The organism is Dactylosporangium sp. NPDC050588, assembly GCF_040654975.1.
GTDB lineage: Bacteria > Actinomycetota > Actinomycetes > Mycobacteriales > Micromonosporaceae > Dactylosporangium > Dactylosporangium maewongense.
Window position 1 is genome coordinate 1 of record NZ_JBFAJA010000087.1, and the last position, 54,547, is coordinate 54,547.

Annotated in this window: 59 protein-coding genes, 2 pseudogenes and 1 riboswitch (1 of these 62 cut by a window edge); of the genes and pseudogenes, 33 read left to right on the forward strand and 28 right to left on the reverse strand. The window is 72.2% G+C overall.

Annotation, left to right across the window (positions count from 1 at the left end; all coding sequences use genetic code 11):
* The 3 genes from AB0I21_RS44660 to AB0I21_RS44670 all read right to left on the reverse strand — a co-directional run.
* Positions 1-354 (reverse strand): hypothetical protein (locus AB0I21_RS44660; protein WP_360570085.1); only part of this gene is annotated, 354 nt, incomplete at its 3' end.
* The gene (locus tag AB0I21_RS44665; RefSeq protein ID WP_360570087.1) at positions 351-671 is read right to left on the reverse strand and encodes a helix-turn-helix transcriptional regulator; all 321 of its coding nucleotides are present in this window, start codon (positions 669-671) and stop codon (positions 351-353) included. The genes AB0I21_RS44660 and AB0I21_RS44665, both read right to left, overlap by 4 nt.
* Before the next feature lie 21 nt (positions 672-692).
* A complete protein-coding gene (locus tag AB0I21_RS44670; protein ID WP_360570089.1) occupies positions 693-1,550 on the reverse strand; it encodes a hypothetical protein in 858 nt (285 codons plus the stop codon).
* A 64-nt stretch (positions 1,551-1,614) separates the two neighbouring features.
* Between AB0I21_RS44670 and AB0I21_RS44675 the strand changes: the two genes are divergently transcribed.
* Entirely contained in the window at positions 1,615-2,556 is a 942-nt protein-coding gene (locus AB0I21_RS44675) for a WYL domain-containing protein (RefSeq protein ID WP_360570091.1), read from the forward strand.
* Here the strand turns inward: AB0I21_RS44675 and AB0I21_RS44680 are convergent.
* Positions 2,553-2,858: a hypothetical protein gene (locus AB0I21_RS44680; protein WP_360570093.1), complete on the reverse strand. Its 306-nt coding sequence runs from the start codon at positions 2,856-2,858 to the stop codon at positions 2,553-2,555. The two genes, AB0I21_RS44675 and AB0I21_RS44680, sit on opposite strands and share 4 nt — an antisense overlap.
* 111 nt (positions 2,859-2,969) lie before the next feature.
* Here AB0I21_RS44680 and AB0I21_RS44685 point away from each other — a divergent pair, with 111 nt between their 5' ends.
* From AB0I21_RS44685 to AB0I21_RS44700, 4 genes and pseudogenes are all read left to right on the forward strand, one after another.
* Positions 2,970-3,503, forward strand: a complete 534-nt coding sequence (locus tag AB0I21_RS44685) for a hypothetical protein (RefSeq protein ID WP_360570095.1) — start codon at positions 2,970-2,972, stop codon at positions 3,501-3,503.
* A gap of 313 nt (positions 3,504-3,816) precedes the next feature.
* Positions 3,817-3,951 (forward strand): annotated as a pseudogene (locus tag AB0I21_RS44690) (transposase); the annotation flags it as partial.
* 67 nt (positions 3,952-4,018) lie between these two features.
* A complete protein-coding gene (locus AB0I21_RS44695; protein ID WP_360570097.1) occupies positions 4,019-4,369 on the forward strand; it encodes a transposase in 351 nt (116 codons plus the stop codon).
* Positions 4,276-4,677 (forward strand): annotated as a pseudogene (locus AB0I21_RS44700) (hypothetical protein); the annotation flags it as partial. The gene AB0I21_RS44695 and the pseudogene AB0I21_RS44700, both read left to right, overlap by 94 nt.
* Here the strand turns inward: AB0I21_RS44700 and AB0I21_RS44705 are convergent.
* Positions 4,592-5,014: a DUF6086 family protein gene (locus tag AB0I21_RS44705; RefSeq protein ID WP_360570099.1), complete on the reverse strand. Its 423-nt coding sequence runs from the start codon at positions 5,012-5,014 to the stop codon at positions 4,592-4,594. The pseudogene AB0I21_RS44700 and the gene AB0I21_RS44705 overlap by 86 nt on opposite strands.
* Positions 5,015-6,281: 1,267 nt before the next feature.
* Positions 6,282-7,676 (reverse strand): MFS transporter, encoded by a 1,395-nt coding sequence (locus AB0I21_RS44710; protein ID WP_360570101.1) that lies wholly within the window; start codon positions 7,674-7,676, stop codon positions 6,282-6,284.
* Positions 7,677-7,735: 59 nt separating this feature from the next.
* On the opposite strand from AB0I21_RS44710, the gene AB0I21_RS44715 reads away from it, so the two are divergent.
* Positions 7,736-8,308 (forward strand): helix-turn-helix transcriptional regulator, encoded by a 573-nt coding sequence (locus AB0I21_RS44715; protein WP_360570103.1) that lies wholly within the window; start codon positions 7,736-7,738, stop codon positions 8,306-8,308.
* A gap of 42 nt (positions 8,309-8,350) precedes the next feature.
* On the opposite strand, the gene AB0I21_RS44720 is transcribed toward AB0I21_RS44715, so the two are convergent.
* The 3 genes from AB0I21_RS44720 to AB0I21_RS44730 all read right to left on the reverse strand — a co-directional run bounded on the left by AB0I21_RS44720 (position 8,351) and on the right by AB0I21_RS44730 (position 10,250).
* Positions 8,351-9,082 (reverse strand): CbtA family protein, encoded by a 732-nt coding sequence (locus AB0I21_RS44720; protein ID WP_360570105.1) that lies wholly within the window; start codon positions 9,080-9,082, stop codon positions 8,351-8,353.
* Positions 9,083-9,096: 14 nt separating this feature from the next.
* Entirely contained in the window at positions 9,097-9,312 is a 216-nt protein-coding gene (locus AB0I21_RS44725) for a CbtB domain-containing protein (RefSeq protein ID WP_344505090.1), read from the reverse strand.
* A 36-nt stretch (positions 9,313-9,348) separates the two neighbouring features.
* Positions 9,349-9,480: riboswitch (cobalamin riboswitch) on the reverse strand.
* A 170-nt stretch (positions 9,481-9,650) separates the two neighbouring features.
* On the reverse strand, positions 9,651-10,250 hold the full coding sequence (locus AB0I21_RS44730) for a hypothetical protein (protein ID WP_360570107.1): 600 nt from the start codon (positions 10,248-10,250) through the stop codon (positions 9,651-9,653).
* A gap of 72 nt (positions 10,251-10,322) precedes the next feature.
* On the opposite strand from AB0I21_RS44730, the gene AB0I21_RS44735 reads away from it, so the two are divergent.
* Positions 10,323-10,727, forward strand: coding sequence for a hypothetical protein (locus AB0I21_RS44735; RefSeq protein ID WP_360570109.1), 405 nt, complete (start codon positions 10,323-10,325; stop codon positions 10,725-10,727).
* Here AB0I21_RS44735 and AB0I21_RS44740 read toward each other — a convergent pair.
* The 3 genes from AB0I21_RS44740 to AB0I21_RS44750 all read right to left on the reverse strand — a co-directional run bounded on the left by AB0I21_RS44740 (position 10,706) and on the right by AB0I21_RS44750 (position 12,381).
* Entirely contained in the window at positions 10,706-11,353 is a 648-nt protein-coding gene (locus AB0I21_RS44740; RefSeq protein WP_360570111.1) for a hypothetical protein, read from the reverse strand. The genes AB0I21_RS44735 and AB0I21_RS44740 overlap by 22 nt on opposite strands.
* A gap of 271 nt (positions 11,354-11,624) precedes the next feature.
* Entirely contained in the window at positions 11,625-11,957 is a 333-nt protein-coding gene (locus AB0I21_RS44745) for a helix-turn-helix domain-containing protein (protein ID WP_354897357.1), read from the reverse strand.
* Entirely contained in the window at positions 11,944-12,381 is a 438-nt protein-coding gene (locus AB0I21_RS44750; protein WP_360570113.1) for an SRPBCC domain-containing protein, read from the reverse strand. Before AB0I21_RS44750 ends, AB0I21_RS44745 begins: the two co-directional genes overlap by 14 nt.
* Positions 12,382-12,466: 85 nt before the next feature.
* Between AB0I21_RS44750 and AB0I21_RS44755 the strand changes: the two genes are divergently transcribed.
* Positions 12,467-12,952, forward strand: a complete 486-nt coding sequence (locus tag AB0I21_RS44755) for a YfbM family protein (RefSeq protein ID WP_360570115.1) — start codon at positions 12,467-12,469, stop codon at positions 12,950-12,952.
* A 42-nt stretch (positions 12,953-12,994) separates the two neighbouring features.
* Here the strand turns inward: AB0I21_RS44755 and AB0I21_RS44760 are convergent, their stop codons facing one another.
* Positions 12,995-16,471 carry a discoidin domain-containing protein gene (locus AB0I21_RS44760; RefSeq protein ID WP_360570117.1) on the reverse strand — a complete coding sequence of 1,159 codons (3,477 nt, stop codon included), beginning with the start codon at positions 16,469-16,471 and terminating at the stop codon, positions 12,995-12,997.
* A gap of 240 nt (positions 16,472-16,711) precedes the next feature.
* On the opposite strand from AB0I21_RS44760, the gene AB0I21_RS44765 reads away from it, so the two are divergent.
* Together AB0I21_RS44765 and AB0I21_RS44770 are read left to right on the forward strand one after the other, a co-directional pair.
* Positions 16,712-17,623: a hypothetical protein gene (locus tag AB0I21_RS44765; RefSeq protein WP_360570119.1), complete on the forward strand. Its 912-nt coding sequence runs from the start codon at positions 16,712-16,714 to the stop codon at positions 17,621-17,623.
* Between the two features lie 20 nt (positions 17,624-17,643).
* On the forward strand, positions 17,644-18,000 hold the full coding sequence (locus AB0I21_RS44770; protein ID WP_360570121.1) for a hypothetical protein: 357 nt from the start codon (positions 17,644-17,646) through the stop codon (positions 17,998-18,000).
* A 26-nt stretch (positions 18,001-18,026) separates the two neighbouring features.
* Here the strand turns inward: AB0I21_RS44770 and AB0I21_RS44775 are convergent, their stop codons facing one another.
* Both AB0I21_RS44775 and AB0I21_RS44780 read right to left on the reverse strand, forming a co-directional pair.
* Positions 18,027-18,542 carry a DinB family protein gene (locus AB0I21_RS44775; protein WP_360570123.1) on the reverse strand — a complete coding sequence of 172 codons (516 nt, stop codon included), beginning with the start codon at positions 18,540-18,542 and terminating at the stop codon, positions 18,027-18,029.
* Positions 18,543-18,568: 26 nt separating this feature from the next.
* The gene (locus tag AB0I21_RS44780; RefSeq protein WP_360570125.1) at positions 18,569-18,940 is read right to left on the reverse strand and encodes a group 1 truncated hemoglobin; all 372 of its coding nucleotides are present in this window, start codon (positions 18,938-18,940) and stop codon (positions 18,569-18,571) included.
* A 111-nt stretch (positions 18,941-19,051) separates the two neighbouring features.
* On the opposite strand from AB0I21_RS44780, the gene pgm reads away from it, so the two are divergent.
* Entirely contained in the window at positions 19,052-20,677 is a 1,626-nt protein-coding gene (gene pgm, locus AB0I21_RS44785; RefSeq protein WP_360570127.1) for a phosphoglucomutase (alpha-D-glucose-1,6-bisphosphate-dependent), read from the forward strand.
* Positions 20,678-20,726: 49 nt separating this feature from the next.
* Here the strand turns inward: pgm and AB0I21_RS44790 are convergent, their stop codons facing one another.
* Complete coding sequence (locus AB0I21_RS44790; protein WP_360570129.1) at positions 20,727-21,347, reverse strand: adenylate kinase; 621 nt, start codon at positions 21,345-21,347, stop codon at positions 20,727-20,729.
* Between the two features lie 178 nt (positions 21,348-21,525).
* The gene (locus AB0I21_RS44795) at positions 21,526-21,903 is read right to left on the reverse strand and encodes an FKBP-type peptidyl-prolyl cis-trans isomerase (RefSeq protein ID WP_344505067.1); all 378 of its coding nucleotides are present in this window, start codon (positions 21,901-21,903) and stop codon (positions 21,526-21,528) included.
* Positions 21,904-22,040: 137 nt separating this feature from the next.
* On the opposite strand from AB0I21_RS44795, the gene AB0I21_RS44800 reads away from it, so the two are divergent.
* The 3 genes from AB0I21_RS44800 to AB0I21_RS44810 are packed head-to-tail and all read left to right on the forward strand — an operon-like array spanning position 22,041 to position 23,883.
* Positions 22,041-22,613: a hypothetical protein gene (locus AB0I21_RS44800; protein WP_360570131.1), complete on the forward strand. Its 573-nt coding sequence runs from the start codon at positions 22,041-22,043 to the stop codon at positions 22,611-22,613.
* Positions 22,614-22,669: 56 nt separating this feature from the next.
* Positions 22,670-23,263, forward strand: a complete 594-nt coding sequence (locus tag AB0I21_RS44805; RefSeq protein WP_360570133.1) for a hypothetical protein — start codon at positions 22,670-22,672, stop codon at positions 23,261-23,263.
* Positions 23,264-23,295: 32 nt separating this feature from the next.
* Positions 23,296-23,883, forward strand: a complete 588-nt coding sequence (locus tag AB0I21_RS44810; RefSeq protein ID WP_360570135.1) for a hypothetical protein — start codon at positions 23,296-23,298, stop codon at positions 23,881-23,883.
* On the opposite strand, the gene AB0I21_RS44815 is transcribed toward AB0I21_RS44810, so the two are convergent.
* A complete protein-coding gene (locus AB0I21_RS44815; RefSeq protein ID WP_360570137.1) occupies positions 23,880-24,536 on the reverse strand; it encodes a type 1 glutamine amidotransferase domain-containing protein in 657 nt (218 codons plus the stop codon). The genes AB0I21_RS44810 and AB0I21_RS44815 overlap by 4 nt on opposite strands.
* Positions 24,537-24,606: 70 nt before the next feature.
* Here AB0I21_RS44815 and AB0I21_RS44820 point away from each other — a divergent pair, with 70 nt between their 5' ends.
* From AB0I21_RS44820 to AB0I21_RS44850, 7 genes are all read left to right on the forward strand, one after another.
* Positions 24,607-25,467 (forward strand): LysR family transcriptional regulator, encoded by an 861-nt coding sequence (locus tag AB0I21_RS44820; RefSeq protein ID WP_360570139.1) that lies wholly within the window; start codon positions 24,607-24,609, stop codon positions 25,465-25,467.
* A 9-nt stretch (positions 25,468-25,476) separates the two neighbouring features.
* On the forward strand, positions 25,477-26,874 hold the full coding sequence (locus tag AB0I21_RS44825) for a sigma 54-interacting transcriptional regulator (RefSeq protein WP_360570141.1): 1,398 nt from the start codon (positions 25,477-25,479) through the stop codon (positions 26,872-26,874).
* 4 nt (positions 26,875-26,878) lie between these two features.
* Positions 26,879-28,840, forward strand: a complete 1,962-nt coding sequence (locus tag AB0I21_RS44830; protein ID WP_360570143.1) for a hypothetical protein — start codon at positions 26,879-26,881, stop codon at positions 28,838-28,840.
* Between the two features lie 77 nt (positions 28,841-28,917).
* Complete coding sequence (locus AB0I21_RS44835) at positions 28,918-29,073, forward strand: DUF6131 family protein (protein ID WP_203853177.1); 156 nt, start codon at positions 28,918-28,920, stop codon at positions 29,071-29,073.
* Positions 29,074-29,425: 352 nt separating this feature from the next.
* On the forward strand, positions 29,426-29,959 hold the full coding sequence (locus tag AB0I21_RS44840; RefSeq protein WP_360570146.1) for a hypothetical protein: 534 nt from the start codon (positions 29,426-29,428) through the stop codon (positions 29,957-29,959).
* A gap of 259 nt (positions 29,960-30,218) precedes the next feature.
* Positions 30,219-31,679: a hypothetical protein gene (locus tag AB0I21_RS44845; protein WP_360570148.1), complete on the forward strand. Its 1,461-nt coding sequence runs from the start codon at positions 30,219-30,221 to the stop codon at positions 31,677-31,679.
* A 358-nt stretch (positions 31,680-32,037) separates the two neighbouring features.
* Positions 32,038-32,523 carry a peptidase inhibitor family I36 protein gene (locus tag AB0I21_RS44850; RefSeq protein ID WP_360570150.1) on the forward strand — a complete coding sequence of 162 codons (486 nt, stop codon included), beginning with the start codon at positions 32,038-32,040 and terminating at the stop codon, positions 32,521-32,523.
* A gap of 3 nt (positions 32,524-32,526) precedes the next feature.
* Here the strand turns inward: AB0I21_RS44850 and AB0I21_RS44855 are convergent, their stop codons facing one another.
* Positions 32,527-34,353, reverse strand: coding sequence for a tetratricopeptide repeat protein (locus tag AB0I21_RS44855; protein ID WP_360570152.1), 1,827 nt, complete (start codon positions 34,351-34,353; stop codon positions 32,527-32,529).
* A gap of 84 nt (positions 34,354-34,437) precedes the next feature.
* On the opposite strand from AB0I21_RS44855, the gene AB0I21_RS44860 reads away from it, so the two are divergent.
* A complete protein-coding gene (locus AB0I21_RS44860; protein WP_360570154.1) occupies positions 34,438-35,781 on the forward strand; it encodes a hypothetical protein in 1,344 nt (447 codons plus the stop codon).
* 3 nt (positions 35,782-35,784) lie between these two features.
* Here the strand turns inward: AB0I21_RS44860 and AB0I21_RS44865 are convergent, their stop codons facing one another.
* Genes AB0I21_RS44865 through AB0I21_RS44875 form a run of 3 tightly spaced genes read right to left on the reverse strand, consistent with a single transcriptional unit; the run spans position 35,785 to position 38,286 of the window.
* Complete coding sequence (locus AB0I21_RS44865; protein ID WP_360570156.1) at positions 35,785-36,291, reverse strand: NUDIX domain-containing protein; 507 nt, start codon at positions 36,289-36,291, stop codon at positions 35,785-35,787.
* Positions 36,278-36,664, reverse strand: a complete 387-nt coding sequence (locus AB0I21_RS44870) for a PPOX class F420-dependent oxidoreductase (protein ID WP_344505051.1) — start codon at positions 36,662-36,664, stop codon at positions 36,278-36,280. The genes AB0I21_RS44865 and AB0I21_RS44870 overlap by 14 nt, the downstream gene beginning before the upstream one ends.
* Positions 36,661-38,286 (reverse strand): ABC-F family ATP-binding cassette domain-containing protein, encoded by a 1,626-nt coding sequence (locus tag AB0I21_RS44875; protein WP_360570158.1) that lies wholly within the window; start codon positions 38,284-38,286, stop codon positions 36,661-36,663. Before AB0I21_RS44875 ends, AB0I21_RS44870 begins: the two co-directional genes overlap by 4 nt.
* Positions 38,287-38,410: 124 nt before the next feature.
* Here AB0I21_RS44875 and AB0I21_RS44880 point away from each other — a divergent pair, with 124 nt between their 5' ends.
* Positions 38,411-40,426, forward strand: a complete 2,016-nt coding sequence (locus AB0I21_RS44880; RefSeq protein ID WP_360570160.1) for an MDR family MFS transporter — start codon at positions 38,411-38,413, stop codon at positions 40,424-40,426.
* Positions 40,427-41,674: 1,248 nt separating this feature from the next.
* On the opposite strand, the gene AB0I21_RS44885 is transcribed toward AB0I21_RS44880, so the two are convergent.
* The gene (locus AB0I21_RS44885; protein ID WP_360570162.1) at positions 41,675-41,836 is read right to left on the reverse strand and encodes a hypothetical protein; all 162 of its coding nucleotides are present in this window, start codon (positions 41,834-41,836) and stop codon (positions 41,675-41,677) included.
* A gap of 601 nt (positions 41,837-42,437) precedes the next feature.
* Between AB0I21_RS44885 and AB0I21_RS44890 the strand changes: the two genes are divergently transcribed.
* Both AB0I21_RS44890 and AB0I21_RS44895 read left to right on the forward strand, forming a co-directional pair.
* On the forward strand, positions 42,438-42,776 hold the full coding sequence (locus AB0I21_RS44890) for a hypothetical protein (RefSeq protein ID WP_360570164.1): 339 nt from the start codon (positions 42,438-42,440) through the stop codon (positions 42,774-42,776).
* Positions 42,773-43,417: a nucleotidyl transferase AbiEii/AbiGii toxin family protein gene (locus tag AB0I21_RS44895; protein WP_354897416.1), complete on the forward strand. Its 645-nt coding sequence runs from the start codon at positions 42,773-42,775 to the stop codon at positions 43,415-43,417. Before AB0I21_RS44890 ends, AB0I21_RS44895 begins: the two co-directional genes overlap by 4 nt.
* Positions 43,418-43,464: 47 nt before the next feature.
* Here AB0I21_RS44895 and AB0I21_RS44900 read toward each other — a convergent pair whose 3' ends face one another.
* A complete protein-coding gene (locus tag AB0I21_RS44900; RefSeq protein WP_360570166.1) occupies positions 43,465-43,734 on the reverse strand; it encodes a hypothetical protein in 270 nt (89 codons plus the stop codon).
* 199 nt (positions 43,735-43,933) lie between these two features.
* Here AB0I21_RS44900 and AB0I21_RS44905 point away from each other — a divergent pair, with 199 nt between their 5' ends.
* The 5 genes from AB0I21_RS44905 (at position 43,934) to AB0I21_RS44925 (ending at position 48,044) form a co-directional block, all read left to right on the forward strand.
* The gene (locus AB0I21_RS44905; protein WP_360570168.1) at positions 43,934-46,114 is read left to right on the forward strand and encodes an acyltransferase family protein; all 2,181 of its coding nucleotides are present in this window, start codon (positions 43,934-43,936) and stop codon (positions 46,112-46,114) included.
* Between the two features lie 43 nt (positions 46,115-46,157).
* Entirely contained in the window at positions 46,158-46,382 is a 225-nt protein-coding gene (locus tag AB0I21_RS44910) for a sigma factor (RefSeq protein ID WP_360570170.1), read from the forward strand.
* Entirely contained in the window at positions 46,379-46,510 is a 132-nt protein-coding gene (locus tag AB0I21_RS44915; protein ID WP_360570172.1) for a hypothetical protein, read from the forward strand. The genes AB0I21_RS44910 and AB0I21_RS44915 overlap by 4 nt, the downstream gene beginning before the upstream one ends.
* A gap of 67 nt (positions 46,511-46,577) precedes the next feature.
* Positions 46,578-47,690, forward strand: coding sequence for an FAD-dependent oxidoreductase (locus AB0I21_RS44920; protein ID WP_360570174.1), 1,113 nt, complete (start codon positions 46,578-46,580; stop codon positions 47,688-47,690).
* Positions 47,691-47,822: 132 nt separating this feature from the next.
* Positions 47,823-48,044, forward strand: a complete 222-nt coding sequence (locus tag AB0I21_RS44925) for a hypothetical protein (RefSeq protein ID WP_360570176.1) — start codon at positions 47,823-47,825, stop codon at positions 48,042-48,044.
* A 30-nt stretch (positions 48,045-48,074) separates the two neighbouring features.
* On the opposite strand, the gene AB0I21_RS44930 is transcribed toward AB0I21_RS44925, so the two are convergent.
* From AB0I21_RS44930 to AB0I21_RS44940, 3 genes are read right to left on the reverse strand one after another with little or no spacing between them, the layout of a single operon-like run.
* A complete protein-coding gene (locus tag AB0I21_RS44930; RefSeq protein ID WP_360570178.1) occupies positions 48,075-49,304 on the reverse strand; it encodes a hypothetical protein in 1,230 nt (409 codons plus the stop codon).
* Complete coding sequence (locus tag AB0I21_RS44935) at positions 49,207-49,935, reverse strand: enterochelin esterase (RefSeq protein ID WP_360570180.1); 729 nt, start codon at positions 49,933-49,935, stop codon at positions 49,207-49,209. The genes AB0I21_RS44930 and AB0I21_RS44935 overlap by 98 nt, the downstream gene beginning before the upstream one ends.
* Positions 49,936-50,184 (reverse strand): PspC domain-containing protein, encoded by a 249-nt coding sequence (locus tag AB0I21_RS44940; RefSeq protein WP_344505038.1) that lies wholly within the window; start codon positions 50,182-50,184, stop codon positions 49,936-49,938.
* A 107-nt stretch (positions 50,185-50,291) separates the two neighbouring features.
* Here AB0I21_RS44940 and AB0I21_RS44945 point away from each other — a divergent pair, with 107 nt between their 5' ends.
* Entirely contained in the window at positions 50,292-52,160 is a 1,869-nt protein-coding gene (locus AB0I21_RS44945; protein WP_360570182.1) for a hypothetical protein, read from the forward strand.
* Between the two features lie 22 nt (positions 52,161-52,182).
* On the opposite strand, the gene AB0I21_RS44950 is transcribed toward AB0I21_RS44945, so the two are convergent.
* Positions 52,183-53,325 carry an AI-2E family transporter gene (locus AB0I21_RS44950; protein ID WP_360570184.1) on the reverse strand — a complete coding sequence of 381 codons (1,143 nt, stop codon included), beginning with the start codon at positions 53,323-53,325 and terminating at the stop codon, positions 52,183-52,185.
* A gap of 86 nt (positions 53,326-53,411) precedes the next feature.
* Here AB0I21_RS44950 and AB0I21_RS44955 point away from each other — a divergent pair, with 86 nt between their 5' ends.
* Together AB0I21_RS44955 and AB0I21_RS44960 are read left to right on the forward strand one after the other, a co-directional pair.
* Positions 53,412-54,125, forward strand: coding sequence for a lysophospholipid acyltransferase family protein (locus AB0I21_RS44955; protein WP_344505035.1), 714 nt, complete (start codon positions 53,412-53,414; stop codon positions 54,123-54,125).
* Between the two features lie 53 nt (positions 54,126-54,178).
* Positions 54,179-54,547, forward strand: the start of a protein-coding gene (locus AB0I21_RS44960; RefSeq protein ID WP_360570186.1) for an acyl-ACP desaturase. The gene runs 576 nt beyond the window's last position; 369 of the gene's 945 nt are visible here — the first part of the coding sequence; it begins with the start codon at positions 54,179-54,181; the stop codon falls past the right edge of the window.

The following is a 54,547-nucleotide window of genomic DNA, read 5'->3' on the forward strand; positions in this document are numbered from 1 at the left end:
CACGCCCTTGTTGGTGATGCCCCACATGTCCGCGACCGGGCCGAGCGCGCGGGCCGCGAGGGCGACCGCGAGCAGGAGCGCGATGACGCCGACGACGCCCCACCGCAGCGGCTGGTACGCGATGCCGGCCGACCAGCGCAGCACCCCGGCGAGGACGGCGACCGCCGCGAGCGGGTAGGCGAGCGTCCGCAGCACGGCCGGCTGGCAGACGACCGCCGCCGCGCAGCCGAGGGCGTGGCTGCGCCGGTCGCGCCCGGGCGGGATCGCGGCGGACTCGGCCAGCATCGCGCGGCCCCAGTCGCGCCGCGACGCGGGCAGCAGCCGTACGACGAGGGCGAGCAGGGCGGCGCTCACCAGGCGGCCCTCGGCTCGGTCCGAGCGGGGCGGACAGGCGCCGCCAGAGGAGCCGGTCCGAGGTCCGCCGCGGCTGTCACGCCGGCGCCGGTCAGCCGGTACAGGTGCCGCGGCGGCCTGCCGTGCGGCGGGTCGGTCTCCCAGGACGCCTCGAGCAGGCCGCGGTCGGAGAGCCTGATGAGGATCGGGTAGAGGGAACCGGCCTTGAGCCCGACCTCCTGGCCGAGCTCGTAGCCATACCGCCACTGCGCGGGGTCCGCGGTCAGCGCGCGCAGCACGGCTGCGGTCTGCGGGGACGGGCGTCTGACTCGCTGCACAGGCTAACTCTACCTATGTAGTCAAGCGGCCGCGCGGGCTCTCCGTTCCGCCGCGTGGATCAGGACGGAGCACCACATCCGGTATGGCCTCCATGCGCCCGTCACGCGGGCGATGTCCTCGTCCGTCGGGGCGGCCGGCAGGTCGTACCGACGCCGCATCCCGGACATGGTCATCTCATCGCCGGGCAGGGCGTCGACGAGACCCGCGCCGCGCATCACGATCGCCGTGGCGAAGAAGTCGCCCACGCCACGCAGCCGCCGCACGTCGGCGAGGGCCTGCCGGACGGGGAGGCTCCGCAGCCTGGCCCGGTCGAGCAGCCCGTCGAGGGCGGCCTCCGCGACGCCGTGCAGCCGCCGAATCTTCTCGCCGTCGATGCCGGGGACCTCGGTGATGCGCAGCAGCCGCTGCGGCGACGGGAACGCGTGCGCGGTGCCGCCGCCGATCTCGAACGCCTCGCCGTGCTCGCGGGCCATCCGCTGCCGGATCGCCCGGCCCTGCTCGATGCGCATCCGGTGGGCGATGATGAACGCGCAGGCGGCCTCGTAGGGTGAGTGGAACAGCACGGGGCGCAGGTGGGCGTGCTGCCGCTGCAGGGCGCCGATGACCGGGTCGCGCTCGCCGACCTGCGGGTAGCCGCTGCCGTCGACGTCCAGGGACAGCACGGCAAGCGCCTGCCGCCACGCGTCCTCGGGCCCCTGCACCTCGCCCTCGACCCGGTCGGGCGCGGTCTGCCGCAGGAGCACGGCGGCGGAGTGCGTCCAGCCCTCGACGGGGAACGCCATGACGATCGTCCGGTCGTCGCCGGCCGGCTGGATCCACCCGCCGAAGTACTCGTTCTGCCTGGCCAGGTCGTAGGGCCCGGTGATGTGTGCGTCCATGCGTGCAGCGTGCTCCGTAGAACCAGACAACCCCTGTCATGTTTCAACGGATATTCTTCGGCTCGTGCGCGCCGATCGACTGTTGTCCCTGGTCCTGCTGTTGCAGGCCCGCCCGTCCTCCGCGGCGCCGGAGCTGGCCGCGCGGCTCGGCGTGTCCGTGCGCACCGTCCTGCGCGACGTCGCGGCGCTCAGTTCCGCGGGGATTCCGGTGTACGCCGAGCGAGGGCGCGGCGGAGGGATCCGGATGCTGCCGGCGTACCGGGCAGGCCTGGCGCACCTGAACGCCGCGGAAGGCACCGGCCTGGCCGTCGGGCAGGCACGCCTCGCCGGCGAATTGGGCCTCGGCGACGCCCTCGACACCGCCATCGAGAAGATCATCGGCGCCGGCGGGCAGGCACTGCGCGGCGGCGTGGCCCAGGGCCGCCGCCACGTGATCGTCGACGTCGACCCGTGGATGCGCTCCGGCGAGGCGGTGCCGCTGCTGCCCGCCATCCACGACGGCCTGCTGCGCGGGCGCTGCCTGTCGCTGGACTACGAGGACAGCGACGGCGCCCGCTCGCGGCGGACCGTCACCCCCGCCGGCCTGGTCGCGAAGGCGGGCATCTGGTATCTGGTCACGTCGGAGCCTGCGTTGGTACGGGTGTCGCGCGTCCACGAATGCACGGTGCTGCCCACGCCGGCGGTGCTGCCCACCGGCTTCGACCTGGACGCGGCCTGGGCCCGGCTGCGCGACCGGGTCGAGGCGCGCCCACGACCGCTGACCGTGCTGGTCGCGGTGTCGCCGCCCGCGGTCGCGCTGGTGCGTCGGGTGCTCGCCCGTCACCTGTCCCCTGACTCCCCGTCAGCGTCGTCGCACCTGGTGCGGTTCGCGTTCGCCGGGGTGCCGCACGCGGTCGGCAGCCTGCTCGGCTTCGGCGCGCAGCTGACGGTCGTGGACCCGCCGGCGGTCCGCACCGCGATGCGGACCGCCGCGGAGGCCGTCGTCGCGCTGTACGCCGACCCTTAGTCCTTGAGCGGCAGCTCGCTCAGCAGCGTGAACTCGTACTCGATCTGGCCCGCGTCCGCCGGGTCGTCGGACGCGACGAGGTAGGACTCGACGCGGAAACCGAGGTTGAGCACGTCCGCGGCCCGGACGTGCTCGACGAGGTCCTCGGCCGCCGTGAAGTACGTGGTGTAGATGACCGACGGGCCGTCGCCCGGCTCCCCGGCCGTGTCCTCGGCGAGTTCCTCGCCGGTCTCCTCGGTGACGTCGTCGGCGTCGTCGTATGCGTCGGTGGTCGCTGCTTCTGAGGTGATGTCGATGGTCACGGCGGGAGCCTACGCGCCGCTGTGGCGAGTCTCATCTCGAGCGGAAAATGTCGGTGGTCGCCTCTATGCTCTGCTCGCTTTGGTTTTCCTCACGGGGGAGCGCGACCCACCATGCAGTTGCGACGCACCATCCTTGCCCTGGCCCTGTCCACGACGGTGGCTCTGACGGCGGCCTGCTCCTCCGAGGACCCGTCGCCCGCCGCCCAGGGCTCGGCGAGCGCCGCCGCCAGCGCGGCCGGCACCAATGCGGCCGGCACCAGCGCCGCGGCCGCCCCGTCGCAGTCCGTCGACCTGAAGGCCAACACGGAGGCCGTGTGCAAGGCGGTCGTCGCGGCGTATGACAAGGAGAAGGAAGCGGTCGTCGCCGTCCTCACCGAGCTGCTCACCGCCGCCGCCAAGGACGACAAGGCCGCCATGGCCACGGCGAAGTCGAAGGGCAAGGTGGTCTTCGACCGCCTGAGCGCCTCGGTCAACGCCGAGCTCGAGAAGGCCGCCGACCCGCAGGCGAGGCTCGCCCTGCGGAACTTCGTGAATGCCTTCTCGAAGGTCCTCGAGTCCGACAACCTGGCGAGCGACGCCTTCCAGGCCGAGATGGACAAGGCAACGGCCGAGGCCACGAAGTACTGCCCCGACCTGGACGCCTGACCTGCGCCCCAGCCGCCGGCCGCTCGCTTCGGACGCGGCCCCGCCCGGTTGGCCACTCACCGCGGCCGCCCGTGCGGTGCCCGCTCCGCCCGGCCGGCTGAGTCGGCGCCTGCCGGTGCTGCGCGGCGCTGATGGGCGGCGCCGTGCCGATCGCGCACTCCCGCTGTTGGCCTTGGTACGGGCGAGGTGTCGGCTCGCTCCCGACGGCTCAGAGCGTGTTTGAGAAGTTTTCGGATCTTGGCGAGCGAGCCTGCGTGACCGTCGACGTTGATGCCGTCAAGGTAGCCGTTGCTGCCGGAGTCGAAACGCGGGCGGCCGACCGGAGAAGCGCCCGCGCAGGTCCATCGTGGACGGTATCCGGCACGTGGTCCGCACTGGCTGCGCTTGGCGACACCTGCCAGCTGACCTCCCGCCGTGGCAGACCGTGTACTGGTACTTCAAGCAGTGGGAACGGGACAAGGCATCGATCGAATGCTTCCTGCACTTCGAGAGCAACTACGGGTGCAGCAGGGCCCGTGCCCCGCAGCCCAGCGCGGGGCATCATCGACTCGCAAAGCGTCAAGGGCGCCGACACAGTCGGCCGCGACAGCCGCGGCTACGACGCGGGCAAGAAGATCAATGGCCGGAAACGGTTCATCGTCACCGACACGCCGGGCGTGCTCATCGTGGTGATCGTGCTCGCGGCCAGCGTCCAGGACCGCGACGGAGCCAAACCACCCTCCTGCACATGTACCTGGCATCGCCGATCCGGTTCGTCTTCGCCGACTGCGGCTTCGCCGGCAAGCTCGTCGAGTGGGCAGCCATCATCGTGCGCACCACCCTGCACATCATGCGGAAACCCGAAGGCCAGCAAGGCTTCGCGGTAGTCCCGCGCCGCGGGTGCGTGGAGCGGACCCTGGCCTGGTTGACCGCCCATCGCCGTCTCGCCCGAGACTACGAACGCGACTCCGCCACCTCCGAAGCCGTGATCCGCTGGGCCGCCATTAACACTATGACCAACCGCATCACGCGAACCAACCAGCCGTCCGCCAGCAACGCTGGCAGGGGCCCGACGAGAGCTGAAGCACAGCTCAGGCGATGGCGTCGGCTCAGCGGGGCATCGCCCGCGCGTGATGCTCGGCCAGACTCAGGAGGCGCTGCCGGTCACCGTCCGGATCGAACGCGTCGTGGTTGAGTGAGATGTCCCGGTTGTTCCGCACGATCGGTTGAACGAGTGCCGGCACGTCACGGCCGCTGCGCTGGACCATCACGAGCGCGGCGGGCAGGTAGCCCTCGAGCATCGCTGTGAGGATGGGGTGGTTCGTCGACAAGTACCGCGCGGTCAGCGCGTCCACGAACGCCGCGAAGGCGTCTGGGTCGACCTCATACTCATCCCGTCCTACATCCGGTCCGACGCCTGACGGGCACTCGGCAACCAACACCATCGCTTCGGTCATGCGGGCGAACAGTAGCGCGACAGTCTGGGCCGGATTCCACAGCACGAGATCGCCGACCTGAAAGTATTGACTCACCGCGCCATGATCCCAGGCCCGACACGTGTGATGGCTGGCACCGGATTCCAGCCTGCACCGATGAGAGTCGGATGACGCCGTTGCCAGCCATTCGACCGCCCCCAGGCATCAAACGCCGACGACCTCGCGGATGCGCCAACCAAGATCGAGTGCTTCCCAACACGCTCTCAGTGGGCAGTAGCCACCCCGCCGCGGACGACGAGCCGCAGACTGTGAAGCCCATCGGCTCCGGCGCGCCGGCCGCGACCGGCACAGGTACAGCACGACGGCGCCGGCGGTGTCGGTGCCGTCGCCCGTCTGCCCGGCGGCCACCCCGAGGTGATCGGCCGTCTGACCCGCCTCGCCCTCGCCGGCTACGCCGAGGCGCCGTCGGTCATCCGGCGGCCTTCGCCGTGCTGACGGTGGCGCTGCTGCGTCGCTGGATCCCCGGCCGAGCGCTTCGCCCGGCTGAAGTGGCCGTTCGTTCCAGACGGCTGAGCCGGCGGTGGCCGTTCGCCCTTGTCAACGGGGGCGGCTCCGCCCTGGACAGCCTAACTGTCGGCGTCCGCCGGCGCTGTGGCGCAGACGGTGGCATTGCTGCGGTCGCCAGGCATTTCGGTGGGAGAGTGGTCTGGCAGAGCGGAGGCGCCAACAACCAAGGCCGGCCACGTCTACGGGTGGGCCGACGGGATCCACGCGAAGGTGCGTCTCGAGGAGGACAAGCTCTGCCTGCCGGTGACCGTCGAGATCCGTGCTGACGGTCACCAGCAGGCAGTTGCCTCGTCGACAGCCACCGCACGGCGAGTGGCTGGTGACCGGTCCTGTTGCGTGACTGCGCCCGCTGCGGAACCCGCGGCCGATGACGGCATGTCGGGATGCCGGACCGTACGGCACCATAGCCGTGTGACCAAGGGGCCGTGTAGCCGCGCCGGGGCGACCTTCGGCGACGGGCAAGTGGCGGCCCGACCATGACCATCTACGACACCTACGGCGCGAACACCCGCCGAACTGGCTCGCATCGTCGCCGACCGTCTCGGCCTGGACTTTGCCGAACACGTGAGCGACCGCCGGGGGATCTACCGCGCCGAGGCCCCGCTCTACGAGATCGAGGTCCAACCCGACGCCAACCCAGGCGACGATGGTCAGAGCGATCCCTATGCTCCCGATCGCCGGGGCATGCGGACACTGCTGCTGGTGACGGCTCCTTCCGACGATTCCTGGTAGTCGATTGCTGGTAATCGGTTGCAGGTAATTGGTGGTCGGGCGTGGGGCGGTGCGGTGACGCGTCCTACGCGTGGCTGGTGGCGGGGCGTGTAGTGGGTTGTGGGGTGGTTCGCGGGGTGGGGGAGAGCCTGGCGACGGCGAGCAGGACGGCGCCGCAGGTGGCGACCAGGAGCCAGCCGGGGCGGGACGCGGCGGGCAGGCCCGCGGGGGAGGACGACGCGACCAGGCCGCCCGCAACCGCGATTCCGAGGGCCGCGCCGAACTGGCGGGCCGTGGAGGTGATGCCGCCCGCGACGCCCGAGCGGGACGGTGGGAGGGCGGCGACGGCGGTGTTCGTGATCGGGGTGTTGGCGAAGCCGATGCCGACGCCGAGCAGCAGGAACGCGAACAGCAGCACCGGCAGGGCGGTGACGTCGGACAGGCTGACCAGGCACAGTCCGCCGGCCAGGACGAAGGCGCCCGCGAGGAGCAGCGGCGGGCGCGGGCCCGCGCGGCCGACGAGGTAGCCGGACAGCGGCGCGCACACCGTCGCCGCCAGGGCCATCGGCAGCGTGACGAGCCCCGCGGCGGCGGGTGACAGGCCGCGGGTGTGCTGCAGGTAAAGCGTGCTCAGCAGCAGCGTCAGGTTGAGACCGGCGAAGAGCACGACGGCGCCCAGGACGGCGGCGGTGAAGGGGGCGTGGCGGAAGAGGCGGACGTCGATCAGGGGCGACCGGCGGCGCAGGGACGTGACCACGAACCCGGCAAGGGCGGCCAGGGTGACCGCCGACAGGCAGACCGAAACCGGAGCGGTCCAGCCCGCGTGCGGCGCCTCGATGAGCAGGGACACGGACCCGCCGACCAGCGCGACCAGCAGCACCTGCCCGGGCACGTCCACCGGGCGGGGCTGCGGGGACCGGGACTCCGGCACGTACACGGCGGTGAGGACCAGGACCGCGGCGATGAGCGGCACGCTGACCCAGAAGACCGACCGCCAGCCGAGGGCGGAGACGAGCGCGCCGCCCGCGACGGGGCCGGCGGCCATGCTGGCGCCGAAGATCGCGGCCCACACGCCGATCGCCTGGGCGCGCTCCTTCGGGTCGGTGATGACGCTGACGACGATCGCGAGGGCGACCGGGCTCAGCATCGAGCCGCCGACGCCCTGCACGACGCGGGCGGCGACGAGCCACCCGAGGGACGGCGCGGCCGCGCACGCCACCGAGGCGAGGGCGAAGACGACCAGGCCGATCTGGAAAATCCGGCGACGGCCGAAGCGGTCGGCGAGGGCGCCGGAGGAGATGAGCAGGCTCGCCAGGGCCAGGGTGTACGCGTCGACGGTCCACTCCAGGCCGCGGGTGCCGACGTGCAGGCCGTCGCCGATCGACGGCAGGGCGACGTTGACGATCGTGGTGTCGAGCCCGACCAGGAACAGGCTCGTCGAGCAGATGGCGAGAACGGTCCAGCGCCGTGTGGTGTCCATGGCCACGATGATCGGCGCGCACCCCGTACAGGCCGCAGAGAATTTGCGAAGATTGCAAAATGGACGCCGAGGTGGAGCGGCTCATCGACGGGATCGGGCCGCGGCTGCGGGACCTGCGCCGCAGGCGGGGGCTGACCCTCGAGGCGCTGTCGGCGCGGACCGGCATCTCCGTCAGCGGGCTGTCGCGGCTCGAGTCCGGGAAGCGCCGCCCCACGCTCGACCTGCTGCTGCCGCTGGCCCAGGCGCATCAGGTGGCCCTCGACCAGTTGGTGGGGGCACCGGCGACAGGGGATCCCCGCGTACACCTGAAGCCCCAGCGAAACCGGAGAGGCAGCGTGGTCGTCGCGCTGACGCGCTACCCGGGACCGGTGCGGGTGTTCAAGCAGGTGCTCGAACCCGGCGAACCCAGGCTGGTCACCCATGAGGGCTACGAGTGGCTGTACGTCCTCGCCGGCGAGCTGCGGCTCATCCTCGGCGGGCAGGAGCTGACGCTGCGGCCGGGGGAGGTCGCCGAGTTCGAGACCCGCACGCCGCACTGGTTCGGCCCCGCCGGCGAGCACACCGTCGAGGTCCTGCACATGTTCGGGCCCCAGGGGGAGAAGGCGCGGGTGCGCGCGAGAGGGAAGCAGTGAAGGCGGCGGGGCAACGCCCCACCGCCTTCAGCAACGAACAGATCAGACCGCGACCGGGTGCGCGTCGGCCACGACCGGGCGCTGGCTGCGCTCGGTGAGGTAGCCGAACAGCAGGCCGAGCGTGGCCCAGGTGACCGCCTGGGTGCCGAGCGACGCGAGCCGGAACCGCCACAGCAGCACCGGGGAGAACCCGTCGGGCACCTCGTTGACCGCCGGCAGCATCGCGATCGCGACACCCACGACGGTCGCGGCGCCGACGACCGCGAGGATCGTCGCGTTCCACGTGCCGAAGCGCGGCTGCAGCGACCGGCTGACGACGATCGCGCCGAGCACGGCGGCGACCCCGATGACGATCATCAGGAAGTACAGGCCGGTCCGCTGCTGCAGCGTGTCGGGGTTGCCGGTCGCGGGCGGGTTCGCCGGGTACTTCAGGAACGGCACGAGCGCCACCCCGACGAACCCGGCGAGGGCGACGATCGCGGCCGTGGCGCGGGCGCTGATCCGGCCGATGCGCCCGAGCGTGACCGCGACCGCGATGGCGAACAGGCCGCCGATGGCGACGCCGTACACGACCGAGGCGGTGGCCAGGCCGAGCGTGCTCTGCACGGTCCGGCTGACCGGCCCGTGCTCATGGTCGGTGGCGTGGACCTCCTCGAACGCGATCGCGTCGTTGATCGGGCCCTCGCCGAACAGGTAGGCGAACAGGAACGCGGCGACACCGGCGACCAGGCCGGTGATCATGCCGCGGACCAGGAGCGTCCGGGCATTCAACATGCTGGCGCCCCGGCTCAGTGGCAGGGGAAGCCGAGCAGGTGCCGGCCGTCGTGGACGAACTCGTGCACCGTCGAACCCGAGACGACCGAGGTGATGCCCTGCTCGGCGCCGACGAAGTAGAGCAGGACGACGGCGAGGACGACGCCGAACGTGGCCCACGGCAGGATCTGCCGCAGCGGGATCGGGGCCGGTGCGGTGGCCGGGGTGGGAAGAGCCGAGATCGATGCCATGATGCAGCCTCCTGCGGGATTTCGCGTCCCATCGAGCGTTGTCGTGACCGTGCCCGGGTCTGACTCCCACCTGCGTGGTTACAGCGGCGCGACCGTGCCGGGCTTGCACCGGCTTCCGTTCACTGTCACGTGTATGTTTCGGACGGTACGGACGGCGTACCAGCGTGTCAATCGAACGGCCGATCCGGGCACGGGAATCGGGCGCCGCCCCGCTGGTCAGGACGGCCGGCGCCCAGTGGGAGGGTGATCAAGTTCTCGGTCGGGGTGAGGGCGACGAGGTGGGTGCCGACCTTGTGCGGTCCGTCGCGCCGGTGGCCGACGCGTGCTGGCGGCCGGTCCTATCCGGCGAGCGCGGCCACGAGCGCGTCGGCGCGGCCCGTGCCGAAGACGCCGGTGAGCAGCGCCAGCTGCGACAGGTCGGCGAAGTCGACGACGACCCGGCCGCGCTGGAGGAACCTGCCGTCGCGGCGGGCCCGCAGCACGGCGGTGCGCGGCACCGCCGCCCGCAGCCGGAAACCGCGCAGGTCGTCGTCCATGTCCGCGAGGACCAGCCGCCGGTCCGTGACGACACAGTGGACCATCGTCGCGTCCCGGATACCCCGGTCCAGGCGGGCCGCGCACGAGTCGTCGGGGCCGGTGACGGCGTACCCGCCGATCGCCTTGTCGACGTCGACCCGGATGACCGAGTCGGCGCCGACGAGCACGGCGACGACGCGCTCCCATGCCTGCTCCGGATCCGCGTCCGGTGCGTCCCGCAGGGCCGCCACCGCCGCGTCCCGCACCTCGGCCGGGACGTCGGCCACCAGGTGCTCCAGCTCCTGCCGCGAGCGCCGCGGCCGCTCGCCGCCGAACGCCGTCCGGCAGTGGACGGCGGCCCGCACCTCCTCCCCGCCGGCCAGGTTCTCCAGCTCCGCCCGGTGCAGCCGCAGCGCGTCCATGCCGGCAGGATAGCTCGCGGGTGAGCGCGGCCGAGTGCTGCCGGGATCGACAGGTCGCGATAATGTCGGTCAGTGGGCGTGATGATGGACTACTTCGCCGCGACCGAGCAGGAGCTGGCGGCGCTCGACCTCGATCTGGGTCCGGCCGGCAACGACTGGCCGTATGTCGACTGCAAGGGCTGGATCCTGGAGGTCGAGGAGTTCGCCGCGGAGATCGACGGGCGGGATCCGAGCGAGTTCGGCCGGGACGAGCCGCTGCGCGGCGCCGACGACCCGGAGTTCCTGGGCCCGTGGACGGTGCGGATCAACGCGGAGCTCGTCGACACCCTCACCCGGCTGGAGGAGGGGCAGATCCGCGGCTACGCGGACCGGTTCCTGCTGGAGGACTGGGAGGCCGGGCGGCTCGTCGCGCTCGCCGGGCTGGCCAGGTCCGCGGTCGCGCAGGGGCGGGCGCTCTACTCCTGGTCGTCGGTGTAGCCGGTCACGAGCCGGTCGTCGGTGTGGTCGGACCCCAGCCGGCCGTCGGTGTGGTCGGACCCGAGCCGGTCGTCCTTGTCGTTCTTGTAGCCGGACACCAGCAGGGTCCACAGCTGCTCGCGGACCTCCGGCGGGAGCCGGTGCCCGAGCTCGCGGCGCCGCAGCAGCACGAACCCGTTCGGGTCGCGCGGCCGGCCGGTGCGGGCGAACTCGATCGCCTGCACGGCCAGCGCCGGCTCCGGCCACGTGCCGTCCGGCGCCGTGTGGATGGCGTCGACGGCCGCCGCGGCCCGCGCGTCGACGTCGTCGATCAGCGCGTACTCCGCCCCGTCGGCGGGCCAGCGCTGCGCACGCAGGTCGATGTCGCGGAAGTCCACGTCGACGAGGTCCGCGTCGGTGAAGTCGTTGCCGCGCCATTCGTTGCGGGCGCGGACCGGACCGCCGTCCGCCCCGCCGGGAGCGCCGTTGAATACGGTGTGCCACACCCGGCCACGAAACACGCATTCCACGAACTCCGCGCATTCGGTGTCAAGCTCCCGGATCCGGGCACCGTCGAACAGGCAGCGCTCGAAGCGCGCGTCGCCGAGGTACGTGTTGCCCAGCGGGAACCTCGTGCGGTGGAACACGCAGTCGACGAATCGCGTCTGGCCCTGATGGCCGACGCTGAACCTTCCGAAAGAAGTTTCCGAGAAGTTACATCGCAGAAATGTCCCGCCATAGGCACCGAACGTGTCGAACGAGCGACCCGAGAAGTCGACGTCGGCCAATTCTACGTGACGGTGTTCCACCCTCAGCAGATCCACGTCTGGACGTTACCAGCCACTCGCACACCCGGCCGGAGTCGATTCCCGACCCAAACCGTTCGGTCCCGAATGTGGTCTTTGTCCGGTACGGCGCTCAGCCGTCGAGCCGGTCCCGCAGGGCCAGCAGCGGCCCGTCCCAGTCCCGGGCCAGGGCGGCGAGGAACTGCTGCGCCACCTTCATCGACGCCGAGTCGAGGCGGAACCGGACCCGCCGCCGCTCGCCCGGCTCGGCGACCACCAGGCCCGCCTCGGCCAGCAGGCCCAGGTGCTTGGCGATCGCCTGCCGGGTGATCGGCAGCTGCCCGGCGAGCTGGGTGGCGGTGGCCGGCCCCCCGGCCGCGAGCGCGGCGAGGATCCCCCGCCGGCTCGGGTCGGCCAGGGCGGCGAAGACCTCCTGCGCCACCGCCTCCGGATCAGGCCTGCCCATCGAGGTACGCGACGAGCTCGCCGAGCTCACTGGTCCAGCCCTTGGTGTTTCCGGTGTACGCGGTGTTGTGCACGGTCTCGTCCGGCACCTGCGCGAATCCGCTCTCGATCATGGTCAATGTGGTGCCGTCGGCGGAAGGCGTGAGGGTGAACTCCACCTGGTTGCGCCGCGGGTCCTCCTGCGGCAGGCCGTAGATCGGCCAGGTGTAGGCGAAGACGTGCGGCGGGTCGACGCGCGTGATGGTGAGGGTGGCGGTGTCGCCGCTGTCCCAGATGAGCTTGGCCGTGCCGCCGACGCGCAGGTCGACCTCGGCACGGTTGCCGAACCAGGTGCCGAGGCCCTCGGCGGTGGTCAGCGCCGCCCACACCTTCTCCGGCGGGTGGGCCAGCTGCAGGGTGCGCTCGATCCGGTCGGGAAAAGTCATGTCCGCCTCCATGTAGCAACCGTTCAGTTGCATCCAACGTATAGCAATCATCTGGTTGCGTCAACTGGACCGTACGATCACCGGCATGCTGGGAGTGCACTTCGCCATCACGGCGAAGCAGGAGAAGAAGCTGCTCAAGGCCGCCGACCGCGACGAGGACGAGGTCGCGGCGCTCCTGGGGGACCTCGAGGAGGAGTGGGACGACGAGTCGATGAAGGTCGACACCGACAAGGCGTGGGACGCCGTGCACCGCTGCCTGACCGGTTCCCTCGACGCCGACGCCGGCGAATACCCGCTGACGCACGCCGTGCTCGGCGGCCGCGACCTCCTCGAGGAGGACTACTACGCCGTGTACGTGACCGCCGACGAGGTCCGCGACGTCGCGGCGGCCCTGCGCGACCTGGACCGCGCCTGGCTGCGGGAGCGGTTCGACGCGTTCGACAAGAGCGACTACGCCGGCGCCGGCGACGACCAGGACTTCGAGTACACGTGGTCCAACTTCGCCGACATCCAGGCGTTCTACGACCGCGCCGCCGCGGCGGGCCGCGCGGTGGTGTTCACGGCGATGTGACAGGGGGCGGCACCAGGCCGCCCCCGTTGTGCAAGAACCGGGTCAGGCGATGGGCTCGACCCAGATGTTGCGGTAGAACAGGTTCGCGCCGGGGTCGCCATGGTCCTGCAGGCGGATCTTGCCGGCGGACGGGCCCTCGGCCGCGCCGTTGCCGGTCGGACCGTCGATGGCCACGTTGTTGTGCACCGTCACGCCGTTCCACACGACCGTCACCCTGGCGTTGTCCGTCTTGGTGCCGGAGGCGTTGTACTTCGCCGCGCGGAACGTGACGTCGTACGTCTGCCACGTCTGCGGGGCGGTCGCGGCGTTGCTCGTCGGCGCGATCTTGTTGTAGATCGACGCGCACTCGTCGATGCCGATGCTCGTGTCACCGAACGAGTCGAGCACCTGCAGCTCGTAGCGGTCCTGCAGGTAGATGCCGCTGTTGGCGCGCTGCTGCCCGGTCACCTCCGGGGGCAGGTTCGGCAGCCAGAACTCGATGTGCAGCCGGAAGTCGCCGAAGCTCTCCTTGCTGCGGATGTCGCCGCCGAGCACCTCGACCCCGCCGTTGCCCAGCGGCCACGTCACCGCGGCGCCGCCGGAGCCCTCGAACCTGCTCATGTTCTGGCCGTCGAACAGCACGACCCGGCCGGGGTTGGCGCCGCCGGACGCGTACGCCTCGAACTCGTAGATCCGGGCGGCACCGTTGCCGTCGCTGGCCGGGGTGGTGACGTTGAGCCGCAGGTACCGCGCCTGCACGGCGGTGAAGTCGTGCGTCGTGGAGCCCAGCGTGTTGCCGGTGACCGTCGCGACCGTCGTCCACGCGGTGCCGTTGGTGCTCACCTGCAGGTTGAAGTCGCGGGTGTTCCAGGCGCTGTTCTCGCCGCCGGCGCCGGCGTGCTTGAGCACGATCCGGCCCACGCTCTGGCTCGCGCCGAGGTCGACCTGCATCCACTTCGACGCGCCGAGCGAGCACCACTTGTCGGTGTTGCCGCCGTTGACGCTGCCGTTGACCGCCTTGTCCGGGCCCTCCGCCGTGGCGCACGAGCTGTCGGCCGTGGTGGCCTTGCCCTGCGCCAGGTTCCCGGTCGCCGGCGGCGCCGTGCCGCCGTAGGCCTCGAGCTCGTAGACGCGCGCGGCGGCGTTGCCGTCGCTGGCCGGGGTGGTGACGTTGAGCCGGATGTAGCGGGCCTGCGTCGCGGTGAAGTTGTGCGTGGTCGTGCTCGCCGTGTTGCCGGTGACGGTCGCGACCGTCGTCCACGCGGTGCCGTTGGTGCTCACCTGGACGTTGAAGTCCCGGGTGTTCCACGCGGTGTTCTCGCCGCCGGTACCTGCGTGCTGCAGCACCACCTTGTTCACGCTCTGGCTGGCGCCCAGGTCGGCCTGCAGCCACTTGGTGGCGCCCTGCGAGCACCACTTGTCGAGGTTGCCGTTGGTGGTGGTGCCGTTGACGGCCCGCTGCGGGTTCTCCGACGTGCTGCACGAGCTGTCGGCGGTGGCGGTCTTGCCCAGCGCGAGGTTGACCGGCGGGACCTGGCCCGGGATCGCGTTGAGCGTGTACCAGACCTCGGTGCTCCACAGCGACTGGCCGTTGGCGGCGGCGAACGGCTTGGGCGAGCGGATGTGCACGACCCGGCCGGCCTTCAGCCCGTTGATGACCAGGGTGACCTTCTTGCCGTCGGCGGACAGCGTCGCCGAGGACACCGTCAGCGTCTCCTCGTCGATCTTCGGGCCGCCGTAGGCGGCGGTCGGCACGTACCGCCACTGCTTCACCCGGTACTTGCTGGCCAGGGCGCTGGCGGTGGCGGCCGACAGCGGCTGGGTGTACTCGAGCTCGAACCCGTTCGGCGTGGCCCGGGTGGCGAGGATGTCGAAGACGTTGTTGCCGTTCGGGGTCAGCTTCTGCAGGCCGTACAGCAGCTTGCCGGACTGGCCCCAGTTGCCGCCGGCACCGAGACCGCCGACGTAGACCGCGCCGTCCGGGCCGACGTTGACCTCGGAGACGCCGGCCTCGAGGCCCTGCGTGAGCCGGAACAGGGCGCCCTGGTACTCGCCGTTGACCTTCTCCACGTAGGCGCGCTGCAGGCCGCCGTACGTGACGTCACCGATGAGGAACTGCCCGGCGTACAGGCCGCTCTGCATCAGCATCGGGGTGCTGGGGGAGTTGCCGATCTCGTTCTGCGGCAGCCACAGCACCGGCTGGCTGATCGGCGCGTTGTCGAACGGGCCCTGCGGGTTGAGGAAGTGGTTGTAGAAGCGGCCCTGCTGGATCTGCAGCAACTTCGACGCGGGCTGGTAGCCGCCCTGGTTGTCGGTGACGAAGATGCTGTTCTCCGGCCCCCAGCCGATGCCGTGCGGCGTACGCAGGCCGCCAGCGACGTAGGTGACCTGGCCGTTGCTGGCGTTGATCTTGATCGTGGTGCCGCGGTTGGCGATGCCCTGCGGGTTCGTCGTCGCGCCGCCGTAGTCGATGGACACCGACAGGTTCACGTAGAAGAAGCCGTCCTGGTACAGCAGACCGAACGCGAACTCGTGGAAGTTGCCGTCATACGGCCAGGTCGCGACGGTCTGGTACTGGTCGGCGACCTCGTCGCCGGTGGTGTCGACGAGCCGGGTGAGCCGCGCCTTCTCCGACACGTAGACGACGCCGTTGACGACCTTCAGGCCCATCGGCTCCTTGAGGTTGCTGCCGATGCGCTTGGTGGTGACGTTGGCCGGCGAGGTCGCCCCGCCGGTGTTGCCGAGGATCCAGACCTCGCCCGCCTGGGAGGTGCCGGACTGGTCGCTGCCGCCCCAGGTCGAGATGACCATGCGCCCGTCGGGCAGCCAGTCCATGCCGGTGACCTTCGGCTCGAAGCCGCCGGGCCGCAGGTTCGTCAGCGTGAAGTTCGGGTGGACCGAGGTCAGCGGCAGGCCGTCGCCGGGGGAGTCGCCGGCCGTCTCGCACTCCTTGCGCCCGGGCGCGGTGACCCGCACGACCCCGGCGTCGGTGCTGAGCGCCGAGTTCGGCACGGTCACGAACGACGACGAGCCCGGCGTCTGCCACTGCAGCGTGAGCTGCTGCCCGCCGCCCGCCTCGAAGAAGTCGATGCGCAGCGAGTGGTATCCGGTGCTCAGCTGGACGGCGCCGTCCTTGGCGGTCGCGCCGTGCAGCCCGTCGTGGTTGATGACAACGTTGTCATCGATCACGAGGCGCGAGCCGTCGTCGCTGATCAGCCGGAACGTGTAGTTGCCGGCCGTGGCGATGTTGACGTTGCCGATGACCTGCGTGAGGAAGTTGTCCTCCAGGCCGAACTGGGCCGAGGTGGTCCAGTCGACGGTCGGCATGAGCTTGTCGACGTTCGGCGTCTGTGCGGCCTTCAGCGTGCAGAGGTTGCTCAGGGGTGTCTGCAGGTCGAAGGTGCGCATCGTGACGCCGGGCTCCTGCGGCGGCGGCGCGGCGGCGGCGCCGGCCGAGGGCAGGACCAGCGCCGTGGCGACAAGGGTGGAGGCGAGGGCACCCACGATCGGGATGCGCATGCGCCGGGGCGGGACGGGCACGGTTCCTCCAGGGAAGCGGGACGCTCCGCCCGAAGCGCGGCATGCCGCTGACGACGGCGCGCTTCGGACAACGGGCGGGCATCGGTGTCGATGTCCTGCGGGTTGCCTGGCACGCCGATGCCTGGCGCGGCCAATCTATGGGGCTTTCATACCTGTGTCTAGATGTTTCGATGCGGATGCGCGAACTTTCTTGCACGGTGATCGGAAGATTTAAGTTTTGCGGTCGCATAGGTTGGTCTGATGACGTTCGACGTCGACCGATGGTCCCGCCGCCACCTCGGCGCACCCGTCGCGGAGGTCGTGTTCAGCGGCGGTCATCTGTCGCGTGTGTACGGCGTCCGCCTGGCCGACGCCCGCGCCGTGGTCGTCAAGGCGCGGGCGCACTCGCCGCGGCTCGACGCGTGCACGGCGGTCCAGCGGGCGCTGTGGCAGGCGGGGTTCCCGGCACCCGAACCTCTCGCCGGCCCGGTCGTGGAGGACGGCGTCGCGGTGACCGTCGAGGTGCTCGTGCCCGGGGGAGCGACGGCGCCGTCGACCGATCCCGCGCGGCGGTTCGCGACGCTGCTCGCCCGGTTCGTCGCCCTCGCCCCGCCGCCGTCGACCCTCGGCACCCTCACCCCCGCGCCGCCGTGGACGGCGTGGGACCACGACGTGCCCGGCATCTGGCCCGCCGCCGACGACCGCGACGACGACCTCAACGCCGCACCCCCGACGCCGTGGCTCGACGAGCTCGGCACCCACGTCCGGGAGCGCCTCACCCGCTTCGCGCAGACACCGGCCGGCCGCCGGCTCGTGACCGGCCACGGCGACTGGGAGGCGCAGAACCTCCGCTGGACCGGCGACGACCCCCTCGCCGTGCACGACTGGGACAGCGTCATCACCGCCCCCGAGGCCGTCGTGGTCGGCCTCGCCGCCGCCGTATGGCCCTGCGGCCTGGTGCCCCGCGCCGCCACCGTCGACGAGACCGCGCAGTTCCTGGACGAGTACCAGCGCGCGTCCGGCCGCACCTGGCCGCCCGACGAGCTGGGTGCGAGCTGGGCCGCCGGCCTGTGGGTGTCGGCGTACAACACGAAGAAGGCCACCCTGGACGGACTGCCGTGGCTGTCCCAGCACGAGGCCGCGCAGCGCCTCGCGCTCAGCGGGAGCGGGTGACGCGATTGAGGAGGACATCCGTGGCTGTCGGTGACAGTTCCCGTTCATGGACGACCGTGCCGGATCCGCAGATGAGCGCCTGGGGGGATGTGTTCGACGCCTCCGAGGAGGGGGAGACGCTGTCGGCCCCCTGCCCGGTGTGCGGTGCGACCACACTGCATCGGTGGTTCGATCTGCACCGGGTCGACCCGCGGACAGTCGCCGGCCGGCCGTGGCAGGGGCGCGGAAGCCAATGGCAATGGTGTGGCTCGTGTCGGTCCTACCTGCACAGCAGCGGTCTGGTGCCGATGTGGTGGAGAACGGACATCGAGATCGACCCTTCGGTGCTGACGCATCAACCCGGCCCGATAGACGACGTCGTCTCGCGGATGGAGTGACGTCCAGTGCCTTTCACCGGACGGGGTCAGCCGGTTTCGCCGTCGATGCGCTGGCGGAGGAGGTCGGCGTGGCCGTTGTGGCGGGCGTACTCCTGGATCAGGTGGAGGTACACGGCGCGCAGGGACATCGGGCCGCGCAGCGAGTCGATGAAGCTGTCGTCGAGGGAGGCGGACGCGACCGCGGCCCGGGACGACCGCCACTCGGCGATGAGCCGGTCGTAGTCGGCCTCCGCCGTTTCGCCGTCGGCCTCGTCGAAGGCGGCGTCCTTCGCGTCGGCGCGGCGGTACAGGAACGGCACGGGCGTGCCGCGGAAGCGGGTGTGGAACCACTCGCGCTCGACGTCGGTGACGTGGCGCAGCAGGCCGAGCAGGGACAGGGTCGACGGGGGACAGGAGCGCTGCGCCAGCTCCTCGCCGGTCAGGCCGGTGCACTTGCCCACGAGCACGGCGCGTTGCCAGTCGAGGAAGCCTTCGAGGAGGGTCCGCTCGTCGGCGACGAGCGAACCCCCGAACGGTGGCGGCTCGGGTGCGGTCCACGTCATAGGCGGATCATGCCACGCCGCGGAGCTCAGCCGAGGCCGAGGATGTCCGGTTTGACCGAGAGGAGGGTGTCCTCGACGGCGGCCACGACGTCGCGCGGGGCGTGGGCGAGGAACAGCGCGGCGAGGGCGAGGTCGACGACCCGCGTGTAGTGGGCGTCGGTGATCCCGAAGCCGCGGTGCGACTCGCCGAGCTCGCGGCCGGTGTACTCGGCCGGCCCGCCGAGCACCTGGGCGAGCAGCGCCGCCATGTGCCGCTTGAGCGACTCGACGGTGACGCGCTCGAAGTAGGGGGACAGCTCCTCGTCGGTGAGGATCCACGTGTACAGCTGGTCGACGACGTGCTTGATGGCCGGGCCGCCGCCGACCCGGGCGTACATGGAAACCGCGGTCGTCATCATCGCCTCACCGGGGTGAAAGGGCATCGACGGGCGGCAGTGTAGCCACGGTTTGTTTCGGCCGATGACCGAGTCGTGTCGCAGCGGGAACGGTGACGTGGCAACGTATGCGGTATGTCCGTCCATCCCCGCGCCGGAGCTCAGGCGCAGCGCTCCGACCTCGTCGACGTCCCGCGACTCATCACCAGCTACTACGCCGAGCACCCAGACGTCGCGGACCCCGCGCAGCAGGTCGCGTTCGGCACGTCCGGGCACCGCGGCTCGAGCCTGCGCCGCTCGTTCAACGAAGACCACATCGTCGCCGTCAGCCAGGCGATCTGCGAGTACCGGGCGGTCCAGGGGTACACCGGGCCGTTGTTCCTCGGCAAGGACACGCACGCCCTGTCGGAGCCCGCGACGGTCAGCGCCCTCGAGGTGTTCGCGGCCAACGGGGTGCAGGTGCTCGTCGACAGCCGCGACGGGTACACGCCGACGCCGGCGCTGTCACACGCGATCCTCACCCACCGGCACCTCGGGGCGGACGGGGTCGTGGTCACCCCGTCGCACAACCCGCCGGAGGACGGCGGCTTCAAGTACAACCCGCCGCACGGCGGGCCCGCCGACACCGACGTCACGAAGTGGATCCAGGACCGGGCCAACGCGCTGCTCGCCGACAACCTCAACGGCGTCAAGCGCATCCCGTACGCGCGGGCGAAGGAGGCGGCCGGACGGTTCGACTTCCTCGCCGCGTACGTCGACGACCTGCCGTCCGTCATCGACATGGCCGCGATCGCCGACGCGAAGGTCCGCATCGGCGCGGATCCGCTCGGCGGGGCCAGCGTCGCGTACTGGGGCGCCATCGCCGAACGGCACAAGCTGGACCTGACCGTGGTCAACCCCGACGTCGACCCGACGTTCGGCTTCATGACCCTCGACTGGGACGGCAAGATCCGGATGGACTGCTCGTCGCCCAACGCGATGGCGTCGCTGATCGGCAAGCGTGCCGACTACCAGGTCGCGACCGGCAACGACGCCGACGCGGACCGGCACGGGATCGTCACCCCCGACGCGGGCCTGATGAACCCCAACCACTTCCTCGCCGTCGCCATCCAGTACCTGTTCCAGGCCCGCGACGGCTGGCGCGCCGACGCGGCCATCGGCAAGACGCTCGTGTCGTCGTCGATGATCGACCGGGTCGCGGCGGACCTCGGCCGGACCCTCATCGAGGTCCCCGTCGGGTTCAAGTGGTTCGTGCCCGGGCTGCTGGACGGCTCCGTCGGGTTCGGCGGCGAGGAGAGCGCCGGCGCGTCGTTCCTGCGCCGCGACGGGCAGGTGTGGACGACGGACAAGGACGGCCTGCTGCTGTGCCTGCTCGCCGCGGAGATCATCGCGACGACCGGCCGGTCGCCGAGCGAGCACTACGCCGACCTCGTCGCGCGGCACGGCGCCCCGGCGTACGCGCGGATCGACGTCGCCTCCACCCGGGAGGAGAAGGCGGTGCTGGGCAAGCTGTCGCCGGAGCAGGTGACGGCGACCGAGCTGGCGGGTGAGCCGATCACGGCGAAGCTGACCGCCGCGCCCGGCAACGGCGCCCCGATCGGCGGGCTGAAGGTCGTCACCGCGTCCGGCTGGTTCGCGGCACGGCCGTCCGGGACCGAGGACGTGTACAAGGTGTACGCCGAGTCGTTCCAGGGCCCGGAGCACCTGGAGCGCATCCAGCAGGAGGCCCGCGGCGTCGTCTCCGCCGCACTGTCAGGCTGAACGAGGAAGGCCCGGCCCCCGAGGGGCCGGGCCTTCGAACGACGGTGGATCAGGCGGCGCGGGCCGCGGCCGGACGCTGCTTGAACGCCCGCTGCAGCTGCACCACGATCGACCACGTCACCTCGCCGACCGGGCGGGCGCCGTTGACCTGGATGAGCAGCTCGCGCTGCTGGTAGTAGTCCAGCAGCGGGCGGGTCTTCTCCTCGTACACCTTGATGCGGTGCTTGATGACGTCGACGGTGTCGTCGGCGCCGCGGGCCCGGGCCAGCATCCGGCGGGTCAGCTCTTCCTCGGGGACGTCGAGATGGACGGCGATCTGCACGCCGACGCCGAGGGCACCGGCGGTGCGGTACGCCGCCTCGGCCTGCTCGACGGTCCGCGGGAAGCCGTCCAGGACGTAGCCGCCGTCGGCGTTCGCCGCGAGGACCGGTTTGCGGAGCATGTCCATGATGATCGAGTCGGGGACCAGTTCACCCTTGTTGACCAGCTCCTCGACCGTGCGGCCGATCGTCGTGCCCTCCGCGATGTTCTTGCGCAGGAGGTCGCCGCTGGCGATGTGGGTGATGCCGAACTGCTGCGCGATGAGCTGCGCCTGGGTGCCCTTGCCGGCCCCGGGTGCGCCGATCATGAGGATTCGCTTCGCGCGTGGTGCCGCCGACTGCATTGTCATCTGCACACCCCTTCTTGGCGTTTGAGGTGAAAAAGGTGGTGAAACGGGTGCCGGCCGACGCCGATGGTCCAGCATCCCACCTCGATGTCCGAGGTGGGCTGTGTGTCAGCTGTGAATTACCGCATTGCGATCCATGGGTCCGGTAGGGAATACCGGACCCATGGATGGGTAACCGGACTTACCGGGTGCCGAGCAGGTCCACCACGAAGACGAGTGTCTCGTTGGGCTTGATCAGGCCGCCGCCGGCACCCCGGGCGCCGTAGCCCAGGTGCGGCGGGATGACCAGCTTGCGCCGGCCGCCGACCTTCATGCCGGCCACGCCCTGGTCCCAGCCGGCGATGACCTGGCCCTGGCCGAGCCCGAAGTCGAACGTGCCGCCACGGTTCCACGACGCGTCGAACTCCTTGCCCGTCGACAGCGACACGCCCACGTAGTGGACGCTGACCTGCTGACCCGGGCGGGCCTCCGCGCCGTCACCGACGGTGAGGTCCTCGATCACCAGGTCGGCGGGCGGCGGGCCGTCGGGCAGGGTCACGTCGGGCTTGCTGAGCGCCATGCGAAAACTCCTCGGCGGGATGCGGTTGCTGCGGTACCTTGCAGCGTCCATCCTGCCGTACGCGTTGACGTGTGGCGCGCGACCACCCCGCAAACAGCCCTTGGATGAGGCGCAGGGCGCGTCGTACATTGAAGGCGATGACGGACGGCAAGCGCCCCTGCGCGCCGGTGCGGCAAGCGTACTGGCTGGTCATCGGCGCACTCACGCTGGCCGCGACGCAGGCGGTCGCGGCCACGATCCTCCTCGCCCGGTTCGGCGCCGTCCACCGGGCGCACGGGCCGTGGTCGGTCGCCGAGCAGGCCCAGGCCGACAGCGTCCACGCCCGGCTCGCCGTCGCCGTCGTCCTCGGCGCCGGGATCGCCGTCCTGCTCGCCGGCGCCGCGCTCGCCGTCCCGCGCCGCACCACCCGCACCCGCGCCGCCGTCGGCGCCGCCGCCGCGTTCGCCGGGACCGCGCTGCTGCTCGGCGTCACCCTCGCCGCCGACAACGCCGTCCTCGCCGCCGGTGCCGCGGAGCTCGCCGACCTGGAGCGGCTGCTGCCCGTGTGGTTCTCGGCACTGTCGTCGGGCGTGGTCACCGGCGTCGTCGTCCTGCTCGGCGCCGCGCTGCTGCGGATGGGCCGGGACACCGCCGTCGAGTACTACCAGCACCACCGCCCGCCGACGGGCTGGCGTGGGTTCACCTCCTGGCACGACATCGTCAACCGGTGATCACGGCTTGGTGAACGGGGTCGCCCGGCGCGGTGGCGGTCCTTACCCTGGCGGCGGTGAACGACGACCTCCGGCTCGACCCGCCGCCCGCCGCCGTCCGGCAGGCGTTCTGGCTGGCCGCCATCGGGCTCCTGCTGATCCTCGCCAAGACCGTCGCCGGCGCGACGCTGCTGGCCGGCTTCGACGACACGTACCAGGCCATCAAGCCGTCGAACCCGTTCGACGTCGGCGACGATGCCGCCAACGGCATCGAGCTGCGGCTCACCGTGGCCGTGCTGATCGGCGCCGTCGTGACGGTCATGCTCGGCCTCGCCGCGGCGGCCGTCGCGCGGCGCGCCGACACCAGCCGCGGCCTCGTCGGGGTCCTGGCGCTCGTCGCCGGGGTCGCGCTCGTCCTGGGCGTGGTGTTCAGCCCTGAGAACGCGGTCAGCCCCGATGACGCCGCCTCGCTCGCGTGGCTGGAGACGCTGATCCCCGCCTGGTTCCAGACGCTGTCCTCGGTGGCGGTGTTCGGGGTGGTGCTGCTGTTCGGCGTCGCGTTCCTCCGGATGGGCCGGCCCGCGGCCGCCGGGTACTACCAGGACTACGACCCGGGCGCCCGGTGGGGTGGCTACGGGTCCTGGCTGGAACTCCTCCGCCGCGGCCGATGAGCGCCCACCCGGCGCGGCCTACGCTGGACGGGATGGCCGCCCGCCCAGCCCAGCGCCGCCGCCCGGCCGCCCCCGTGCGGCGGGCGTTCTGGCTGGTCGTGGCCGCGATCGTCCTGCTCGGCGCGCAGACCGCCGCGGCCGCGGTGCTGCTCGCCCGGTTCGCCGGGGCCTACGCCGCGCACGCCCCGTGGAGCATCCGCGAGCAGGAGCAGATCGACAGCATGCACATCCGGCTGGCGCTCACCGTCGTGCTGGGCGCCGGGATGGCGTTGCTGCTCGTCGGCGTCGCGACGGCGGTCCCGCGCCGGCACACCGGCACCCGGCTGCTGGTCGGGTCCGCGGCCCTGCTCGCCGGGGTCGTGCTGCTGCTCGGTGTCGTCGTCAACCCCGACAACGCGCTGCTCGCCTACGGCGCGGCCGAGGAGCAGCACCTGTACAAGGTGCTGCCGCTGTGGTTCTCCGCGCTCTCCTCGACCGCGGTCACCGGCGTGCTGGCGGCGCTGACCGCCGCGTTCGTGCTGCTCGGCCGGGACGCCGCCCACGACTATTACCAGTACCACGGCCCCGACAACGCCTGGACCGGCTTCAGCGGCTGGTCGGCCGGCACCCGCCGGACCTAGGCCCGGGCGTCGCGGAGGGCGTCGAGCATCGCCTCCGCCACGCCGGTCGCGCTGGCCGGGTTCTGGCCCGTGACGAGGCGGCCGTCGCGGACCACGTGCGGCTGCCACGGCGCCGCGCCGGTGTGCCGCGCGCCGAGCGCCTCGAGGCGCCGCTGCAGGGAGAACGGCACCACCTCGGTCAGCCCGACCGCCTGCTCCTCCTCGTCGGTGAACCCGGCGACGTCCCGGCCCGCGAGGAGGTGCCCGCCGCCGGTCAGCGTGACGCCGACCAGGCCGGCCGGCCCGTGGCAGACCGCACCGACGACCCCGCCCCGCTCGTACACCTGCCGCACCAGTGACTGGAGCGCCGTGCTGCCGGGGAAGTCCCACATCGTGCCGTGCCCGCCGGCCAGGAACACCGCGTCGAACGCGGCCGGGTCGACGTCGGCGACGGCCGGGGTGTCGTGGCCGAGGGCGGCGAGGAAGTCCTCGTGGCCGTCGGTGCCGCCGTCGCGGGGCGGGTCGCCGCCGAGGACCGACGCCACCGTCACGGTGTGCCCGGCCTTAGTGAACACCTCCCACGGGTGCGCCGCCTCCGACACGTAGAACCCGGTGCTCCGGCCGGTGTCGCCGAGGGTCGCGTGGCTGGTCAGGACGATCAGGGTCGCTGTCATGCGGACAGCTTCGCCCGCCGGAAGCCATCGGCGCCAATAGCCTCAGGCGGGCATTACCATAGGAATTCCTATGGCGATCTCCCTCGACCTGCTGCGCACGTTCCTCGCCGTGCACCGGGAGGGCTCCGTCACCGGCGCCGCCCGCCGCCTCGCCCTGTCGCAGCCGACCGTCACCGCCCAGCTCCAGGCCCTCGAGGCGGCGCTCGGCCGGCCGCTGTTCGTGCGGCAGCCCCGCGGCGTCACCCCGACCCCGGCCGCGGACCTGCTCGCCCGGCAGGTCGCCGGCCCGCTCGACGACCTCGCCGGCGTCGCCGAACGCCCCGAGGAGGGCACCGTCCGGCTCGGCGGCGCCGCCGAGTTCCTCACCGACCTGGTCCTGCCCGCGCTCGCCGGGCTCGTCGCCGGCGGCCTGAAGCTGCGGGTCACGCTCGGCCTGTCCGACGACCTCGCCGACGCGCTCGGCACCGGCGCCCTCGACCTGGCCGTCCTCACCAGCCGCCCGCGCCGCCGCCAGCTGCGTGGCGAGCCGCTCTACGACGAGGAGTTCGTGCTCGTCGCCGCGACCGCCCGCGACGTCGCGACCACCCCGCTGGTCAGCTACGCCGAGGAGCTGCCGATCATCCGCCGGTACTGGCGCAGCGTCTTCGACCAGCGGCAGCACCGCACCGCCGACGTGGTCGTGCCCAACCTGCACGCCGTCCGCGCCCTCGTCCTGGCCGGCGCCGGGTGCAGCGTGCTGCCCGAATACCTGGTCCGGGCGGACCTCGAGGCGGGCCGCCTGGTGCTGCTGCACGACCCGCCGGTCCCGCCGCTGAACACGCTGTTCCTCGCCCACCGCGACGGCCCGCTGCCCCCCGCCGCGGCCGCGGTCCGCGCCCGGCTGCTGGCCACGTTCCGCGGTGTTTCGCCAACCGAAACGTTGCCGCGCTAGGTTCGAGCGGTGACCCAGCCTTTGGACCTGCCCCGCACCGTGGGCGAGCTGCGCGCCAGCGGCCACCGGTTCCGCACCGTCAAGGAAGAACTGCGCGACAACCTCCTCGCCAAGCTCCGCAGCGGCGAGCCCCGATTCCCCGGCGTCGTCGGCTACGACGACACCGTCCTGCCCGAGCTCGAGCGGGCCATCCTGGCCGGCCACGACCTGGTCCTGCTCGGCGAGCGCGGTCAGGGCAAGACCCGCGTCATCCGGGGCCTCGTGTCGCTGCTGGACGAGTGGACCCCGGTCATCGCCGGGTCGGAGCTCAACGAGCACCCGTATGCGCCGATCACGCCCGCGTCGCGGCGCCTCGCGACCGAGGCCGGCGAGGCGCTGCCGGTCGACTGGCTGCACCGTTCGATGCGCTACGGGGAGAAGCTCGCCACCCCGGACACGTCGGTCGGCGACCTGATCGGCGACGTCGACCCGATCCGGGTCGCGCAGGGCCGGACCCTCGGCGACCCGGAGACCATCCACTTCGGACTCGTCCCGCGCACCAACCGCGGCATCTTCGCCGTCAACGAGCTGCCCGACCTCGCCGAGCGCATCCAGGTGTCGCTGCTCAACGTGCTGGAGGAGCGCGACATCCAGGTCCGCGGCTACCAGCTGCGCCTGCCGCTGGACGTGCTGCTCGTCGCCAGCGCCAACCCCGAGGACTACACCAACCGCGGCCGGATCATCACGCCGCTGAAGGACCGCTTCGGCGCGGAGATCCGCACCCACTACCCCCTCGACCTGGAGCTGGAGACCGACCTGATCCAGCAGGAGGCGCAGCTCGTGGCGCAGGTCCCCGGCCACGTGATCGAGGTCCTGGCCCGGTTCACCCGGGCCGTGCGCGAGTCGCCGGCGGTCGACTCCCGCTCCGGCGTGTCCGCCCGCTTCGCCATCGCCGCCGCCGAGACCGTGGCCGCGTCCGCGCTGCGCCGCGGCGGGCTGCTCGGCGACGACAAGCCCGTCGCCCGGGTCGGCGACACGGTCAGCGTCACCAGCACCCTGCGCGGCAAGGTCGAGTTCGACAGCGGCGAGGAGGGCCGCGAGATCGAGATCCTCGCGCACCTGCTGCGCACCGCGACCGCCGACACGTTCCGGTCCCGGCTCGCCGGCCTGGACCTGTCCGGCTTCACCGACCTCGTCGCCGAGGGGCAGGTCATCGAGACCGGCGAGCTCGCCGGCGCCGACGACATCCTGCAGCAGGTCGGCACCGTGCCCGGCCTGGCGAAGGTCCTGGAGCGGCTCGGGCTCGGCGACGCGCCCAGCCGCGGCGAGGCCGCCGCCGGCATCGAGTTCGTCCTGGAAGGCCTGCACCTCACCAGACGGCTGTCCAAGGACCTCACCGAGGACGGCCGCACCGTCTACGGAGGCTGAGCACGTGCGTCACAACAGGTTCCGGTACGGGGCGTGGCGCGGCGGGCCCGACCCGCTCGCCCCGCCGTACGACGTGCGTGCCGCCGTCGACCAGGTCGGCGCCGAGGTCCTCGACGGCGGCAGCCTCCGCGACGCCCTGCGCAACCTGCTGCGCAGTGGTCCCCAGGGACCCGACGGCGGTCGCGGCCTCGACGACCTGCTCGCCAGGGCGCGGCGGCTGCGGCGCGAGGCGATGCGCCGCGGCGACCTCGACGGCGCCGTCACCCGCGCCCAGCAGCTGCTCGACCAGGCGGTCGCCACCGAACGCGACGCCCTGACGGCGATCGACTCCGACGACGCCCGGTTCGCGGAGGCGCAGTTGGCCAACCTGCCGCGCTCCACGTCCCGGGCGGTATCGGAGTTGTCCGAATACCAGTGGACGTCGCCGGAGGCGAAGGCGCTCTACGACCAGATCCTCGACCAGCTGCGCGACGAGGTCGTCGGGCAGCGCTTCCAGGGCATGAAGGAGGCGCTGCAGGACCCCGCGATGGCCGCGCGGATGCGGGACATGCTGCAGGACCTCAACGAACTGCTCGCCAAGCACGCCCGCGGGGAGAACACCGACGACGCGTTCGCGCAGTTCATGGCGCAGCACGGCGACTTCTTCCCCGAGCGGCCCGGATCGGTGGACGAGCTCGTGGACGCGCTCGCCCGCCGCGCCGCCGCCGGGGAGCGGCTCATGCGCTCGCTCAGCCCGCAGCAGCGCGCCGAGCTGCAGTCGCTGATGGAGCAGTCCCTCGGCAGCCTCGCCGGGGAGATGGCCGCCCTCACCGACAACCTCCGCGCGCTGCGCCCCGACCTGAACTGGGGCCGCGGCGAGCGGGTCCGCGGCGACCGCGACCTCGGCTACGGCGAGGCCGCCGGCGCCCTGGAGGAGATCGGCGACCTCGACGACCTGATCGACCAGCTCGGCCAGGAGCACCCCGGCGCCACCCTCGACGACGTCGACGTCGAGTCCGTCGAACGGCAGCTCGGCCGCTCCGCCGCCGACGACCTGCGCCGGCTGCGGGAGCTGGAGCAGCAGCTGCGCCGCCAGGGCTGGGTCACCCGCGGCGCCGACGGGCTCACGCTCAGCCCGAAGGCGCTGCGCCGGCTCGGCGGCACCGCGCTGCGCACCGTCTTTGCCGACCTCACCGCCGGCCGGCGCGGGCAGCACGACCTGCGCGACGCCGGCGCCGCGGGCGAGCTCACCGGGGCGTCCCGGCGCTGGCAGTACGGCGACGAGCAGCCGATCGACGTCGTGCGCACCATCGGCAACGCCGTGCGCCGCCAGGCCACCGGCGGCACCGCCGTCCTGCCGATCGGGCTGGACGTCGAGGACTTCGAGATCGCCGAGACCGAGCGGCGGGTGTCCGCCGCCGTCGCGCTCTGCGTCGACCTGTCCTTCTCGATGATGGCCGACGGCCGCTGGGGACCGATGAAGCAGGCCGCGCTGGCGCTGTCCCACCTCGTCGCGACCCGCTTCCCGCAGGACGCCCTCCAGATCATCGGGTTCGGCCGGTACGCGACGAAGCTGTCCGTCGAGGAGCTGGCGGCCGTCGAGCCCGACTACGTGCAGGGCACCAACCTGCAGCACGCGCTCATGCTCGCGGGGCGGCACCTGCGCCGGCACCCGGGCTCCGACCCGGTCGTCCTCGTCGTCACCGACGGTGAGCCGACCGCGCACCTGCTCGAGGACGGCACGTCGTACTTCCGCTGGCCGTCGACCCGCGAGACGGTCACCGCGACCGTGCACGAGGTCGACCAGCTCACCCGCTACGGCGCGGTGCTCAACCTGTTCATGCTCGGCGAGGACCCCGGCCTGCGCCGCTTCGTCGATGCCGTCGCCCGGCGCAGCGGCGGGCGGGTCTTCACCCCGGACGCCGATGACCTGGGCAGATATGTCGTCTCCGACTACATCCGAGCCCGCCGGGGCCGCCGCGGGTGATCGGTGTTTCAGAAGTCGAGGGGGAGGGGTACCTGAAGAGCGTCCATGCAACACCCCCTCCTCCCCGGGAGCTGAAGATGATCGTCCTCGGCCTGATCCTGTTCCTGCTCGGGCTCTTCCTGCACGTCGGCATCCTGGAAACGATCGGCATCGTGTTGCTGATCGTGGGCGCGGTGCTGTGGATCCTGGGTGCCGTCGGCCGCCCCCTCGCCGGGCGCCGTCACTATTGGTGACCCTCCTACGCGACCCGATGGCCGGCGGCTTCCCGCCGGCCATCGCCGTGTCCGGACCCCTTGCCAGCTGTGGCCATATGGCTGTAGAGTGACGGTGCGTGCCGCAGAGCCTCCTGGAATTCTCCGGATTCTCCGCGCGGACAATCCTGTTCCTCTGTCGCCGATCCATGGACAACCGCCGCAAGCTGCGGTGCCATCAATCTTTCATTCGGATACGAATGACCGTGGAATTCGACCGGGAACGCGGCGAAATCCCGGAGATCACGCTCTGTTGTTGATCACGCCGGGCCTCCGATGATGTTGGCTTACCCCGCCTGAATGATCACGCGGGGTGCCCGATTAGGAGGATCACATGGGCACAGCGGACACGGAAGACCCGCACGACGACCGCCGCGCCGAAGACCGGTCCGGCGCCGCCATCACCATCGCCGCGCTCGCCGCCGTCTTCGGCCTCGCGGCCCTCACCGTCGTCCGGGGCGCCGGACCCGCCGAGGTCACCGCCCTGGTCGTCGCGTGCGCGGCCGCCGCGGAGCGACTCGTCCGCCGCCGGCGCGGCGCAACGGCAACCCGGCGACCGCGACGGCAGTGGGGGCCTCCCGCTGCAACGAAAGACCCCCGTCCCCAGATCGCTGAACCCTCGAGAAGGTCCGACCGGGAGCTCAACGGTCCGCTCGACACCCCTGACCTCAGGCCGCGTGACCGTGGCGTTACCGAATGCGGCGACGTTACCTCATTGTTGTCAACGCATCCAGGGTCGGACGGTGCGGTTCCCACCGAGGTCAGGCCAGCGACGCTCGCCGATGTGGCCGGCGGCGGCGGCCCTGCAGTTGCTGGTCGGCGCCGGACGGACCGATCGCTTTCCGCCACCCGGTCACCGCTGCGCTGACGGTCGGACAGCCCGGGAGCAATCGAACCCCGACGATGTGTCGGCTATCCGGTCGATTGTTTGAGTGGCGAACCCCACAGTCCTGGTGGCAAACTGCCGCGAGTCGGGAAGCGTGCCGTACGGCTGCAAACGGGCGGCACATTGACGCATCCCGCGCCCTGAAGATCGCTGATCCGGTGAGGCGGCGCCCTACAAACCCTCAGTAGGGCGTCCCCGCCGGGTGGAAACTCGAGAATCGCACGCACCGGAAACGGAAGTCATGACCGAACCCCGAGGCGCGAACAACCACGCCCAGCCCCCGCCCACCGACGGCAGGAAACCCGGCCGGCGGGAAGCCCCCGTCACCAGCTTCGGCCCGGCCGCGCAACACGCCCGCCGGGCCCGCGCGGCGCGGGTCGCCGGAGGCAGCCCGTCGTACAAGGCCGTCGGCAAGGCCGCACGGATGAGCGAGACCGTCGCCTGCGACGTCGCCAGCCCGAAGCGGCTCCCCACCGTCCAGCAGTGCACCGCGTTCCTCACCGCCGTCGCGCGGGACGGCACGCCCATCACGCAATGGTGCCCCGATCATGCCGAGTACGAGCGCCGCGCGGCGCTCTTCCGGCCCGACCTCACCGGCGTCGACGACCGCCCCGCGATGCGGAGCGCGGCCGGCGCGGCCCTCGCCGCCGACGGTGTCACCGACCAGGAGGTCCTCCGGCGCCGCGCCGAGGCGCTCAAGCACCCGGTGCCGAAGGAACTGCCGGGTCCCGTGCCGGACGAGGCGCAGCTGCTCGCCGAGGCGTGCTCCGACGCGGCGCTGCTCTGGCGCGTCTACCTCGGCGGCGGCACCCCCGACGACGTGCTGCACTGGAAGGCCCACCTCGACCGGTTGCCACCGGAGCCGGCGTCGGCGCCGGAACCGCCGGCGCCGCCGAAGCCGCTCGTGTCCCGCCGCACGGCGCTGCTGGCGGGCGTTGCCCTGATCGTCGGCGCGGGCGGGTACCTGCTCGGCGCCGACAAGGACGACGCGCGCTCCACCGGCGGCCTCCCGGGCCGCGGCGCGACCGGCTCCTCCCCACCGCCGATCAGCCCGCCCGCCGCCACGCCAGCCGCCATGGAGCTCGACGCCATCATCGCCGCCACCGAACGGGTGCCGGACACCACGGGCAGCATCGCCCACGTCGACTTCCTCCTCACCACGTTCGGCCCCGCACCCACGTACGACGGCGTCACCGGAGAGGTGAAGGAGGAGCTCGACTGGTCGCCGACCGCTCCCGGGCGCCGCGTCGTCACCGGCACCGGGGCGCCGGCGGACCCGGACGAGCTGCCACCCGGCGTGCCCAAGTACTCGGCCGGTCCACCCAGCGCCGACCCGACCGAGCTGCAACACGTCCTGGAGGCGTTGCGCAAGCCCGGCGGCGCGACCGTGCTGCTGCTCGGCGTCGGCGACCTGTGCGACACGTACCCGCTGCACCGGGCCGAACGCGTCGCGGTCCTGCGGATGCTGCGCGGCGCGGCCGACCTCCAGTTCACCGGCAAGGTGACGGTGGAGAAGCTCGGCCTGCCCGGCAAGGCGTTCAGCGCCGACACCCCCGCCGGCGTCCGGGAGACCCTCGTCTTCGACCAGCGCGACGGGCGGCTGCTGGCACACGAGACCCTGGAGCGGCAGCGCGACCTGACCTACCTGCTCACGCGGCGGGTCATCTACCTGCGCTCGGTCTGGGACGACCTGCCGGACTGAGCGGACCTGCAACTTGCAGCAGCGGCCGGTCGCCCAGAGGGCGGCCGGCCGTTCGTCACGGTCCGTCAGGCTCGTCGCCGGTCGCGCCGGATCCGGCGCAGGTGGGGCCCCATGCCCGCCGCCGTTACGGTCCGTACGAACTGCGGAGAATCCGCGGAGAATCCGGCCAATCCCACACGCCGGGCAGAGCTGGGGCATATTCATTCATGCCACAGTCCGCACGTGTCCATGGTGACCACGGAGCGTCGCGCATAGCGTCACCGTGACGGCGTGCACCACGAACGGTCCGGGGGGATCCGCGAGGTGACACGCGGTCACCGCACCGCGTCCCGGTCCGCTGAAACGTGGGGGTTCAGCCATGCTCCGTACTCTGACACTCGCCTGTCTCGTCACCGCCGCCGTCACCATCGCCGCCGCACCCGCGGCGGCCGCGCCCGTCGCGCCGGGCACCGCGTCGTACCTCGCCGAACACCCCGGCGGGACCCTCGTCGCCCCGAACGAGATCAGCTACGACGGCGGCCGGTTCGTCGTCACCCTGACTCCGCCGGTGCAGGAGCCGGAACACACGAACGCCTACGTCGACTGCCCCAAGGGCTGGTTCTGCTTCTATGACCGCCCGGACTACGGCTACCCGCGCGGCAAGCTGTCCTCCTGCTCCTGGCAGAGCCTCGCCACGTACGGCTGGCAGGACCGCGTCGAGTCCGCCTACTACAACCTCGACCGGGGCGCCGTGCAGTTCTTCGACTACGGCACCGGGCTGTTCACCGTCGGCGTCGGCTACCGGTCGATCGCCTACGTCGGCAGCGCCATGAACCGCGCCACCGACGTGTACCGCTACTGCTGACGCCTACTGCCGGCGCCGCCGGAAGAGCCGGCCGAACCGTGACGGGGAGGCCGGCTTCTCCGTGCGGGCGGTCGCCGCCGGTACACCGGCAACCTCGGCGGCGAGGGCCAGCATGTCCGGGACCATGCCCGGCACGATCCGCACCAGCGCCGACAGCGAGTCCCTGATCGTCACCGCCCTGGTCCGCGACGCCCGCACCGCGGCCAGGAACCGGCGGCCGACCGTGTCACAGACCTCCACCCGGCACGCCGGGTCCAGCCACGCCGCGACCGTCAGCGCGAAGAGCGCCGCCTCCGTCGTCCAGTCCTCGACGCCCCACGCGAGGTCGGTCAGCAGCCGCCGCTGCGCGGCCGTGTCGCCGGGGTCGGCCGGGTTGCGCAGCTCTCCGCAGTGCAGCAGGCCGAGGCACGCGAACACCTGCGCCGAGCGCTCCCACCAGCCGTCGGGCAGCTCCGCGAACCGTTCGGGCCGCGCCGGCGGGTGCACCAGCAGCGACAGCAGCTGCTCGACCGGCAGCTCGCCGAGCGGCATCGCGTGGTCGTAGGCGGCGACCGGGTGCGGCCACACTGGACCGGCGATCCCCGCCAGCAGCGCCTGGCTGGCCGCGGCGGCGGGCTCGACCGTCGGATAGGCGGTGGTCCCGTCGTACCGCCACAGCACCCGCACCTCTTTCAGGGGCCGCACCAGGTCGGCGGCGGGCGCGCCCTCCACCCGCACCGTGACGCCCGGCAGCTGGCGGCGCAGCACCGCGAGGGCGCTGGGCACCTCGAGCGCCGACAGCGACATCCCGCCGTCCATCGTGCCCCGCTCGCCGGCCGGGATCCGGTGCAGCGTGTTCACGCACGCCTCGGCCGGGCCGGTGACCCGGCCGAGCCAGGGGAGCCGCTCGCACGCCTGCGCCAGGTCGGCGTGCTCGTGGCTGACGACCGGGTGCTCGCGGATGAAGTCGGTGAGCGCCACCAGGTGCCGCGCGTCGCCGTCGCGCTGGAACCGCAGCCGGTGCACGGTGTGCACCGCGCAGTCGTAGTCCGACCGGCGGCGCATCCCCTCCTCCAGCAGCTCGATCGCCTCGTCGACGCGGCCGGAGTCGGCGAGCCAGTTGGCCATGTCGGCGCACAGGTCGACCTCGTCCGGCGCCGCCCGCCACGCCGCGCGCATCACCTTCAGCGCCGCGTCGAGGCGGCCGTCGGCGCGCAGGGCGTACGCGTACCAGACCGACGTCAGCTTGTCCGGGTGCAGCCGGTGCCCGCGGGCGCCCCACCGGACGGCCTCCGCCGTGTCGCCGAACCGGCGGCCGAGCCCGGCCGAGGCCCCGTGCAGCAGCGCGTGGTCGGGGTGGGCGCGCAGCGACCGGCGGGCGAGGTCCAGCCACACCTCGTTGGCCTTCGCCACCGGCGGCGGCGCCGGGTCGCCGAGCCGCTGCATCACCCCGACGAAGAGCCGGGCGAGGTCGTCGGGGTCCAGGCCGGCCGGGTCGGCGGCCCGCACCCAGCTGACGTCCGCCCACGGCTGCTCCGGGTCGAACCCGGTCGCCTGTGCCAGCATCCGCAGCGCCCCGATCGGGTCCGCCTTCGCCGTCACGTGCGCCCGCGCCACGACCGTGCCGATGAACGCCGGCTCCCGCAGCGGGAACAGCTCCGCGACCTCGCCGCCGGCCCGGACGGTCAGCGCCGCGAGCAGCTCGTGGACCTCCGGCAGCCCCGGCGCCCACGCGATCGCGCCGGCGACGTGGTTGGCGGCGTGCTCGAGGTCGTCCTCGGCGAGCGCCACCCGCGCCAGGGACAGCTCGCCGTGCGCCTGCGCCACCGGGTCTTCGACATCGTCGGCCACCCGCGGAGAGTAGAGCACGCCGGACGGATGACGTCGGGCGGCGTGTGGGCAGCGTCGGTCGTCGATGCACGGTAGCGTCGCCGCATGACCGAGGTCCGACCCATGCGCGAGCTCGCACCGCACCTGGTCTGGGAGGCGGTGCTCCTGCTCGCCGCCGGCGCCGTCGTCGCCGGCCTGCTCAACGCCAACTCCGCCGTGTTCAGCCGCGGCCAGTCGTGGGCGGGCCTGGCGATCCTGGGCTTCGCCGCCTGCGGCCTGGCCCTGTCGCTGCGCACCGCCACCCCCAACCTGGCGATCGGCTCGATCGCGGTCCTCGCCGGCTGGGTGTACGCCGACCAGGTGAACGACGGCACCGCCGTGCCGGCCGCGTTCCTGGTCGCGGTCCTCGCCGCGTTCGGCGTCGGCGTGGTGCTCGCCCTGCTCACCGGCCTCACCGCGCTGCCCGCGTGGGCGGTGACGCTCGGCGGCGGGTTCGTCGTCTCCGCGGCGCTGCTGCAGGCCACCGAGGGCCGGCTGGTCCCGGTCACCGGCGCCGCCCGCGCGTCCGGCGGCTTCGGCGCGTGGGTCGCCGTCTTCATCGCCGGGTCGATCGCGGGAGCCGTGCTGTTCGCGCTGCCGGCCGTCCGCCGCGGCCTCTGCGCGAACCGTCCCTCGGGCGGCGAGGACCCCGCCCGCTGGCGGCCGGCGAAGCTGACCGGCGCGCTGGTCGGGGTGGCCGGCTCGGCGGCGCTCGCCGGCGTCGCAGGCGTGCTGTCGACCCGGCTGACCAGCGCGGCCGTGTTCACCGAGACGGGGCACCTGCCGTATGCGCTCGCCGCGGTGCTGCTCGGCGGGGTCAGCGTGTTCGGCCGCCGGGCGGGCGTGTTCGGCGTCGTCCTCGGCGTGTTCATCGTCGACGGGGTGCGCCGCTGGCAGCTGATCGAGGGGGCGCACGCGGCGACGACGCTGCTGACGACCGGGCTGCTCGCGGTGGTGGGGCTGCTCGCGGTCTGGCTGCTGGAGCTGGTCGGCCGCCGGCTGGCACCACTGGCGGCCGCCCCGGTGGGGGATCGGTCCGGTATGCAGCCGGCTGCTCCTGGTTTCGCGCCGCCGCCGGTGTACGACGTGAGCCCGCCCCTGTCCGGACCGCCCTCCGGGTATCCGCCGGGTCCGGCGCCGACGGGGATCCCGGCGCACCCGACCGGCTTTCCCGCGCCGCCGCCGCCGACCGTGGACGGTCCGGTGTTCGGGCAGCCGACGTATCCCAGCCCGCCGCCGGAGCCGCACCCGGGCGCGATCCCGCAGCCGTGGACGGTCCCCGGCACGGGCGGTCCCGCGCCGCAGGTGCCGTCGCAGCCGGCCTCGCCGCCGGTCAGCGGCCCGCCGAGCTCGGACCCGCCGGCGGGCTACCCGCAGAACCCGCCGCCGGCCTGGCCCCCGCAGAACTGACGGTCACATGGACGGCTCGACCAGCGCGGGGTGCCGGGACCCGGGCGGGGCGAACCACGCCTCCTTGGCGTCGCGCACCGCCATCTCCACCCGCAGCCGCGAATAGGGCTCCATCGGCGGCAGGTCGGCGGGGTCGAACCAGCCGACCTCGAGCGACTCGTCGTCGTTGACGGTGGCGGCGCCGCCGGCGACGCTGCACAGGAAGGTCACATTCAGGTATTCGCACTGGTCGCCGTTGGGGTAGTGCACGGGGTGCATGGCGACGCCGAGGAGCCGCTCGACCCTCACCTCGACGCCGGTCTCCTCCCGGACCTCGCGCACGACCGCGTCGGCGGGCTGCTCGCCGGGCTCGACCACGCCGGCCAGGACCGCCCACCCGCCGGTGTCGCTGCGGCGGGCGAGCAGCAGCCGGCCGCGGTCGTCCACGACGATCCCGCTGACCCCGGGCAGGAGCAGCAGGTCGTGCCCGATGTGCGCGCGCATGGTCCGGACGTATCTAGGAACTCCCATGCGGCGAACCTACCCGGACCGTGCCCAGCACCCGTGTCACCGTCACCACGATGACGACCCGCTGCGGGTTGGGGCGGGGCGTCCTGTACCGGTCGGCGTAGCGCCGCTCGGCGTCCGCGACCGCCTCCGGGTCGGCGTCGATGACGGCGGTGCCTTCGAGGGTCGTCCAGCGACGCCCGTCGACCTGGCAGATCGCGACCCGCGGGTTGGCGCGGACGTTGCGGACCTTCTGCGACGTGCCCGACGTGATGATCCGCGCGATGCCGGTCGTCTCGTCGTAGGTGGCGCCGACGGGCGCGACGTGCGGGGTGCCGTCCCGGCGGATCGTCGTGACCGTGCACAGGTGCCGTTCGGTCCAGAACTCCTCGCTCACCTGACCGTGACCTTCCCGTCGTGCACGTCGACGTGCCGGGTCGTGCGGACCGCCGCCAGCATCCGCCGGTCGTGGGTGACCAGCAGCAGCGTGCCGGGGTACCCGTCCAGCGCGGACTCCAGCTGCTCGATCGCCGGCAGGTCCAGGTGGTTGGTCGGCTCGTCGAGCACGAGCAGGTTGACGCCGCGCCCCTGCAGCAGCGCCAGCGCCGCCCGGGTCCGCTCGCCGGGTGACAGGCTCGCGGCGGGCCGCAGGACGTGGTGCGCCTTGAGCCCGAACTTCGCCAGCAGCGTCCGTACGTCGGCGGGCTGCTGGTCCGGCACGGCCTCGCAGAACGCGTCCAGCAACGGTTTCGCCCCGACGAACAGTCCGCGGGCCTGGTCGACCTCGCCCACGACGACGCCCGGCCCGAGCGCCGCGGTCCCGCCGGCCAGCGGGACGCGCTTGAGCAGCGCGGCGAGCAGTGTGGACTTGCCCGCGCCGTTCGCGCCGGTGATCGCGACCCGGTCCGCCCAGTCGACCTGCAGGTCCACCGGCCCGAGGGTGAACTCGCCGCGGGTCACGACCGCCCGGTTGAGCGTCGCGACGACCGCCCCGGCGCGTGGCGCGGCGGCGATCTCCATCCGCAGCTGCCACTCCTTGCGCGGCTCCTCCACCACCTCGAGCCGCTCGATCAGCCGGTCGGTCTGGCGGGCCTTCGATGCCTGCTTCTCCGTCGACTCGATCTTCTTGCCCTTGCTGACCTTGTCGTTGTCCGGCTGCTTGCGGCGGGCGTTCTTGACGCCCTTCTCCATCCACGCGCGCTGCATCCGGGCCCGCGCCTCGAGGTCGGCCTTCGTGTCGGCGTACTCGTCGTACGCCTCCCGGGCGCGCCGCTTCGCGATCGCCTTCTCCTCCAGGTACGCCGCGTAGCCGCCGCCGAAGAAGTTGACCTGCTGCTGGGCGAGGTCCAGCTCCAGCACGCCGGTGGCCGTGCGGGCCAGGAACTCCCGGTCGTGGCTGACGATCACGGCGCCGGCCTTGAGGCCCTGGACGAACCGCTCGAGCCGCTCCAGGCCGTCGAGGTCGAGGTCGTTGGTGGGCTCGTCGAGCAGGAAGACGTCGTACCGTGACAGCAGCAGCGACGCCATCCCGGCCCGGGCCGCCTGACCGCCGGACAGCGCCGTCATCGGCAGGTCGAGGTCCACGGCCAGCCCGAGGTCCGCCGCGACGGCCGCGGTGCGCTCGTCGAGGTCGGCGCCGCCGAGCGCCAGCCAGCGCTCCAACGCGTCGGAGTACTCGTCCGGGTCCTGCTCGATCCGCTCCGCGGCGGCGTCCATCCGCCGCTGCGCGTCGGCGACGCCGGTGCGCCGGGCTAGGAACTGCAGCACCGTCTCACCCTCGCGGCGGTCGGGCTCCTGCGGCAGGTAGCCGATGATCGCGGTCGGCGGGTTGAGCCCGAAGCCGCCCGCCTCGGTCGGCAGCAGCCCGGCGAGCGTGCGCAGCAGTGTCGACTTGCCCGCCCCGTTGGCCCCGACCAGGCCGATCACGTCGCCGGGCGCGACGACGAGATCCAGCCCGGAGAACAACGCCCGATCGCCGTGACCGGCCGCGAGCTCCTTCACCACCAGCGTGGCGCTCACCAGTTACCTCCGCAGTTTCTGTCGTACCCCGCGCATATTGTGTCTCAGTGCGCGTCGCGGGGTAGGCGGGAGTAGCCTGATTTCCGGAACGCCATCGGCTCGTAACGTATATTGGGGGACCGCCTTGAGTTCGACGACAGGCGAAGACACGCTGACGCACCGCCAGATCATGACGATCCTCGGCGGGCTGATGATGGCGATGTTCCTGGCCGCGCTCGACCAGACCATCGTGTCCACGGCGATGCGCACCATCGCCGACGACCTGGGCGGATTCTCCATCCAGGCGTGGGCGACGACGGCGTTCCTCATCACGTCGACGATCGCGACCCCGCTGTACGGGAAGCTGTCGGACATCTACGGCCGCAAGCCGTTCATCCTCTTCGCCATCGGGATCTTCATCCTCGGCTCCGTGCTGTGCGGCATCGCCGGGACGATCTACCAGCTGGCCGCCTACCGCGCCGTGCAGGGCATCGGCGCCGGCGGCCTGTTCTCCCTCGCGTTCGCGATCATCGGCGACATCGTCCCGCCCCGGGAGCGCGCCAAGTACCAGGGCTACTTCCTGGCCGTCTTCGGCACGTCCAGCGTCCTCGGCCCGGTCCTCGGCGGCTTCTTCGCCGGCACCGACGAGATCCTCGGCGTCACCGGCTGGCGCTGGATCTTCTACATCAACGTGCCGATCGCCCTCGCCGCGTTCCTCGTCGTCATGCGCGTGCTGCACATCCCGCACCGCCGCCAGGACCACCGCATCGACTGGCCCGGCGCGGTCGCCCTCATCGTCTGCCTCGTGCCGCTGCTCACCGTCGCCGAGCAGGGCCGTGAGTGGGGCTGGGGCTCCGGGCGTTCCGTGCTCTGCTTCGCCATCGGCGCCGTCGGCCTGGCCCTGTTCCTCGTCGCCGAGTGGTCCTACAAGGACGAGGCGCTGCTGCCGCTGCGCCTGTTCCGCGGTCGCACCTTCTCCGTCGCCTCGACCAGCAGCTTCATCCTCGGCATGGCCATGTTCGGCGGCCTGCTCACGCTCCCGCTCTACCTGCAGATCGTGAAGGGCGCCACGCCCACCGAGGCCGGCCTCATGCTCCTGCCGCTCGTCCTGGGCATCATGAGCGGCTCGATCGTCTCCGGCCAGGTCATCGCCCGCACCGGCAAGTACCGCAAGTTTCCGATCATCGGCTCGCTGCTCATGGTCGCCGCGCTCGCCCTGTTCTCCCGCATCGGCGCCGACACCCCGCTGTGGCAGACCATGCTGGTCATGGCCCTGATGGGCCTCGGCCTCGGCGGCAACATGCAGCCCGTGATCACCGCCGCCCAGAACGCGGCGAACCCTCGCGAGATCGGCGTCGCCACCTCCACCGTCACGTTCTTCCGCTCCATGGGCGGCACCCTCGGCGCCGCCGTCTTCCTCTCCGTCCTGTTCAGCCTCCTGCCGGACAAGATCAAGGGCGCCTTCACCGCCGCCCAGACCACCCCCGAGTTCCAGGCCGCCGCCCGCGCCCACCCCGACCAGGTCCAGGCCATCCGCTCCGCCGGCACCTCGGGCAGCGCGAGCGCCTTCAACGACACCTCCTTCGTCAACCGCCTCACCGACGCCCTGTCCCACCCCTTCAAGGTCGGCTTCTCCGACGCCATGAGCGTCGTGTTCCTGGTCGCCGCGGGCATCATGGTCGTCGGCTTCGTCGTCATCCTCTTCCTGCCCGAGATCCCGCTCCGCTCCCAGTCCGCCGCCCAGCAACGCGCCGCCGAAGACGCCGCCTCCGGCGCCACCCCCTCCGGCGCTCCTTCCCCCGTCGCCCCGGGCGCTTCGGGCGCTACTTCTGCCGCCGACCTGGGTGCCCAGCCTGCCGCCGACGCGGCGCCCGCCTCCGTGGCCCCAGGCGCCTCGCCTGCCGCCGCGGACGCTTCGTGGGCCGCTCCCGCCACTTCCACCTCGACCTTGTCCGGCAACGGTCGACCCGCCGTCTCAGACAACGGCAACGGCAACGGCTCGGGTCACATCACCGATCTCAAGAAGCCGGCGACGGGCGCCCACGCCGCGGAGGGCATCGCCGACCCCCACCCGGACCACGCCCCCCACCACGCCGCCGGGGCCCACGAGGCCGACGGCGTGGCGGCCCACGGCGACGTGGAGCCCCGCCACGCCGGCTGACCTGCCCCGCCGTCTGCTCCTGACCCACTTGTTCCTGAGCCATCCGCTGCCCGGACCACTCCCCACACCGTGCAGCCGGGGCCCACGAGGCCGACGGCGAGGCGGCCCACGGCGAGGTGGAGCGGCGAGGTGGAGCCTCGCCACGCCGGCTGACCTGCCTCGCCGTGATCTCCTGACCCACTTGTTCTTGAGTCATCCGCTGCCCGCGCCGCGACCCACCACCGCTGGCGCGGGCCGCCCTGCGCCTGCCAACGGCCCGCCGTTGGCTTGCCGCACAGTGGTAGTGGGCAGCGGTCGTGGCTGTCTGCGTGGTGGTGTCCGCTCGCCCGCCGCTGCCGACGTTTCGTGGGCCGCTCCCGCCGTTTCACCTCGACCTTGTCCGGCAAAGGCCGGCCAGCCGCCTCGGGCGACAGCAATGGCAACGGCTCGGGCCGCATCGCCGATCTCAAGAAGCCGGCGACGGGCGCCCACGCCGCGGAGGGCATCGCCGACCCCCACCCGGACCACGCCCCCCACCACGCCGCCGGGCCCACGAGGCCGACGGTGTGGCGGCCCACGGCGAGGTGGAGCCCCGCCACGCTCGCTGACCCGCCCGCTCCTCACTCACCCACTTGTCCGCGCCACGACCCACCACCGCCGGCCGACAGCCGCCGCCCCTGCGCCTGGCAGCGTCCACGCCTGGGGCGGCCCTTGCCGGGCCTTGCCCAGCCTCGGTGGCGGCCAGGTTGTGGCGGTATGCGTGGCGGTGTCTGCGCGTGTCGTGTTGGCTGCGGTGGGTCCGTGGTTGGTCCGCCCTGCTGCGCCCCGCTGACCGGCCCGCCGCCCGCTGGCCGCGATCGACGGGCGTCAGCCGCGGCTCCTGGGTCTGTCAAGCGCGGCCCCGGTGTAGCTGCTGGCTGACCTCGCCGTGGTGGTGGCGGGGCTGGTCGTGGCTGTCTGCGTGGTGCGTCGGCGTGCGTCGTGTTGGCTGCGGATGGTCCGTGGTAGGTTGCGGCTGATCCGTGCTGGGGAGCCCTGCCACGCCCGCTGACCTTGCTGCCGCTTGCCCCTTGCTCGTCTGCTGCCCCCCACTGCCTCCTACTACCGTCCTGCGGCAGAAGCCCCGGGAAGCGGACGCCTGTGGGGGCGACAGACCGGGCTCGCGTGGCGTTGGTCGGCAGGGGGCAAAGGTGATTTGGTTGGCCGTTCCCACACCACGGCAGCGGACGCCACCCACAGCAGCCGATTACAGGGCGTCGGGCGATGCCATCAGCCCTGGTCGGCCGGCGATGTCAAGGGCAGCCGGGTCTGGGACTGGCGCTGCGAAGCGTTGCCGATCCGCATCACCTGCACGGTCCGCATCGTGACGCCGGTGTCCACGAGGCCGATGGCGACCGCTCCTGACCCAGCAGGCCAGTCGAAGGAAAGCATCACCATTTCCGTGTGGCAGACGAGCCCGCTCCCCATCGGAGGTGGATGGTCGGGGTGGACACGAGAAGCCGCGGCGCGAGCCGTAGCCGTCCGGCGGGCGCCGTCCGGCACCCCGCGACAGACGTTGGTCAATACTCTGATTTGCGGCCTTTGCGCAATGTCGATCCGATCCGGGGGGCCAGGCGGCGGCCGAGGAGCTGTCCACCTAGTATCCTAGGAAGCGAATGCGCAGGGCGACGCGTCACACCCGGCGGGCGCAGCCTCGGCGATTCGGACGAGCCGAAGGACGAGCGCCGAGGCCCACCGCCTTTGGGTATGGGGCGTGCGCATGCTTGCTGGCTAGGGTCAGTGCGGCGGCCGGCCACCGGTTGCGGCGCGCACGCGCGATCCCAGCCACGCGCGCCAGCGCGGGCTGTGCGTCGCGGAGCGGCGCATTGGGGTGCGGGTGAGAATCCCCGCCGGGACCCGCCGCGGCAGCGGTGGGGCGGAAGCACAGCGGTCGGGTGAGAATCCCCGCCGGGACCCGCCGCGCAAGCGGTGGGGCGGAAGCACGGCAGCGGTACACTGACCGACTACAAGGGACCATGGAAGGGCCGGGGCGATGCAGGACGAGACGGATCCGGGGCGCGTCGCGTTTCTCGCGCGGCCGCATCGGCCGGCGCTTGTCACCCGGACCCTTGCCGAGCTGCGGGGGCCGGTCCGCGGCGTTGTCGAGTTGCCGCAGCGGTTGATGTGGAATCCGCGGCGGGACTTCGACCTGGACAAGCCTGACCTGCTGCTGTGGATGTACGAGAACGTGCTGCGGGAGGCGATCCGCGTCGAGGAGCTGCGGCGCTGGGTCAACGGGCGCCGGCTCGTCAGGGTGTGGCCCGAGCTGAACCTGCCGCGCGGGGTCCGGCTGGCGTGGGAGGCCCGCCATCAGCCACTGCGGCTGAGGTGAGCACGACCGACCCGTTCTACACCGAGGTGGCCAGGATCGCGCTCGCGGTGGGGGAGCGGCACGGGTTCGTGCTCGGGGGCGGGTTCGCGTGGCTGATGAGCGGGCTCGTGTCGCGGCCGACCGAGGACGTCGACCTGTTCACCGACACCGACGGCGGGGCCGGGCGGGCCGCGGACGCGGTGTGCCGGGCGTTGCGGGGCGCGGGGTACACCGTACAGGAGGAGGAGGCCGATGACCTCCTCGACCTGTTCGCCGGGTTCGACCAGCGGGAGTTCACCGTCGGTGACGGGGCCAGGACGGTGCGGTTGACGCTGAGCCGGCTCGACCGGAGCGAGAGCCCGGTGATGATGGACGTGGGGCCGGTCATGCACCGTGACGACCTCATCGCCACGAAGGTGGCGGCGCTGGTGAACCGGCGGGAGGTGCGGGACTACATCGACGTGGCCGCGGCGATCCAGCATTACTCCGTGCCGCAGCTGCTCGAGCTGGCCCGGCGGCAGGACCCGGGGCTGGAGGACGAGGACGTGTCCGCCGCGGGCCGCTACCTGGACCGGCTCGACGACGGCCGGTTCGCCTACTACGGGCTGGCCCCGGACCGCGTCGCCGAGCTGCGGCAGCGCCTGAAGAGCTGGCCGAGATGAGCGAAACGGACAAGCGAAACGGATCAGCGAAACGGATCAGCGGAACGTCAGGCGCGGGCCAGCGAGGCCTCGTTGGACAGCACGGTGGCGAAGCCGCGCAGCGTGCGGTCGACCTGCCGGCGGGCGGCCTGGCCCTTGCCGGTGACGTACGCGGAGCCGGTCAGCTCCATCCGCTCGCGGCCGTTGGCGCCCAGGACGCGGGTCAGCAGGACCTTGCCAACGCCGTCGACCTCCATGACGACCGGGTGGGCGCGGTGCTCGCCGAGACCGCACCGGTGACCCCGGGCGCACCATTCGGGGTGGTCGTACGGACGCATGAGGCAACCTCCGGAAGATGAGAACGCGTCAACTTCATCGACGGTACGAGCGGCTACCAGCACGTACTACGGATTGTGACGTGGGCTACCGCAGCGTCACCGGTACGAGGGAACGGCGCCGGTGAGCCGGGTCACCTGACAGGCAGGCGCCGGGAGGCACCCGCTACCGTGTGCCGGTGCCGAACCGCCGGAGGGGTTGTTGACCACCTATCAAGCGCAACGGCGATCCACGGACGTCAACCCACAAGGCCCGCAGCGCCCGCAGCGCCCGCAGGGCAAGCCGGAGGCGCCGGCCGCGGACCGGTTCCGGCCCGACATCGAGGGCCTCCGGGCCGTCGCGGTGCTGCTGGTGGTCGCCAACCACGCCGGTCTCGGGCTCGTGCACGGCGGGTACGTGGGCGTCGACGTCTTCTTCGTCATCTCCGGGTTCCTCATCACGCTGCACCTGTTCCGGGAGCTGCAGCAGACCGGGCGGATCCGGTTCGGCGCGTTCTACGGGCGGCGGATCGTGCGCCTGCTGCCGGCGTCGACCGTCGTCGTCATCGCCACGGTCGCGGCCGCCTGGACGTGGATGTCGCCGGTGCAGGCGAAGGCCGTGGTGTTCGACGCGCTGTCGGCGGCCGCGTACGGGATCAACGTGCGGCTGGCGGTCCTCGGCACCGACTACCTGTCCGCGGAGCTGGAGCCGTCGCCGCTGCAGCACTTCTGGTCCCTCGCGGTCGAGGAGCAGTTCTACTTCATCTGGCCGCTGCTGCTGCTCGCCGCGGCCAGCAGGACCGCGAGCCGCCGGCGGGCGGCGATCGCGCTCACGGGGCTGGGCGTGGTGTCGTTCGCGGTGTGCGTGTGGCAGACCGGGCACTCGCAGCCGTGGGCGTACTTCGGGATCCAGGCCCGCGCGTGGGAGCTGGCGGCCGGCGCGCTCATCGCCCTGGCGGCGGAGCGGCTCAAGGCCGTGCCCGGCGCGGCCGTGGCGACGTGGCTGGGTGTCGGCGCGATCGTCGCGTCCGCGGTCATGTTCGACGAGACGACGCGCTTCCCCGGCATGGCCGCGCTGCTCCCGGTCGGCGGCGCGGTGCTCGTCATCGCCGGCGGCACCGCGCGACCCAGACGCGGCGCGGTCGCGATCCTGGGGACCGCGCCGATGCAGGCGATCGGCAAGCTCTCCTACAGCTGGTACCTGTGGCACTGGCCCGCGCTGATGCTCGCCCCGCACATCGCCGGCCAGGAGCTCGGCACGTGGACGAAGGCGGCGGTCGCGGCCGGCAGCCTGATCCCCGCCTGGCTGTCGCTGCGCCTGGTGGAGAACCGGGTCCGGTTCAACCCCGTGTTCAAGCGTCGCCCCGGGCGGGGGCTCGGCCTCGGTGCCACCCTCACCGCGCTGACCTTCGGCGCGGCGGCGATCTTCCTCGGGCTGCCGAACGAGGTGAAGGGTGAGGGCACCGCCCAGGACACGGCGAAGGCACTGTCGCAGCAGTCCGCGGTCTCGGAGGCGCAGCAGCTGGCCGACGCGCGCAAGAAGCTCCTCGAGCTGATCGCGACCAGCGCGACCGTGACCGCGATGCCGCAGAACCTGACGCCGCCCGTCACCGCCGCCGCCAACGACCGCCCGGAAGGGTCGAAGGGCTGCCTCGCGTCGCTCGACGAGACGACTATCAAGACAGCCCTGAGCCAACAATGCGATAAACACGGCGACCCGCAGGGCACGGCGACGATGGTGTTGTTCGGCGACTCGCACACGGAGCAGTGGTTCGACGCCTTCGACGCGGTGGCGAAGCAGCGGCACTGGCGGCTCGTCGTGCTCACGAAGTCGGGGTGCACGCCCGCTGACGCGTACACGATCAAGATCAACGCTCGGCGGGCGTTCACGGAGTGCGCGACCTGGCGCGAGGAGGCGTTCACGAAGATCAAAGAGCTCAAGCCGGCGTTGGTACTGCTGTCGACCCGCACGTATACGGACCCGCCCGTCGACAAGGCCGGCGCGCCCGCCGGGGACAAGGCGGAGGCCGACGACCTGTGGTCCGCCGCGCTGATCCGCTCCGCGAAACGCATCCAGCAGCTGGGCGCGAAGCCGGTCATCATGCAGGACACCCCGGACCCGCGCGGCACCAGCGTTCCCGACTGCGTCGCCGCCCACCCCGCCGCGGTCCAGCAGTGCGCGCTGAAGGTCACCACCGCGATCTACGCCGGCCGCAGGACCGCCAACGCCGACGCGGCCAAGGCGGCCGGCTTCCCGGTCATCGACCCCACCACCTGGTTCTGCACCGACACGGTCTGCCCGGTCATCGTCGGCAACGCTCTGGTGTACCGCGACGGCAGCCACGTCACGGCCAGCTACGTCAAGCTGCTCACCCCGCTGCTCCAGGCGGAGCTGCCGAAGTAGCATCGGGCCGATGCGCTGAACCCGAGGGGGCGGGAGGCCGGGCGTGGAGCTGGCGGACGCCGACTGGGCATCGCATCGTCCCGCGGTCTTCGGTGCCGCCTACCGCATCCTTGGCTCCGTGACCGAGGCGGAGGACGTGACGCAGGAGGTCTGGCTACGCGCCGCCGCGCCGCCCGCAGGCCGGTCCGGGGCGCCGAGACGATCGCCCTGCTGGCGGTCAGGCAGATCGAGATCAGGCGCCCCGACGCGTTCCAGATCGTCGAGGTGAACGGGTCGCCGGCCCTGGCGACCTTCTGCGGCGGCGAGCTGGTGTGGCTCGACACCGTGGAGATCGCCGACGGACGGATCACGACGTGGCGCAGACTGGCCAATCCCGAGAAGCTCGGTCACATCTGAGCCCGCCGCCTTGTCTGCCTGCCGAACCCTGCGATCCCCGGAGGGCGAGGCGGGGAGAGGACAGCAGATGGCACACGTGGTGGTCGTCGGAGGCGGATTCGCGGGGGTGTGGAGCGCGGCGGGAGCGGCGCTGGCACGCGGAGCGGCGGACCTGCGCATCACGCTCATCGCGCCGGGCGAGCACCTGGTGCTGCGGCCGCGCCTGTACGAGCCGGAACCGGCCCTGGCCAAGGTGGAGCTCGGCAGAATCCTCACGCCGATCGGGGTCGAGCACCTGGGGGCCTCCGTCAGCACGATCGACACCGGCCGCCGCATGGTGGTGGCCGACGGCGCGGAGATCGGCTACGACCGCCTGGTGCTGGCGGCGGGCAGCAGGCTCGTCCGGCCTCGGGACCTGCCCGGCGCTGAACGGCTCTTCGACATCGACACCCTGGACGGGGCCTGCCGGCTCGCCGACCATCTGCGCGACCGGCGGGACCGCACCGCCGTGGTCGTCGGCGCGGGGTTCGTCGGCCTGGAGGCCGCGACAGCACTCGCCGCGCGGGGGCGGGTGCTGCTGGTGGACCGGTCGGCGGTGGTCGGGGACCAGCTCGGCCCCGGCCCGCGTGGGGAGATCGAGTCGGCGCTGGACGAGCTGGGCGTCGAACGCCGCTTCGGGACGACGGTGACGGAGGTCGGCGACGGCGCCAAGGTCGAGGCGGACGCGGTGGTCTGGTGCGCGGGGATCACGGCCAGCGAGCTCACCCGGCAGATCTCCGGCGACTTCGACGATCTCGGCCGGGTGCCGGTGGACCGGCAGCTGCGCGCCCTTCCCGAGGTGTTCGCCGCCGGGGACACGGCCGCGGCGGCGTTCGACGCCGGGCACACGGTCATGCAGGCCTGCCGGCACGCCACCCCGATGGGCAAGGTCGCCGGGCACAACGCCGCGGCCGACCTGCTCGGCGTGCCGCTGCGCGACTTCACCCCCGGCCCGTACGTCACCTGTCTGGACCTGGGCGGCGCCGGTGCGGTCTTCACCCGGGGCTGGGACCGCAGGGCGATGGCCTCGGGCGTCGCCGGCAAGGAGGTCAAGCAGCGGATCAACCAGCACATCCACCCGCCGGTCGACGACGCCGCGAAGATCCTCGCGGCCGCCGACCGCGTCCACCTCGAGCTCCCCTTCTTCCCCCGCGACGAGTAGAAGGCCCGGCAGCACACGGCGGCGTCAGCCGGTGTTCTCGTGCTTTCAGAGGTGCTTGCCTACAGTGAGAAGAGATCTGAGCAGGGACGTGCGGCACGCGGCCCGGCCTGGCGGCCGGTGAGATGAGGACCGATGATCGAGAGCAGCACATGGGCCGCGTTGGCGGCCATGGTGATGATCGTGGCGGCGGTCGCATGGATCGACGCGCGCTGCCTCGCCGACCTCAGCACCACGCCCGACCGTCAGCTACGACACTTCGACCGCTCGACCTGGAAAATGATCATCATTGTGTCGTTCCCCATCGGGCCGGCGCTGTACATGGCCTTCGCCAAGGGCCCCGGCCGCCGCAGCTGACGGACGATCCACACACGCGCTGGCGCGGTGTCAGCCGGCGTTCTCGTGCTTCCAGAGGTCGATGAGGCCGCGGAAGTGGGCGATGAACCGGTCGTGCTCGTGCGGCGGGTACGTGGCGCGCACCGTCGACACGAGCAGGTCGTCGAAGTCGGCGGACGCGACCCACTCGGCGACCAGCGCCGGCACGTGCGGCAGTGCGGTGTCGCAGAACTCGCGGTAGTCGTCGACGGCGAGATAGTCGTCGGCGATGCGGCGGTACGCCGTGAGCTTGTCGCGGTAGCCGAGCGAGGCGTCGTCGGCGACGGCGAAGTAGCGGGCCGTGTCGAGGTCCAGGCCGGGGCGCCGGCCGGTGACGACGCAGAACGCGGACCAGCGCACGAGCGCCGTCATCGCCCACGGGAAGTAGTAGTGCAGGCTGGTGAGGGCCACGTCCGGGCACGCGTTCGCGTAGTCGATCGGGTACACGACGCCGTCGCGGACCAGGGACTCGCACGAGTTGAACTCCCAGCGGAAGAACGCGTTGACGAGCCGGGAGATCGTGACGACCTCGTCGCCGACCGTCGCGTCGAGGAAGTCGTGCTCGACCGCGTACCGCTCGTGCATCGGCAGCTCCGGCCGGAACTTCATCACCATCGTCTCCGGGCCGATCGTCAGGGAGCGGGTGAAGACCTCGTACCCCTCGATGGACTGCTGCAGGTGCATGAGGCGCTCACCGGACTGGTCGTAGGCGGCGTGCAGCGCGGTGGAGTCGGTGACCCGGGACACCCCGACCCAGGCGCCGCCGTCGTAGGGCTTCATGAACAACGGGTAGCCGATGCCGTCGGCGACCGCGTCCAGGTCGAACGGCTGGTTGTAGCGTTCGGCGGTGTACGCCCACTTCGCGTGGTCGACCGGGTTCTTGTAGGGCACGAGGACCGTCTCCGGCACGTGCAGGCCGAGGCGCATCATCGCGCAGTACGCGGCGTGCTTCTCCATCGACTGGAACGTGAACGGGCTGTTGAGCAGGTACACGTCGTCCATCAGCGCGATCTTCTTCAGCCACTCGCGGGGGTGGTAGTACCAGTACGCGAGGCGGTCGATCACGAGGTCGTGGGTGGGCCGGTCGCGCAGGTTGAACGGCTCGATGCTCACCCGCGCGGTCCGCAGCCGGTGGTCGGCGCCGTCACGGCCGCGGATCGGGCCGATCCGGCCGATCAGCGTCTCGAACGCGCGGGGCCAGTCCTGCTCCGTGCCGAGCAGCAGGCCGATGAGATGGTCCATCCGTGAACTCCCGTCCATCCGTGAACTGCCGCAGCAGTGGTGGCAGGTGCGGGCCGAGCGCGTCGCGCCAGGTCGTCATCGAGTGACCGCCGGGCACCTCGATCAGCGGCACGCCCAGCCGCCGCGCCATGGCCCGGTTGTTGTGCAGGTTCTCCTCGTCCCGCCCGCACGTCAGCACCGTCTCGGCCGCGGTCGGCGCGGCGACGTCGACGAAGTCCAGGATCCGCCGGTACCGCGGAAACCCCGACTCCTGAGGGTCCAGCTCGGCGGTGAAGAAGCTCCCCGACTGCAGGAACAGCCCGGCGAAGGTGCCGGGCCGGTGATGCTCCGCGTGCAGCAGCGCGAGGGCGCCGAGGCTGGCGCCGAGCCCGACGCGCGGGCCGGCCGGCAGCCGCGGGAGCACCCGGTCGACGAGGGCGTCGGCGTAGGCGGGGTTCGCGGAGTACCACTCGTTGCGGTCGCCGGGGGACAGCAGCGCGACGTGCGCGCCGCGGGCGACGCTGGACAGGGAGGCGCCGTCCTCGTAGGAGGGTCCGTCGTGCGCGACGAGGACCACGGGCGCGCCGCCGGCCGGCGACACCACCCGGACCTCCAGGGTGCCGCCCAGCACCGGCACGCACAACGCGGTCACTCACGCACCATAGGGCAGGTGCCCGCCCGACGCAGGGCTCACGGGCTTGACGTCCGGCGGGGTGTCGGGCATGACGATCCACAGGATCGGGTACGCGAGGACGGCGGTCCCGCCGGTGAGCAGGACGGCGAGCAGGAACACGGCGCGGGCCATGGTCGGGTCGACGCCGAAGTACTCGGCGAGGCCACCGATGACCCCGGCGAGGGTACGGTCGGCGCGGGAACGGCGGAGGCGCTTGATCTCGGTCATGCCCTCAAGGTTGCCCGCCGGAGCCGCCCGACGACCTCGGGTGAGGCCCTGAACGATCCCTGAGACGCCACCCCGAGCGGGTGACCGCCTCCTCTACCATCGCAGTCGTGGACGTCGATGATCGGGTGCGCCGGGCGTTCGCGGCGGGGGAGCGGCTCAGCCTCGGCGGCGCGGAGGTCGACGCCGCGCTGCTCGTGGAGCTGCTCACGGCGGAGCCGCCGAGCCGGCGCGCGGCGCTGCGCCTGCACGACGCGAAGGTCACCGGCCGGCTGGTGCTGTCGTTCGCCGAGGTGACCTGCCCGCTGCTGGTCCAGGAGAGCGAGTTCGCCGAGGCGCCGGACCTGTACTGGGCGCGGCTGGCGTTCACCGGCTTCCGCGACACCACGATGCCGGGCCTGCAGGCCGCCGGCGTGACGATCGCCGGGCACCTGCGGATGTCGGGCGTCCGCAGCACCGGCATGATCAACCTGAGGGACGCGAAGATCGCCGGTGGTCTGCTGCTGGAGCGGGCGCACCTGCGCGCCCCGGGCGGCACCGTCCTGTCCGCGGAGCGCAGCCAGATCGGCGGGGACCTCGTCGCCGAGGAGGGCTTCCGCGCCGACGGCACGATCCAGCTCTTCCAGGCCACCGTCACCGGCGGCGTGCACCTCGACGGCGCCACGATCGTCGCACCCGCCGCCGTGGCCACGCCGCCGGACGGCCGGGCGGCCGCCTCCCGGTTCGGCGGGCGGAAGGGCCTGGACCTGGACAGCGCCACCGTCACCGGCGGCGTGTTCCTGCGCCGCGCCGACGTCGAGGGCGAGGTGAGCCTGCGGCACTGCACGGTCAGCGGGGTCGCCACCTTCTCCGGCGCCACCCTGCGCAACCCCGGCGGTGTCGCGGTACGCCTGGACCGGGCCGACGTCGGCGGCGGCGTCCACCTGCTCGGCGGCGTCAAGGTCGACGGCGAGACCCGCCTCGTCGGCGCCCGGGTCGGCCGGGGCCTGCGGATGGCCGGCGCGTCCCTGAGCAACCCCGGCGGGCTCGCCCTGCGCGCCGACAACTGCACCGTCGAGGGGCCGGTCGAGGGCCGGGACGGGTTCACCGCGACCGGCGGGGTGTCGCTCGTCGAGGCGCGGGTCGGCGGGGCGGTGTTCCTCGAGGGCGCCCGCCTCGACAACCCGGACGGCACCTCGCTGCGCGCGACCGGGATCGTCACCGGGTCGCTGATGAACTGCTGCACCGGGTTCACCGCGACCGGCCGGGTCTCGATGAGCGCGGCGCGGATCGGCGGCAAACTGTGCCTGCAGGAGGCGCACCTGGCGGCGCTGAAGTGCACCGGCGCGGAGGCCGGCGAGGTCGACCTGCGCTTCGCCGCCCCGCCGACCGGCCCGGTCGACCTGCGCTACGTGCGGGCCTCCCTGATCCGCGACGACCCCGCCACGTGGCCCGCTGACCTGCGGCTGGACGGCCTCACGTACCAGACGCTGGACCCGCTGCTGGAGCCGCGGCGGCGCCTGGACTGGCTCGCCAGGACCGCGGACGGCCTGCCGCCGCAGCCCTACGAGCAGCTCGCGACCGTCTACCGGCAGCTCGGCCACGACGACGACGCCCGCACCGTCCTGCTCGCCAAGCAGCGCCGCCGTCGGGCGACCCGGCCGTGGTGGACGCGGTCCTGGGGCTGGCTGCAGGACGTGACCGTCGGCTACGGGTACCGGCCGCAGCGCGCCGCGGGCTGGCTGCTGGCGCTGCTCGTCGCCGGCACGACCGTGTTCGCCACCTGGCGGCCGGCGCCGGTCGATCCCGGTCAGGCACCGGAGCTCCACCCGCTGGTCTACACCCTGGACCTGCTCCTGCCGATCATCGATTTCGGACAGGAGTCGGCGTTCCGGCCGGCGGGTGCGGGGCAGTGGCTGGCGTTCGGCCTCATCGCCGCCGGCTGGACCCTCGCGACCACGGTCGCCGCCGGGTTCACGAGGGTCCTGAGCCGCAACTGAGGCTGATCCTCCCGCCAGGACGTCAGCGGGCGTCCTGGCGGGGGATGAGGACCTCGCGGACGATGAGTTGGATCGCGGCGACGACCGGGATCGCGATCAGCGCGCCGACCACACCCATGAGGGCCACGCCGAGCAGCACCGACAGGATCGCGGCCAGGTCGCTGACCTTCACCGCCCTTCGCATCACCGTCGGGTAGATCAGGTAGTTCTCCACCTGCTGGTAGATGACGAAGAAGATGACGCAGGCGATGCCCGCCGGGATGCTGGTGGCGAACCCGACGATGCTGACCACGACCGCGCCGAGGGTGGCGCCGATCTGCGGGATGAGGTCGGTGATCGCGACCAGGACCGCCAGGGCGTAGGAGTACTTGATGTCGAGGATCAGCAGGAACACGAACGACGAGATGCCGGCGATGACCGCGATCGCGAGCGCGCCGCCGAGGTAGGCGCCGACCTTCATGAGGATCTCGTCGCCGAGCAGCGCGACCCGCTCGCGGCGGGAGGCGGGGACGAGCTTGTAGCCGCCCTCCTTCAGCCGGTCGAACGCGGCCATGAAGTACAGCGTCAGCACGACCACGGTCACGATGTTGAACAGGGCGCCGAAGACGACCTGCGCGCCGCCCCAGACCCCGCCGAGCGCCTTGGTGACGTTGCCGGCGGTCGCCACCGCCTTCAGCTGGTCGAGCAGCTTGTAGTCCTCGTTGAGTTTGTTGAGCTGGTCCTGGTGGCGCAGGTTGTCGATGTAGGTCGGCAGGTTCTCGACCAGCGCCCCGGTCTGCGTCACCAGCGGCGGGATCAGCGCGAGCAGGCCGCCGCACAGCAGCAGCATCGCGCCGATGCCGACGGTCGCGACGGCGAGGACCCGGGGCATGCCCCAGCGGGTGAGGCGGACGACGGCGGGGTTGAGCCCGATCGCCAGGAACATCGCGATGAAGATGAGCACCAGGATCGACCGGACCTGGTCGACCGCCTGGTACAGGCTGTACGCCAGGAGCAGGCCGAGGCCGCCGAACAGGCCGATGAGCAGCGGCGAGCGCCGCATCGGCGGGCCGGGCGTGCCGAACCGTGGCGGCGGCACGACGATGATGACGTCCTCGTCCGCGACCGGCGGGTCCCCAGGGGTCTCCTCTTCAGGTAGTTCTTCGAGGTCCTGATCGACCGACATCCCGGGCTCCCGCTGCAGACGATGAAAGAAACGACCTTGGGGCAGGGTACCGGGTGACGTCCAGCAAAGGTCGGTAGCGTAATGGGATGGCTGATCTCGTGTACCCCCCGGTCATCGCGCTGGCGAAGACGATGTTCCGGCTGCTCAACATGCGTATCACCGTCGAGGGGGCCGAGCACGTGCCGACCACGGGTGGTGCGGTCATCGCCTGCAACCACGTCTCCTACCTCGACTTCATCTTCTGCGGCCTGGGCGCCAACGCGTCGAAGCGGCTCGTGCGGTTCATGGCCAAGGAGTCGATCTTCCGTCACAAGATCGGCGGCCCGCTGATGCGCGGGATGCGGCACATCCCCGTCGACCGGGAGGCGGGCATGGCGTCCTACAAGGCGGCGCTGGAGAACCTGAAGGCCGGCGAGGTCGTCGGCGTGTTCCCGGAGGCGACGATCAGCCAGTCGTTCACGGTCAAGGACCTCAAGAACGGCGCCGCCCGGCTCGCCGCGGCCACCGGCACGCCGCTGGTGCCGATGGTGCTGTGGGGCACGCAACGGTTCTGGACCAAGGGTCACCCGAAGAACCTGAAGCAGCGCGGCGTGCCGATCACGATCATTGCGGGTGAGCCGCTGCACCCGACGCGCAAGGACAACGCCGACGCCGTCACCGCGGAGCTGCGGACCCGGATGACGGCGATGCTCGACCGAGCGCAGCGGGAGTACCGGGACCGTCCCGAGGGCGTGTTCTGGCAGCCCGCGCACCTCGGCGGCACGGCACCGACGCCTGAGTCGTTGCTGGCCGCCGACTAGTCGAGCGTGTTTCACTCTGTACCGAATCCACCCCTGACACCAACGGAGGTTCCGTGACGACCGAGCCCACCGCCACCCTGGCCCTGCTCAACGAGCTGGAGCCGGTGGTCGAGGCCAACCTCAACCGTCACCTGGCCACGGCGAAGGAATGGTTCCCGCACGAGTACGTGCCGTGGAGCCAGGGCCGCGACTTCGACGGCGTGCTCGGTGGTGAGGCGTGGGAGCCCGGCCAGTCGAAGCTGTCCGACGTTGCGCGCACCTCGCTCATCGTGAACCTGCTCACCGAGGACAACCTGCCCAGCTACCACCACGAGATCGCCCTGGTCTTCGGCCGTGACGGCGCGTGGGGCACGTGGGTGCACCGCTGGACGGCGGAGGAGGGCCGGCACGGGATCGCGATCCGCGACTACCTCCTCGCCACG

Excerpts from the sequence above, each read along its gene's own strand:
- AB0I21_RS44670 (WP_360570089.1), bottom strand. The coding sequence starts at position 1,550 with ATGGACGCACACATCACCGGGCCCTACGACCTGGCCAGGCAGAACGAG.
- AB0I21_RS44685 (WP_360570095.1), top strand. The coding sequence starts at position 2,970 with ATGCAGTTGCGACGCACCATCCTTGCCCTGGCCCTGTCCACGACGGTG.
- AB0I21_RS44710 (WP_360570101.1), bottom strand. The coding sequence starts at position 7,676 with ATGGACACCACACGGCGCTGGACCGTTCTCGCCATCTGCTCGACGAGC.
- AB0I21_RS44715 (WP_360570103.1), top strand. The coding sequence starts at position 7,736 with ATGGACGCCGAGGTGGAGCGGCTCATCGACGGGATCGGGCCGCGGCTG.
- AB0I21_RS44720 (WP_360570105.1), bottom strand. The coding sequence starts at position 9,082 with ATGTTGAATGCCCGGACGCTCCTGGTCCGCGGCATGATCACCGGCCTG.
- AB0I21_RS44725 (WP_344505090.1), bottom strand. The coding sequence starts at position 9,312 with ATGGCATCGATCTCGGCTCTTCCCACCCCGGCCACCGCACCGGCCCCG.
- AB0I21_RS44730 (WP_360570107.1), bottom strand. The coding sequence starts at position 10,250 with ATGGACGCGCTGCGGCTGCACCGGGCGGAGCTGGAGAACCTGGCCGGC.
- AB0I21_RS44745 (WP_354897357.1), bottom strand. The coding sequence starts at position 11,957 with ATGGGCAGGCCTGATCCGGAGGCGGTGGCGCAGGAGGTCTTCGCCGCC.
- AB0I21_RS44750 (WP_360570113.1), bottom strand. The coding sequence starts at position 12,381 with ATGACTTTTCCCGACCGGATCGAGCGCACCCTGCAGCTGGCCCACCCG.
- AB0I21_RS44755 (WP_360570115.1), top strand. The coding sequence starts at position 12,467 with ATGCTGGGAGTGCACTTCGCCATCACGGCGAAGCAGGAGAAGAAGCTG.
- AB0I21_RS44765 (WP_360570119.1), top strand. The coding sequence starts at position 16,712 with ATGACGTTCGACGTCGACCGATGGTCCCGCCGCCACCTCGGCGCACCC.
- AB0I21_RS44775 (WP_360570123.1), bottom strand. The coding sequence starts at position 18,542 with ATGACGTGGACCGCACCCGAGCCGCCACCGTTCGGGGGTTCGCTCGTC.
- AB0I21_RS44780 (WP_360570125.1), bottom strand. The coding sequence starts at position 18,940 with ATGATGACGACCGCGGTTTCCATGTACGCCCGGGTCGGCGGCGGCCCG.
- pgm (WP_360570127.1), top strand. The coding sequence starts at position 19,052 with ATGTCCGTCCATCCCCGCGCCGGAGCTCAGGCGCAGCGCTCCGACCTC.
- AB0I21_RS44790 (WP_360570129.1), bottom strand. The coding sequence starts at position 21,347 with ATGACAATGCAGTCGGCGGCACCACGCGCGAAGCGAATCCTCATGATC.
- AB0I21_RS44795 (WP_344505067.1), bottom strand. The coding sequence starts at position 21,903 with ATGGCGCTCAGCAAGCCCGACGTGACCCTGCCCGACGGCCCGCCGCCC.
- AB0I21_RS44800 (WP_360570131.1), top strand. The coding sequence starts at position 22,041 with ATGACGGACGGCAAGCGCCCCTGCGCGCCGGTGCGGCAAGCGTACTGG.
- AB0I21_RS44810 (WP_360570135.1), top strand. The coding sequence starts at position 23,296 with ATGGCCGCCCGCCCAGCCCAGCGCCGCCGCCCGGCCGCCCCCGTGCGG.
- AB0I21_RS44815 (WP_360570137.1), bottom strand. The coding sequence starts at position 24,536 with ATGACAGCGACCCTGATCGTCCTGACCAGCCACGCGACCCTCGGCGAC.
- AB0I21_RS44820 (WP_360570139.1), top strand. The coding sequence starts at position 24,607 with ATGGCGATCTCCCTCGACCTGCTGCGCACGTTCCTCGCCGTGCACCGG.
- AB0I21_RS44835 (WP_203853177.1), top strand. The coding sequence starts at position 28,918 with ATGATCGTCCTCGGCCTGATCCTGTTCCTGCTCGGGCTCTTCCTGCAC.
- AB0I21_RS44840 (WP_360570146.1), top strand. The coding sequence starts at position 29,426 with ATGGGCACAGCGGACACGGAAGACCCGCACGACGACCGCCGCGCCGAA.
- AB0I21_RS44845 (WP_360570148.1), top strand. The coding sequence starts at position 30,219 with ATGACCGAACCCCGAGGCGCGAACAACCACGCCCAGCCCCCGCCCACC.
- AB0I21_RS44850 (WP_360570150.1), top strand. The coding sequence starts at position 32,038 with ATGCTCCGTACTCTGACACTCGCCTGTCTCGTCACCGCCGCCGTCACC.
- AB0I21_RS44860 (WP_360570154.1), top strand. The coding sequence starts at position 34,438 with ATGACCGAGGTCCGACCCATGCGCGAGCTCGCACCGCACCTGGTCTGG.
- AB0I21_RS44865 (WP_360570156.1), bottom strand. The coding sequence starts at position 36,291 with ATGGGAGTTCCTAGATACGTCCGGACCATGCGCGCGCACATCGGGCAC.
- AB0I21_RS44885 (WP_360570162.1), bottom strand. The coding sequence starts at position 41,836 with ATGCTTTCCTTCGACTGGCCTGCTGGGTCAGGAGCGGTCGCCATCGGC.
- AB0I21_RS44890 (WP_360570164.1), top strand. The coding sequence starts at position 42,438 with ATGCAGGACGAGACGGATCCGGGGCGCGTCGCGTTTCTCGCGCGGCCG.
- AB0I21_RS44900 (WP_360570166.1), bottom strand. The coding sequence starts at position 43,734 with ATGCGTCCGTACGACCACCCCGAATGGTGCGCCCGGGGTCACCGGTGC.
- AB0I21_RS44920 (WP_360570174.1), top strand. The coding sequence starts at position 46,578 with ATGGCACACGTGGTGGTCGTCGGAGGCGGATTCGCGGGGGTGTGGAGC.
- AB0I21_RS44925 (WP_360570176.1), top strand. The coding sequence starts at position 47,823 with ATGATCGAGAGCAGCACATGGGCCGCGTTGGCGGCCATGGTGATGATC.
- AB0I21_RS44930 (WP_360570178.1), bottom strand. The coding sequence starts at position 49,304 with ATGGACCATCTCATCGGCCTGCTGCTCGGCACGGAGCAGGACTGGCCC.
- AB0I21_RS44940 (WP_344505038.1), bottom strand. The coding sequence starts at position 50,184 with ATGACCGAGATCAAGCGCCTCCGCCGTTCCCGCGCCGACCGTACCCTC.
- AB0I21_RS44950 (WP_360570184.1), bottom strand. The coding sequence starts at position 53,325 with ATGTCGGTCGATCAGGACCTCGAAGAACTACCTGAAGAGGAGACCCCT.
- AB0I21_RS44955 (WP_344505035.1), top strand. The coding sequence starts at position 53,412 with ATGGCTGATCTCGTGTACCCCCCGGTCATCGCGCTGGCGAAGACGATG.